Source organism: Zhenpiania hominis (genome assembly GCF_014333425.1).
GTDB classification, from domain to species: domain Bacteria; phylum Bacillota; class Clostridia; order Peptostreptococcales; family Anaerovoracaceae; genus Hominibacterium; species Hominibacterium hominis.
In genome coordinates this window covers 1-57671 of sequence record NZ_JACRYT010000016.1, presented here as the reverse complement: position 1 = coordinate 57671, position 57671 = coordinate 1, and the positions used below count along the sequence as shown (strand labels likewise).

Annotated in this window: 47 protein-coding genes, 1 rRNA gene, 1 pseudogene and 1 riboswitch (1 of these 50 running past the window's edge); of the genes and pseudogenes, 39 read left to right on the top strand and 10 right to left on the bottom strand. The window is 47.5% G+C overall.

Annotation, left to right across the window (positions count from 1 at the left end; genetic code table 11):
* From H9L42_RS12610 to H9L42_RS12585, 6 genes are all read left to right on the top strand, one after another.
* A protein-coding gene (locus H9L42_RS12610) for a zinc ribbon domain-containing protein (RefSeq protein ID WP_187303759.1) crosses the window boundary here: on the top strand, positions 1–2575 show its 3' portion. Its footprint begins 86 nt before the window's first position; 2575 of the gene's 2661 nt are visible here — the last part of the coding sequence; its start codon lies beyond the left edge, outside the window; the stop codon is at positions 2573–2575.
* Between the two features lie 36 nt (positions 2576–2611).
* Positions 2612–5506 (top strand): UPF0182 family membrane protein, encoded by a 2895-nt coding sequence (locus H9L42_RS12605; protein ID WP_187303758.1) that lies wholly within the window; start codon positions 2612–2614, stop codon positions 5504–5506.
* Positions 5507–5626: 120 nt separating this feature from the next.
* Positions 5627–7543 (top strand): type I glutamate--ammonia ligase, encoded by a 1917-nt coding sequence (locus H9L42_RS12600; protein WP_187303757.1) that lies wholly within the window; start codon positions 5627–5629, stop codon positions 7541–7543.
* 9 nt (positions 7544–7552) lie between these two features.
* The gene (gene serS, locus H9L42_RS12595) at positions 7553–8836 is read left to right on the top strand and encodes a serine--tRNA ligase (protein ID WP_187303756.1); all 1284 of its coding nucleotides are present in this window, start codon (positions 7553–7555) and stop codon (positions 8834–8836) included.
* A gap of 16 nt (positions 8837–8852) precedes the next feature.
* Positions 8853–9941 carry a putative NPN-dependent ornithine cyclodeaminase gene (locus H9L42_RS12590; protein WP_187303755.1) on the top strand — a complete coding sequence of 363 codons (1089 nt, stop codon included), beginning with the start codon at positions 8853–8855 and terminating at the stop codon, positions 9939–9941.
* A 12-nt stretch (positions 9942–9953) separates the two neighbouring features.
* Positions 9954–11144 (top strand): pyridoxal phosphate-dependent aminotransferase, encoded by a 1191-nt coding sequence (locus H9L42_RS12585; protein ID WP_187303754.1) that lies wholly within the window; start codon positions 9954–9956, stop codon positions 11142–11144.
* A 41-nt stretch (positions 11145–11185) separates the two neighbouring features.
* Here H9L42_RS12585 and H9L42_RS12580 read toward each other — a convergent pair whose 3' ends face one another.
* The 6 genes from H9L42_RS12580 to H9L42_RS12555 are packed head-to-tail and all read right to left on the bottom strand — an operon-like array spanning position 11186 to position 16763.
* Complete coding sequence (locus H9L42_RS12580; RefSeq protein WP_187303753.1) at positions 11186–11920, bottom strand: 2Fe-2S iron-sulfur cluster-binding protein; 735 nt, start codon at positions 11918–11920, stop codon at positions 11186–11188.
* A 14-nt stretch (positions 11921–11934) separates the two neighbouring features.
* The gene (locus H9L42_RS12575) at positions 11935–13710 is read right to left on the bottom strand and encodes an NADH-ubiquinone oxidoreductase-F iron-sulfur binding region domain-containing protein (RefSeq protein ID WP_187303752.1); all 1776 of its coding nucleotides are present in this window, start codon (positions 13708–13710) and stop codon (positions 11935–11937) included.
* A complete protein-coding gene (locus H9L42_RS12570) occupies positions 13711–14184 on the bottom strand; it encodes an NADH-quinone oxidoreductase subunit NuoE family protein (protein WP_207734978.1) in 474 nt (157 codons plus the stop codon). It lies immediately after the preceding gene.
* 21 nt (positions 14185–14205) lie between these two features.
* Positions 14206–14484, bottom strand: a complete 279-nt coding sequence (locus H9L42_RS12565; protein WP_187303750.1) for a MoaD family protein — start codon at positions 14482–14484, stop codon at positions 14206–14208.
* A complete protein-coding gene (locus tag H9L42_RS12560; RefSeq protein ID WP_187303749.1) occupies positions 14481–16289 on the bottom strand; it encodes an aldehyde ferredoxin oxidoreductase family protein in 1809 nt (602 codons plus the stop codon). The genes H9L42_RS12565 and H9L42_RS12560 overlap by 4 nt, the downstream gene beginning before the upstream one ends.
* Entirely contained in the window at positions 16290–16763 is a 474-nt protein-coding gene (locus H9L42_RS12555; RefSeq protein WP_187303748.1) for a 4Fe-4S dicluster domain-containing protein, read from the bottom strand.
* A 557-nt stretch (positions 16764–17320) separates the two neighbouring features.
* Between H9L42_RS12555 and H9L42_RS17190 the strand changes: the two genes are divergently transcribed.
* From H9L42_RS17190 to mobB, 9 genes and pseudogenes are all read left to right on the top strand, one after another.
* Complete coding sequence (locus tag H9L42_RS17190; RefSeq protein ID WP_187303747.1) at positions 17321–17707, top strand: 4Fe-4S binding protein; 387 nt, start codon at positions 17321–17323, stop codon at positions 17705–17707.
* 13 nt (positions 17708–17720) lie between these two features.
* Entirely contained in the window at positions 17721–19496 is a 1776-nt protein-coding gene (locus H9L42_RS12545) for an aldehyde ferredoxin oxidoreductase family protein (protein ID WP_243235778.1), read from the top strand.
* A 130-nt stretch (positions 19497–19626) separates the two neighbouring features.
* Positions 19627–19866, top strand: coding sequence for a MoaD/ThiS family protein (locus H9L42_RS12540; protein ID WP_187303746.1), 240 nt, complete (start codon positions 19627–19629; stop codon positions 19864–19866).
* A 46-nt stretch (positions 19867–19912) separates the two neighbouring features.
* Positions 19913–21046 (top strand): NlpC/P60 family protein, encoded by a 1134-nt coding sequence (locus tag H9L42_RS16835; RefSeq protein ID WP_207734977.1) that lies wholly within the window; start codon positions 19913–19915, stop codon positions 21044–21046.
* Positions 21046–21732, top strand: a complete 687-nt coding sequence (locus H9L42_RS12530; RefSeq protein ID WP_187303745.1) for a HesA/MoeB/ThiF family protein — start codon at positions 21046–21048, stop codon at positions 21730–21732. The genes H9L42_RS16835 and H9L42_RS12530 overlap by 1 nt, the downstream gene beginning before the upstream one ends.
* Positions 21733–21747: 15 nt before the next feature.
* Positions 21748–21864: riboswitch (molybdenum cofactor riboswitch) on the top strand.
* Positions 21865–21959: 95 nt separating this feature from the next.
* Entirely contained in the window at positions 21960–22838 is an 879-nt protein-coding gene (locus H9L42_RS12525; protein ID WP_187303744.1) for an ABC transporter substrate-binding protein, read from the top strand.
* Positions 22839–22916: 78 nt separating this feature from the next.
* The gene (locus H9L42_RS12520; RefSeq protein WP_187303743.1) at positions 22917–23612 is read left to right on the top strand and encodes an ABC transporter permease; all 696 of its coding nucleotides are present in this window, start codon (positions 22917–22919) and stop codon (positions 23610–23612) included.
* Positions 23613–23711: 99 nt separating this feature from the next.
* Positions 23712–24326: pseudogene (locus H9L42_RS12515) on the top strand (ATP-binding cassette domain-containing protein); the annotation flags it as partial.
* 14 nt (positions 24327–24340) lie between these two features.
* The gene (gene mobB / locus H9L42_RS12510) at positions 24341–24985 is read left to right on the top strand and encodes a molybdopterin-guanine dinucleotide biosynthesis protein B (RefSeq protein ID WP_187303741.1); all 645 of its coding nucleotides are present in this window, start codon (positions 24341–24343) and stop codon (positions 24983–24985) included.
* A gap of 56 nt (positions 24986–25041) precedes the next feature.
* Here the strand turns inward: mobB and H9L42_RS12505 are convergent, their stop codons facing one another.
* Complete coding sequence (locus tag H9L42_RS12505; RefSeq protein WP_187303740.1) at positions 25042–26460, bottom strand: HAMP domain-containing sensor histidine kinase; 1419 nt, start codon at positions 26458–26460, stop codon at positions 25042–25044.
* On the bottom strand, positions 26450–27121 hold the full coding sequence (locus tag H9L42_RS12500; RefSeq protein ID WP_187303739.1) for a response regulator transcription factor: 672 nt from the start codon (positions 27119–27121) through the stop codon (positions 26450–26452). The genes H9L42_RS12505 and H9L42_RS12500 overlap by 11 nt, the downstream gene beginning before the upstream one ends.
* Positions 27122–27355: 234 nt before the next feature.
* On the opposite strand from H9L42_RS12500, the gene H9L42_RS12495 reads away from it, so the two are divergent.
* The 19 genes from H9L42_RS12495 (at position 27356) to H9L42_RS12405 (ending at position 48538) form a co-directional block, all read left to right on the top strand.
* Positions 27356–27829: a CarD family transcriptional regulator gene (locus H9L42_RS12495; protein ID WP_187303738.1), complete on the top strand. Its 474-nt coding sequence runs from the start codon at positions 27356–27358 to the stop codon at positions 27827–27829.
* Between the two features lie 72 nt (positions 27830–27901).
* The gene (locus H9L42_RS12490; RefSeq protein ID WP_187303737.1) at positions 27902–29005 is read left to right on the top strand and encodes a PIN/TRAM domain-containing protein; all 1104 of its coding nucleotides are present in this window, start codon (positions 27902–27904) and stop codon (positions 29003–29005) included.
* Between the two features lie 5 nt (positions 29006–29010).
* Entirely contained in the window at positions 29011–30156 is a 1146-nt protein-coding gene (gene ispD, locus H9L42_RS12485; protein ID WP_187303736.1) for a 2-C-methyl-D-erythritol 4-phosphate cytidylyltransferase, read from the top strand.
* Between the two features lie 25 nt (positions 30157–30181).
* Complete coding sequence (locus H9L42_RS12480) at positions 30182–31909, top strand: proline--tRNA ligase (protein WP_187303735.1); 1728 nt, start codon at positions 30182–30184, stop codon at positions 31907–31909.
* Between the two features lie 27 nt (positions 31910–31936).
* Positions 31937–32512, top strand: a complete 576-nt coding sequence (locus H9L42_RS12475) for a chromate transporter (protein ID WP_187303734.1) — start codon at positions 31937–31939, stop codon at positions 32510–32512.
* Positions 32509–33078, top strand: a complete 570-nt coding sequence (locus H9L42_RS12470) for a chromate transporter (protein WP_187303733.1) — start codon at positions 32509–32511, stop codon at positions 33076–33078. The genes H9L42_RS12475 and H9L42_RS12470 overlap by 4 nt, the downstream gene beginning before the upstream one ends.
* The gene (locus tag H9L42_RS12465; RefSeq protein WP_187303732.1) at positions 33069–33524 is read left to right on the top strand and encodes an NUDIX domain-containing protein; all 456 of its coding nucleotides are present in this window, start codon (positions 33069–33071) and stop codon (positions 33522–33524) included. The genes H9L42_RS12470 and H9L42_RS12465 overlap by 10 nt, the downstream gene beginning before the upstream one ends.
* 17 nt (positions 33525–33541) lie before the next feature.
* A complete protein-coding gene (locus H9L42_RS12460; protein WP_187303731.1) occupies positions 33542–34030 on the top strand; it encodes a peptidylprolyl isomerase in 489 nt (162 codons plus the stop codon).
* A gap of 193 nt (positions 34031–34223) precedes the next feature.
* Positions 34224–34598, top strand: a complete 375-nt coding sequence (locus H9L42_RS12455; protein ID WP_207734976.1) for a PepSY domain-containing protein — start codon at positions 34224–34226, stop codon at positions 34596–34598.
* Positions 34599–34776: 178 nt separating this feature from the next.
* A complete protein-coding gene (locus H9L42_RS12450; RefSeq protein ID WP_187303730.1) occupies positions 34777–35664 on the top strand; it encodes an NAD(P)/FAD-dependent oxidoreductase in 888 nt (295 codons plus the stop codon).
* Positions 35665–35786: 122 nt separating this feature from the next.
* A complete protein-coding gene (locus H9L42_RS12445) occupies positions 35787–36806 on the top strand; it encodes a LacI family DNA-binding transcriptional regulator (RefSeq protein WP_187303729.1) in 1020 nt (339 codons plus the stop codon).
* 1 nt (position 36807) lies between these two features.
* Positions 36808–37914, top strand: a complete 1107-nt coding sequence (locus H9L42_RS12440) for a nitronate monooxygenase (protein ID WP_187303728.1) — start codon at positions 36808–36810, stop codon at positions 37912–37914.
* A gap of 127 nt (positions 37915–38041) precedes the next feature.
* Complete coding sequence (locus tag H9L42_RS12435) at positions 38042–39319, top strand: Zn-dependent hydrolase (protein WP_187303727.1); 1278 nt, start codon at positions 38042–38044, stop codon at positions 39317–39319.
* Between the two features lie 130 nt (positions 39320–39449).
* The gene (locus H9L42_RS12430; RefSeq protein ID WP_187303726.1) at positions 39450–40715 is read left to right on the top strand and encodes an FAD-dependent oxidoreductase; all 1266 of its coding nucleotides are present in this window, start codon (positions 39450–39452) and stop codon (positions 40713–40715) included.
* Between the two features lies 1 nt (position 40716).
* Entirely contained in the window at positions 40717–41970 is a 1254-nt protein-coding gene (gene preA / locus H9L42_RS12425; protein ID WP_187303725.1) for an NAD-dependent dihydropyrimidine dehydrogenase subunit PreA, read from the top strand.
* A gap of 192 nt (positions 41971–42162) precedes the next feature.
* Entirely contained in the window at positions 42163–43812 is a 1650-nt protein-coding gene (locus H9L42_RS12420; RefSeq protein ID WP_187303724.1) for an MBL fold metallo-hydrolase RNA specificity domain-containing protein, read from the top strand.
* A 157-nt stretch (positions 43813–43969) separates the two neighbouring features.
* The gene (locus H9L42_RS17185) at positions 43970–45772 is read left to right on the top strand and encodes a sigma-54-dependent Fis family transcriptional regulator (RefSeq protein ID WP_187303723.1); all 1803 of its coding nucleotides are present in this window, start codon (positions 43970–43972) and stop codon (positions 45770–45772) included.
* A 143-nt stretch (positions 45773–45915) separates the two neighbouring features.
* Positions 45916–47265 (top strand): aspartate aminotransferase family protein, encoded by a 1350-nt coding sequence (locus tag H9L42_RS12410; RefSeq protein WP_187303722.1) that lies wholly within the window; start codon positions 45916–45918, stop codon positions 47263–47265.
* Positions 47266–47503: 238 nt separating this feature from the next.
* Positions 47504–48538, top strand: a complete 1035-nt coding sequence (locus tag H9L42_RS12405; RefSeq protein WP_187303721.1) for a hypothetical protein — start codon at positions 47504–47506, stop codon at positions 48536–48538.
* Positions 48539–48592: 54 nt separating this feature from the next.
* Here H9L42_RS12405 and H9L42_RS12400 read toward each other — a convergent pair whose 3' ends face one another.
* Positions 48593–49123, bottom strand: a complete 531-nt coding sequence (locus H9L42_RS12400; protein WP_187303720.1) for a transcription repressor NadR — start codon at positions 49121–49123, stop codon at positions 48593–48595.
* 171 nt (positions 49124–49294) lie between these two features.
* On the opposite strand from H9L42_RS12400, the gene H9L42_RS12395 reads away from it, so the two are divergent.
* Positions 49295–50338 (top strand): PTS sugar transporter subunit IIC, encoded by a 1044-nt coding sequence (locus tag H9L42_RS12395; protein ID WP_187303719.1) that lies wholly within the window; start codon positions 49295–49297, stop codon positions 50336–50338.
* Here the strand turns inward: H9L42_RS12395 and H9L42_RS12390 are convergent.
* The gene (locus H9L42_RS12390; protein ID WP_187303718.1) at positions 50320–51540 is read right to left on the bottom strand and encodes an AI-2E family transporter; all 1221 of its coding nucleotides are present in this window, start codon (positions 51538–51540) and stop codon (positions 50320–50322) included. The two genes, H9L42_RS12395 and H9L42_RS12390, sit on opposite strands and share 19 nt — an antisense overlap.
* 75 nt (positions 51541–51615) lie before the next feature.
* On the opposite strand from H9L42_RS12390, the gene H9L42_RS12385 reads away from it, so the two are divergent.
* From H9L42_RS12385 to H9L42_RS12370, 4 genes are all read left to right on the top strand, one after another.
* Positions 51616–53811: a peptidase U32 family protein gene (locus tag H9L42_RS12385; protein WP_187303717.1), complete on the top strand. Its 2196-nt coding sequence runs from the start codon at positions 51616–51618 to the stop codon at positions 53809–53811.
* A gap of 262 nt (positions 53812–54073) precedes the next feature.
* Positions 54074–56302, top strand: coding sequence for a formate C-acetyltransferase (gene pflB / locus H9L42_RS12380; protein ID WP_187303716.1), 2229 nt, complete (start codon positions 54074–54076; stop codon positions 56300–56302).
* A 96-nt stretch (positions 56303–56398) separates the two neighbouring features.
* A complete protein-coding gene (pflA, locus tag H9L42_RS12375) occupies positions 56399–57103 on the top strand; it encodes a pyruvate formate-lyase-activating protein (RefSeq protein ID WP_187303715.1) in 705 nt (234 codons plus the stop codon).
* Positions 57104–57562: 459 nt separating this feature from the next.
* Positions 57563–57671: ribosomal RNA gene (locus tag H9L42_RS12370) — 16S ribosomal RNA — on the top strand; the annotation flags it as partial.

The window sequence follows — 57671 nt, the reverse complement described above, 5'->3', positions numbered from 1 at the left end:
AAACAATAAGGCAGACGGAATCTCTAGCAGCGCGGGAACTGCGGAATCTCAGCCGCAGGTAGACAACGCGGCAGAAACGAAGGAACCTCTGTTTGAACCTTTTGACTTTAAATCTTTTGACTTTCTTGACAGCGATCCGGCTAAAAACGTAGAGCCAGAGGAAAAAAAAGTGACGCCTCCTTCAGAGGAATTTGATTGGAATATACATACATTCCCGGGCATGGGAGTAGAAAAAACAGAAGATATTGATTTTAACTGGTCTATGACGCCTGAAGAGGTTGACGCGGAAGAAAAAATGCATGAGAAAGCCTCTTTGCGGGAGTCTGCGGCGCCAGAGGTTTTCACTTCAGAAGAGAGGACTTGGACCTCTTCGCAGGATATGGCCGAAATAAAGGGTGGCGGAGCGGAAAATGCTCCGCAAAGCAATGAAAAGACAGCTTCATCCAGCCTGGAAGAGGAACTTTTCGGCAATCTGGACAGCAAAACAGACGAAGCGAGAAAGCAATCGGAAGAGATTGACAAATTTTTTACATTTCATAAAAAAAATGAAGAATTTCAGAAACTGCTTGATCAGGAATACGAAAAGATTAAATCCGGTAACATATTATCCGAAGAGATGAATACTGCAGAAGCAGTATCAGAAGAAAAGTTCGCGTCAAGAACACCGGAAGATCCGATGGAGGAATTATTTGCTTCGGAAGGAATCGTAAAGGGATATGAACCAAAGCCGGTAGAGTCTGACGTGTTAGAACGCATTGAAGCGGCGGAAGCGGAGAAAAAGGCCAGAGAAGAAGCTGCGAAACTGATCGAAGAAGAAAAGAGAAAAGCGAAAGAAGAAGCGGAACGTAAAGTAAGAGAAGAAGCGGAAGAACTGGCGAAAGCGCAGGCAGCGGAAGAAGCGGCAAGGCGCAGGCTTGATGAAGAAGCTAAGAGGTTGGCGGATGCGCGGGCAGCTCAGGAAGCGGCAGAGCGAGAACTGGAAAGAGCTGTTGCAAGAGGGGAACAGATCGAAGAAGAATTTTCGAATACGATCCCGGAAGCGGAGCCGGTTGAAACGGTAGACTCGGTAGCGTTCCCGCAGGAAGCAGAAGCTGAACCTGAAGACACAAAGCAAGGCGGGATCCCGGCGGCGGAAGAAGAGGAACAGCCGATAAAAACGAAACCTGTGGATAAGGCTGCGATCCTGGCAGGGATGGCAACGGCATCGGAAATGGTGCAGAGAGATCGGGCTTATGCGGCGGCGGAAGCTGCGGCAAAAGCGGCAGAACAGGCAGAACCGGTTCCAGAGCCGGATCCGATTGAACTTCCGGACTTTTTGGGACACCTAGAAGACACGGAACAGCCCGAGCAGGACCTTCAGGCGGAAGCGATTTCTGAAACTTCCGAACCGGAAACAGAAGAGTTGCTTACAGCAGTTGAAGCGGAGCCGGAGGACGTCGTGGAGGCTGTGGAAACCGTTGAAACATTTGAGGACCTTCAGGATATTGCTGTTCCGGAAGCAGAACCGGAAAAGATGGCGGAAGATTTGCAGGAAGTCCCGGCAGAACTGTTTTCTGTCGAAGATCTGCTGAGTGATGAACAACAGGCGGAGCCTGCGGAGACAGCGGCCTCTGAAGATGTCACAGATGCTACGCTGATCATGAATGAAGATACCGTAGCCCAGATTTTGACCGAACAGGAGCCTTCCAAGACTGTAAGCGATGAAACGATGGTATTCCCTGCGGACTACAACCCAGCGGAAGATATCAGCGAAGCAATCGAAGAAGAAAAGACAGATGGACAAGAAAAAGCGGAAATTCGATTTGCGGAACTGGACGATGAGGATGAGGACGAGGAATATGAAAAGGGCGGAAAGGGACGCATCGTACTGAAAGTCTGCCTGGTTATTCTGATTATTTTGCTGGTGATGGAAATCGCGGGAGTTGTAATTAAAATCGCAGCGCCAAGCAGTGGAGCGGCGAAGTTTATTGACAATCAGCTTAATAATGTGATCCATCTCTTCACAGGCGATGAAGACGCAGAATATGCTGTTTTCGCGAATACAGAAGACATCCGCAATGAGCCCATGGAAAATAAAACGGAGTTAATTAAGGCGGAAATGGGCAAGAATAAAGATGGAAATATACAAACCGTTGAGTACAACAAGGATCTGAAATTTGATCCAAATACAGAGTATGAAAACACAGACATACAGCTTACTCAGACTCTGTCTGACGTAACCTGGTACAAAGACGCGCAGAACAAGCAGGTGTATTATGATCAGGCGCTCGTAGGGACTATTATTGCCTATGACTCACAGAAGGTCAATTTGATGAATCATAATGACCGCAGTGTTCTGAACCTGATGAAGAAAGGTACCGATCTATATAAAGAGGTAAAAAAAGCGGGAGGAAATGAAAATATAACCTTCGAAAAGCTGCAGATTGGTGAAATCAGACAGGCAGGAAATTCGTATTTTGTATGGGTGTCTGAAAAAATTCAGAACTCGCAGGATGGTAATGGGACGACGGAAAAGATTTACGAAATAGAGCCGGACGGTGAGACTATGAAAGTTGTAAATAGTTACGAGCTTTAACGGCCGTGCTGAAAGCGCAATTAGGGAGGAAAAAATTTGAAAAAGAAAAAAACGGGCATAAAATGGATTATTCTGATAATCCTGCTGCTGATTGTTCTGTTTGTGAGCCTGATCGGGTTTATTACCGATTTTCTGTGGTTCCGGGAACTGGGATATGTGAGCGTATTTCTGACAAAGCTGGTTACACAGCTTAAGATCGGAATCCCTGCGTTTGTTATCATAGCTTTCCTGGCATATGTGTATCTGAAATTCCTAAAACGAGGTTATTTTAAGAAAATCGCTTCCACAGAAATCACGAATCACAAACGACTGAACCTGATTTCGTGGGGGCTGGCAATTGTTTTCGCGATTCTGGTAACGTTTGTATCGGTTACGCAGCTTTGGTTTGAAATCCTTAAATTCGCCAACAGCACTGGGTACGACATCAGTGATCCGCTGTTTAACATTGATATTTCGTTCTATATCTTTAAGCTCGCGTTTATCAAGGAACTGACGCAGATTTTAATTGGCGTTATTATCGCTTTTGCGATTTTAACACTGATCTATTATGCTATCCTTCTTTCTGTGCGGACGCCTCAAATGTTTACAGAAAAAGAAGCGGCGGAAGAAGAACCGTTTAACAGTGAATTTAACGGCGGAACCGATGGCCCGAAGTCCGGATTTGACAATGTGACGGATATGTTCGGCAAATTCGGGGAAGCCTTTACCGGACGGAAAGGCCCGGTACACAGAGCACCGAGGAAAAAGCGGCAGTTTGATGATAAAAATTTCATGCAGCTTATCGGCATCGCGGAAAAACAGCTGATTGTGGTAGGCGTCCTGTTTTTCGTTATGCTGGCGATTAACTTTTTCCTGAAACAGTTCGACCTTCTTTACGGCCATACGGGAACCGTTTATGGCGCCGGATTCCGGGACGTAAATATTACCTTGTGGGTATACCGCATCACCGCGATTCTTTCTTTGATTTCCGCGATTGCCTTCGGGATTGGAGTTTCCAAACGCAGAATTAAGACAATTCTGGTGTTCCCGGTTCTGATGATCGTGGTTGGAGTAGTGGGGACCGGAGCCGGAGCGCTCATTCAGAACTTTGTGGTATCTCCGGATGAAATTAATAAAGAAAGCGAGTATCTTGGCTATAATATCAAATACACACAGTCCGCGTACGATCTTGAGAACGTAACGATCAAGCAATTCGCGGCCAATAACGATCTGACCAGTGAAGATATCGCTAATAATGACGAGACGATTTCCAATATCCGGATTAATGACTATGAACCGGCCGAGAAGTTCTATAATCAGACCCAGAGTATCCGACAGTATTATACCTTCAACGATGTGGATGTCGACCGTTATATGGTAAATGGGGAGTATACCCAGACGTTCCAGTCGGCCAGGGAAATTGATGAGGAACGAATCAGTGACACTTGGCTGAACAAACACCTGAAATATACTCACGGATACGGAATTACGCTTTCCAGGGTGGATAAAGTAACGGCCAGCGGTCAGCCGGATATGATGATTGACAGTATTCCTCCGGTATCAGAGGTAGAGGAAATCCAGATTACCCGCCCGGAGATCTATTTTGGAGAAAAGACAAACAACTATGTGCTTGTCAACACAGATGAAGAGGAATTTGACTATCCGGACGGTGACAGCAATAAGTATACAACCTACGAAGGTGAGGCCGGAATCCCGCTGAACCTGCTGAACAAAACCATGTTCTCCATTCGGGAGCGCAGCCTGAAGCTGCTGGTTTCCAGCAACATTACCAGTGATTCCAGAATTGTGATTAACCGGAATATCGAAGAGAGGGTAAGAGAGATTATGCCATATCTGGAGTATGACAGTGATCCGTATATTGTCGCTGCGGATGGAAAGCTTTACTGGATGCTGGACGCGTACACGACAAGCAATCGCTACCCGTATTCCGAGCCTTTTGATACGGCTACCGGTATGAACTATATCCGTAATTCCGTAAAAGTTGTGATTGACGCATATAACGGAACTACCAACTACTATTTGGTGGATGATACGGATCCGATCGCCAATACCTATAAGAAGATTTACCCGGATCTGTTCAAGGATTTTGAGGAGATGCCGGAATCTCTGCAGGCGCATATCCGTTACCCGAATGTGTTGTTCAATATTCAGGCTAATGTATATAAAAAGTACCATATGACCAATGTGAATGTATTCTATCAGCAGGAAGATATGTGGGATATCGCGGATGAGATATATGGAACAAAAGAAACGACCATGACCCCGAACTACTATATCATGAAGCTTCCGGGGGAAGACAGCGCGGAATTTGTAAATTCCATTCCATATACGCCGAAAGATAAAAAGAACATGACTGGTCTTCTGGTGGCGCGCAATGACGGGGAGAACTACGGAGAACTGGTACTGTATCAGCTTCCGAAGAGCAAGATCATTTACGGTCCGATGCAGATCGAGGCGCAGATTGACCAGAACACGGAGATATCTAAGGAATTCTCCTTATGGGATTCTGCCGGATCCAACTACAGCAGAGGAAATATGTTCGTCATTCCGATTGAGGATTCTCTGCTCTATGTGGAACCGGTGTATCTGGAGGCTAAAAATTCCAGTATTCCGGAAGTGAAACGGGTAATTGTGGCGTATGGTGACCAGATCGCTTATGAGACGACTCTGGCGGAAGCCTTAAATTCGCTCTTTGGAGAAGGCAGCGCGACAGAAAGTCCGGGCAGCGGCGACGCGCAGGCTCAGGAGGGAGCAAAGCAGGAGACCCTCAGCCAGACAGAACTTGCTCAGAAAGCGCAGGAAGCCTTCAACAATGCGGAATCCGCGCAGCGCGACGGTGACTGGGCGAAGTATGGTGAATACCTGGATGAACTGAGAGATTATCTGAACCAGCTGGCGCCGGCGCAGGATGAAAGTTCCGGAGCAGAATAAGGAATGAATTTAATTTGAATAAAAAGAGGGATAAGAGGGACATTCTTTTTGCAGGCCCGTCTGCAGAGGGGATGTCCCGCCCTATTGTGAGAGATACGTTGGAAAGGAGTATTGTTTTACATGTTGGATTTTGACTTGGATAAGATGCTGTTTACGATACCGGCGGAACATCATTCAAAAGAGGAGATTCGGGATATACTGAAGAAACATCCGGAGGTTCGTTTTGTATCGCTTGTGGGAATTGATATTGGAGGACATGATACGGATGAAAAAATTCCGGCGGGACTCTTTCTTGAGGATATAGATAAATTCTTGAGCGTTGGAGTTCAGACCGACGGTTCCAGCGTAGTGCTTCCGAAAATTGCGGAACTGAACAACGCGAAGGTGGACATTATTCCGGATACCGAGGTAAACTGGTATGTAGATCATAATTTTAAGCATATTGATCGGGAAACCGGTCTTCCGGTAGGAACTTTACGGATTCCATCCTTTCTGATTCACAATGACGTGGCAGAGGTCGGGGCAAGGGTGATTCTGAGAGACGCGATTGTAAATTTTAAGCGGGATCTGCTTGAAATTATAAAAAAGAACCCTTATGTTCTGGAACATCTCCCGATCGACTCCGTGGACGATATTGAAAAAATAGAGATTACAGCCGCGACAGAACTGGAATTCTGGGTCAAGACTCCGGATGATGAGACAGACAGAGAACAGCTTTCTACCGCGCAGATTCTGAAAGAGCAGTACTGGAAGCGCACCATCGGACCGGTCAGAACCGCTCTGGAAGAAACAATGCTTTTGCTGGATCGCTATGGGCTGCAAATGGAAATGGGTCACAAAGAAGTCGGAGGTGTAAAGGCAAAGCTGGGAAACTCCGGAAACTACGATCATGTTATGGAACAGCTTGAGATCGACTGGAAATTCTCAACTGCCATTCAGGCAGCGGATAACGAAAATCATATTAAATATATTGTGCGGGATATTTTCCGGCTGTATGGTCTGGACGTAACGTTTATGGCAAAGCCGATGGAAGGCGTCGCCGGAAGCGGAGAACATACACACATGGGTCTTGCGGCGAAATTAAAAGACGGAAGGCATGTGAATCTCTTTGCGGCAAAGGACATGAGGGAGGACTTTCTGAGCCCGATCGGATTCGGCGCGCTGATGGGAATTCTGAAAAACTATGATGTGGTAAATCCTTTTGTCAGCGCCACGAATGACGCGTTTAACCGGCTGAAGCCCGGATATGAAGCGCCGGTCTGCGTCGTAACCTCTTTGGGACACGGAGTGGAACTGCCGTCAAGAAACAGAACGGTACTGGTCGGTCTGGTCCGCGACGTGGAAAATCCGCTGGCGACGAGATTTGAGCTGCGGGCGCCGAACCCGAAGAGCAACACGTATTTGGTGCTGGCGGCATCCTATATGGCAATGCTGGATGGAATCAAGGCGGCGTTAGAAGCACGGAAGACCTCAAAAGAGCTGGAAGCCTCTATTTCAAAGGATTTCGAGCAGGAAGATTTTTATCTGGAACGGGATCGCCTTTACAGGAGCGAATTGGATGTATTTGAGGAGTACACCAGCCAGGAGCGGGACGTGCTGTTTGGCAGAGCTCCCCGCACCGTATGGGAAAATATCTGCGCTTTTGACGATCACGCGGAAAAGCTGGAAATTTTCCAGCGGGATAATGTTATGACGCCGATTACCCTGGCTTCCTATAAAGAAGCTATCGTTGGCCAGTGGGCGACCGAACTGCATAACCGAATCGTTCCGAATACCATGGATCTGGTGCGGAACTGTGTAAAATGCCATGATGACAGTGACTGTGTAGATTATGATGTTGTATACTGGGAAAAGATCAATGAAATCCGGAATTTCCTCGGAAAGGATCGTCTGAACGAACAATGCCTGCTTACCCGGATTGTTCGCGCTTTGGACAGCAAGGACTATGATACGGCATCAAGACTCCAGGTGGAGATGCAGGGAAAAGTGAAAGAACTGACAGATCTATACATCATATATAAGAAAAATTTATTTTAGGAGTGAGCCATGTTAGATATCAAACGCATAAGAGAAGATTTTGAAAACGTAAAAAAAGCAGTGGAATCCAGAGGACAGGGTGATTTCGGAATTGACCGTGTCCTGGAGCTGGACAAAAAGAGAAGAGCGACCCTTGCGGAAGTAGAGAAAATGAAAAACCAGCAGAGTACCGCCTCCAAAGAAATCCCCAAGATGAAAAAAGCCGGTGAAGATCCAAGTGAACTGATGAAGGAACTGAAGAAGCTGTCCGAACAGATTAAAACCCTGGATGCCGAAGTCAGCGCGGTGGAAGAAGAATTGCGCGATGCGCTGCTCAATATCCCCAACACTCCGTATAAAGATGTGCAGGTGGGCGCGGATGACAGCGACAATGTGGAACTGCGCAAATGGGGCGAGCCAAGAGCGTTTGACTTTGAAGAAAAGGCCCATTGGGATATCGGTCAGGATCTGGATATCCTGGATTTTGAACGGGCGGCTAAAATCGCCGGAACCAGATTTACGGTATATAAGGGAATGGGAGCGAGACTGGAACGCTCGGTCATTAATTTCATGCTGAATCTCCATACAGAAGAACACGGATTTACAGAAATTCTGCCGCCGTTCATGGTAAACCGCGATGCGATGATCGGGACCGGACAGCTTCCGAAATTTGAAGATGATATGTTCCATGTTCCCGCCAAGGACTTCTTCCTGATTCCGACAGCGGAAGTGCCGGTGACAAATCTGCGGATGAACGAAATTCTTGATTATGATGAACTGCCGGTTTACTACACGGCCTACACTCCGTGCTTCCGTAAGGAAGCCGGGTCCGCGGGAAGAGACACCAGAGGTCTGATTCGCCAGCATCAGTTCAACAAAGTGGAACTGGTAAAATTTGTTCATCCGGACGAGTCCTATAAAGAACTGGAGCTGTTGACAAACGCTGCGGAAGAAGTGCTGCAGAGACTGGAAATCCCATACCGGGTTGTACGTCTTTCCACAGGGGATCTGGGCTTCTCCTCCGCCATGACCTATGACATCGAAGTCTGGATGCCGAGCTACGGAAGGTACGTAGAAATTTCTTCCTGCAGCAATTTTGAAAGCTTCCAGGCCAGAAGAGGAAACATTCGCTTCCGTCCGAAAGAAAAAGGAAAACCGGAATTTGTCCATACTTTAAATGGATCCGGTCTGGCTGTAGGAAGAACCGTTGCCGCGATTCTGGAAAACTACCAGCAGGCGGACGGATCCGTTCTTATTCCGAAAGCGCTGCAGGGATATATGGGCACGGATCGGATTACGAAAAAAGACAAATAAAAGGAGATAGACAAATATGGCTTTCCAATTAAGGACATATAGAGAACCGGACTTTACTCAGGAAAAATTTCAGAATTCACCGGACGCGCAGCTTCGTCTGGCGCCGAAGGATATGACGGCGCCGGATCAGTTCCACGCTACCTCGATTTTCCCGGAATATTTCAAAATAGAAGGGAAATGGCTGTTGGCGGAGGAATCCAGAATGGACTGTGTCGCCATTTATGAGGACGGAAAGATCCAGGTGCGGGAATTCCGCAACATTAAACAGGGAGATCGTATCGTTGTGGGAAGAACCGAGGATTGCGAAGAGGGTATTTATGTACACGCGGACTGTTTTGAACGGGAAGAAAACAAAGACACGCCTTTTTCTTTCCGCCAGAGCAGGAGCAGAGAAACCGCGTTTTCCTATGATTATGAACAGCTTTACGAATTGCTGGAACATGAACGGCAGTACGGATATGTAGTCTGGGTGCTGGGACCGGCATGCGCCTTTGACGCGGAAGCGCGGGAAGCGTTTTCCAAGCTGATCGCGGGCGGATATGTGGACGCTCTGCTGGCAGGAAACGCGCTGGCGACTCACGATCTGGAGGCAGGTCTTCTGGGAACCGCGCTGGGGCAGGACGTTCGGACCCAAAGGCCGCATTTCAACGGGCATTATAATCACATTGACACCATTAACCGCGTGAACCTGCATGGCTCCATTCCCGCTTTTCTTGAAGCGGAGCATGTGGACAACGGAATTATGTACAGCTGTGTGAAGCATAACGTTCCGTTTGTACTCAACGGTTCCCTCCGGGATGACGGGCCTCTGCCGGAAGTCTATGAGCATACATACGTAGGACAGGACGCGGTAAGAAACCATGTCCGCAAGGCTACAACGGTCATTGGAATGGCAACTGTGCTGCATACCATCGCGACAGGCAACATGACGCCGAGCTACCGGGTGATGCCGGACGGCACGATCCGGGAAGTTTATTTCTACACCATTGACACTTCGGAATTTGCTGTCAATAAACTGGGAGACCGGGGCAGCCTGGCAGCCAGGGGAATTGTAACCAATGTACAGGACTTTGTCTGCAATCTGGCAAAGGGTCTGAGACTGTAGGGAGGAAACATCATGATTTCGGAAAAAATGAAACCGCTGATGGCCAATAACTCCGCGATTCGGACAATGTTTGAAGAAGGCGATCAGATGCGGGCAAAATACGGAAGAGAAAATGTATTTGATTTCAGCCTTGGAAATCCGGACGCGCCGACGCCTCCGGAAGTAAAGCAGGCGATTAAGGAGATCGTGGAGGAAGAGCCGGATTTGATTCTTCACGGCTATATGAGCAACGCCGGTTTTGAAGATGTGCGGGAAACCATCGCCCGGCATATTAATAAAACCCAGGGAACGAACTTTTCGAAAAAGAATATACTGATGACCGTAGGAGCGGCCAGCGGATTGAACGTTGCCTTGAAAACGATTCTTAATCCCGGTGAGGAAGTTGTGATTTTCACACCGTATTTTCTGGAATACAACTGGTATGTAAATAATTATGACGGAGTTGTAGTACAGGCCCCAACGGATAAAAAGACCTTTCAGCCGGATTTGAAATCCTTTGAAAAACTTGTTGGCGACAAGACACGAGTGGTGCTGATCAATTCGCCGCATAACCCGACCGGTGTGGTATACTCGGAGGAAACGATCAAAGGAATCGCGAATATCCTGAAGAAAAAGCAGAAAGAATTAAACCGCGCGATTTTTATTATCGCGGATGAACCCTACCGGGAGCTTGCTTATGATGGGGTAGAAGTGCCATATATTACAAAATACTATGAGAACACAATCGTGGCCTATTCCTACAGTAAGTCCCTTTCCCTACCGGGAGAGCGAATCGGATATCTGGTCATTCCTGATGAACTGGAGGAAAGCGAACTGGTCTTTGATACCGCATCCAACGCAAACCGGATTCTCGGCTGTGTCAACGCGCCATCTCTGCAGCAGAAGGTTATCGCCAAGTGTGTGGACGCGAAAGTAGATCTGGATTATTATGACCGCAACCGTAAGGCTTTGTATGAAGGACTGAAGGACTGCGGATTTGAATGTATTATGCCGCAAGGGGCTTTTTACCTGTTTGTGAAGTCTCCGGTAGAGGATGAAGCGGAATTCTGCAAGACCGCGAAAAAATATAATATTCTTATGGTTCCGGGAAGCGCCTTCGCGGGACCGGGCTATGTAAGGCTGGCCTACTGCGTTTCCTATGAAACCATACAGAACTCCCTGCCGGGATTTAAAAAGCTGGCGCAGGAATACGGGCTGAGATAGTAAAAGAGGACTCATCAAAAGGGATGGGTCCTCTTTTTCCGCTATTCGCCCAAGGTTTTCGCGAAAACCTCTGCCTGCGCTTTTCTGCGGCAGACCGGGCACAAAGCAGGTGTACCGGGGGGTGTGGAAGCGGCAAAATGTTCTTTTGTGGTAATAATTGCTCCGCACTGTTCACAGCGGATCCATTCAAACTGTCTGTTCCAGATGGTGCGGTGCTCTGGGGTGTCCTCAACATCAATGCAGCCGGTAGGGCAGATCCGGGCGCAGGAGGCGCACCCGATACAGGTTTCGGAAGCTTTGGAATATGGAGTGTCAATGCGTTTCTCAATTCCTCGAAGAATTGGACTGATGGAAGACGCGCCAAGCGCCTGGCAGCTTCCGACACAAAGCCTGCACAGGATGCATTGCCGGGAATCTGCTTTGAGCGGGAGCGCGGGATGCGGCGTGACATGGCAGAGCCGCATCAGTTCCATAATTGTGGGGTTATCAGGTGCCTGCGTGTACATCAGGCGGAGCAGTGTTTTTCGTATTCTCTGAACTCGTTCAGAATCGGTATCCACCCGCAGACCCTCTTTGACCCGGAACGCGCAGGCCGCCACCAGCTTTTTTCGACTCCCGTCTGTCGTTTCCACCATGCAGAGCCTGCAGCAGTTGGTCTTCTCCACTGCCTCATCCCAGCACAGGCCGGGAATGAAGACACCATTTCTGCGGGCCGCGTCCATAATTGTTTCCTCCGGGTACGCTTCTATTTCCTGTTTATCAATCATGATCTTCATATTGTCTGCCTCCTTTATTCCACAAGAATTGCGTCGAACTTACAGGTATGTCGGCAGAGTCCGCATTTTATACAGGAATCCGGATTGATCCGGTACGGAAGCTTCCGTTCCCCGTGGATCGCCCCTGCGGGGCATTTCTTGCCGCAGAGACCACAACCCTTACATTTTTCGGGGTCAATCCGATAACGGATCAGAGCGGTGCAGACTCCCGCGGGACAGCGGTGCTCCCGGATATGAGCCTCATATTCATCCCGGAACCAGGTCAGTGTCGAAATGACCGGGTTGGCGGCGGTCCGCCCCAGCTCGCATAAGGAAGCTTCTTTGGCCGTATAAGCGAGATCTTCTAAAAGATCCAGATCCTTCATGCTGGCATGCCCCTCCGTGATACGGGTGAGGATGTCAAGCATACACCGGAGTCCTTCACGGCACGGTGTACATTTTCCACAGGATTCTCCGGCGAGAAAACTGAGATAATAGCGGGAAAGCTCGACCATACAGGTTGTTTCGTCCATGACAATCATGCCGCCGGAGCCCATCATGGAACCATTGGCTTTTAAGGTATCAAAATCGATTTCCAGATCCAGCAGCTCCTCGGGAATGCATCCGCCGGAAGGACCGCCGGTCTGGATTCCTTTAAACTTGCCGCCATCCCGGATTCCTCCGCCGATATCGAAAATAAGATGGCGGAGAGTAGCTCCCATGGGGACCTCCACGAGCCCTGTACGGTTGACTTTTCCGACGAGAGAAAACACTTTGGTCCCTTTGCTGCCCTCTGTACCCAGCTTCGCGAAAGAAGCACCGCCATGGACAAGGATATAGGGTACATTCGCGAGTGTTTCCACATTATTCAGTACAGTAGGCTGATCAAAAAGCCCCTTTTCAACAGAGCGGGTATATTTGACCCTTGGCTCTCCGGGCTTCCCCTCAATAGAAGACATCAGCGCAGAGGACTCCCCACAGACAAAGGCGCCTCCTCCGCGGACAATCTCGCAGTCAAAGTGAAAATCGCTTCCCAGTATATTTTTCCCCAAAAAACCGCTGTGCCGGGCAGAAGCGATCGCTTCCTCCATATGAGACAGCGCAAGTCCGTATTCGTCGCGGATGTAAAAGTATCCGTATCGAGCTCCGATGGCGTAGGCGCCGATGATCAATCCCTCCAGAACACTATGGGGATCGCCCTCCAGAATGCTTCGATCCATAAAGGCTCCGGGATCGCCTTCATCCCCGTTACAAAGCATATACTTTATGTCGCTCGGCACCTCGCGGCAGGAACGCCATTTACGCCCTGTAGGAAAACCGGCGCCGCCTCTTCCGCGCAGGCCGCTGGTTTCAATCTGTTCGATGACTTCCTCCGGGGACATGGAGAGCGCGGCCTCAAGCCCTTTGTAGCCGCCGCGATCCAGATAGTCTTGGATGGAAGAGGGATCAATGCGCCCCGTATTGCGCAGCGCAATTTTATACTGCGCGGCATAAAACGGATTTTCTTCACGGGAGCAGACCGCGTTTCCGGAATCATCCCTGTACAGAAGGCGCTCAACAGGAGCGCCATCCAGGCTCTTTATGATTTCGGAGACATCCGCAGGCCGGACTTTATAATAGGTGATATTATCCGGATAGATGGTTACAATCGGACCGTTTTCGCAAAAACCGTTACATCCGGTTTTTTTGACAGCCGGTTTGACGGAAATGCTGCCATCTCCCGATATGGCGGCGGAAAAGGCATCCACTACCGCCTGCGCGCCGTTCGCGAGACAGCCTGTGCCGCAGCATACCAGTATTTCTCTGTTCATCTATTCCGCCTCCTTTTTCCGGTAGGTTTCTACAATCTGCTCACCTCCGCCGGGGGCGACGTTGCCGAAGTAGTCTTCATCACAGATCACGACCGGTGCCATGGCGCAGGAACCGACGCAGTTTACAATTTCGATGGAGAAAAGACCGTCTTCGGTAGTCTCTCCCTCCCGGATTCCCAGAGCCCGTTCGATTTCGCCAAGGATATTCTGGCTCCCGCGTATATGGCAGGCCGTGCCGTCGCATACGCGGATAATAAATTTCCCTTTTTTATCAAGGCTCAATGCTTTATAGAAGGTAGCCATGGAGAACAGCTGAGAGAGGGGCAGAGAGAGATAGTCTGCCGCGGCTTTCAGGTGTTCTGCCGAAATATAATTGTATTCCTTTTGAATTTCCTGCAGGATAGCGAGGGAAAAGCGCTGCTGCGCAGGAAATTTCTGAAGGATTTTCGTTATCGTTTGTTGTGCATGTTCCAAAAAAATCACGCCCTTTCCAGTTTATCCTCCTGCGATTCTGGGAAAGAGCAGTACTTCATCTTCCCTTTGGACGATGGTCTCATTTCCCTGCAGAAAGTCGATATTTCTTCCGTTCAGGAGCACAATGACCTGATGGTTGATGTCTTCCCCGCCTCTATAGAGAATCCGGTCAGAAAAGCGTTTTCCGTACCGCTGCCCCAGATAGCGGAGAAGTTCCAGAACCGTCAGGGGCGCAAGATCCAGTTCTTCGGACTTGCGCCCGGTATCCTGCCTGTAATAGGCAAAATATTTGATTTTCATGGCGTGAGATCCAGCTCCTTTAATTTGTCAGGCGTGGGGACTCCTTCCGGATCATAGCCTCGAATCTGATAGTATTCTTCGAGCATTTCCGGAACGTGGCTGACCTGTCCCTTGGCGGCGCCCTCCGGAATTGGCTCCTGATAAAGCCTTGGCGGAAGCTGATCGTCTTTCTTTGTAAATCCCTCCCGCAGATTATACTGTTTTTCCATAGTCCAGATCCGGTCGCCTGCCTGCAGAAGGGCTTCGTCGGACAGATCCCATCCGGTACAGGTGCGGACAATCGGGGCAATCTCCGCAAGACCGATTCCAAAGGTCGTAAAGAGACAGATCCCGATGGAATCCACTACAGCGGTCAGATCCTGAAATGTTTTAAGAGCCGCGGCTTTTCCTTCTGTCTTCAGAGGATCCATTTTTTCCGGAATTCCGAGAATCTCAGGCGAGGTCATGTATCCGCGGACGTGGCAGCCGCCCCGGTTGGAGGTAGCGTATTCAAGGCCGATTCCCTGCATGCTCCGACCGTCATAGGCAGGCATTTCCTGTTTCTTTACGGACATAGAGAGTTCCGGATGGCCGTATTTTTCCGCGAGCCGATAAGAACCCTGGGCCAGGAGATCGCCGAATCCTTCCCGCCGGACGGTCTTATATGTAAAGTCGACAATGCTTTGCGCGTTTCCGAAAAGAAGATCTCCGCCCATTTCTTTTTTGTCAAGATATCCCGAATCTGCCAGCTCCATGGCGCAGGCGAAGGTGGAGCCGAGTGTGATGGGATCAAGTCCGTATTCATTGCAGAGGAAGTTTACTTTGCAGATCGCGGCGAGATCGTGAATCCCGCAGGAAGCGCCCAGAGCCCAGGCTGCCTCATATTCAGGACCTTCCCCGGCCGAGGCAAAAGGTCCGTCCTTGATCCGGGTAACTCTTCCGCATCCGATAGAGCATCCGAAGCAGCCTTTGTTGCGAATTAGATACTTTTCCGTCAGAGCTTCTCCGGAAATGTCTTCCGCGTCCCGGAAAACCGCGCCATCCCTCCAGTTATATTGAGGCATGGCTCCGGATCCGTTTATAATATTGACAAGGATTTCCGTTCCATAGGCAGCAAGTCCCTCACCTGTGACCGCGTTTTCCGCGAGGATCTTGCGCGCGGCTGCGCAGTCTCGAATAAAACCGTCGTTATCAGAAACCCGGATTCCGCCGGTTCCTTTTATGGCGATGGCTTTGAGGTTTTTCGCTCCCATTACCGCGCCCAGGCCGCCTCTTCCCGCCGCCCGGTGCTTATCGTTCATAATTGCGGCATAAAGCACCCGATTTTCTCCGGCAGGTCCGATACAGCAGATCCGGCTTTCCTCACCGGTTTCATCTTTGAGCAGATCGGTGGTTTCGAATACGGTTTTCCCCCAGAGATGTTCCGCGGATCTCAATTCAACCTGGTCATCCTCAATAAAAAGATATACAGGGGTTTCCGCCTTTCCTTCAAAAATGATACCGTCATATCCCGCGTATTTCAGTTCCGGTCCAAAATAGCCGCCGGAATTGGCGCAGCCAATCGTTCCGGTAAGCGGCGCTTTTGTAATCCACATCAGTCTCCCGGCGCTGGGAGCGAATGTTCCGGTCAGCGGTCCGGTCATCAGAATCAGTTTGTTTTCCGGTGCGAAAGGGTCTATGCCGGAAGCGGTTTCATCTGTATAGATCTTTGTACCCAGTCCTCTTCCGCCCAGATATTTTTTCGCGAGGACAGGATCCAGAATTTCTTTCTGAATTGAACCCGCGGTTAAGTCAATCCTCAGCAATGTGCCTGTGAATCCGTACATTTAAAACGCCTCCTCTCCGAATGCTTCCTTAAACTTTTCCGCAATCGCTTTCTTTTTGACCAATGAGGACGGAGAGGCGCTTTTGTACTCGATCGCCCCGGAAGGACAGTACTTTGCGCATTGCGGATCTCCGCCGCAGAGTGTACACTTAAATACCTTGCCGCTGTCAAGCGCCATATTCCCCAAGGGACAGGCAGAAATGCACATTTTGCAGCCGATGCATTTCTTTTCATCAATTTTCATGGCGCCCCATTCATCTCTGGCGATAGCCTTGACCGGACAGATGGCGGCACAAGCGGCATCTTCACATTGTGTACACATGATAGGTACGCAAAGCATGGCCGTATCATAAGAAATGACACTGACTGCCGACTTCTGCGGGTTGAACTCTTTCGCGCGGCTGAACGAACAGATAAGTTCGCATGTCCGGCATCCCAGACATTTTTCGGGCTGCAGTACAATCGTTTTTTCCATGTTTTTTTCGATTCCCGGATAGAATCGATTCACCTCCTTTACCCAAAATGCAAGTTGCGGCTGACAGGATGGTCTGCCACAAAAAAACAAAGGAGCAGACCGCCTATCAGCGGAAGTCTCCTTTGCGCAATGGCAGGCATGACAATTACTTCCCATACCCTGACGTTTTTACCGGCCGCATCCGAAACAATGGAATTGTTTGGGAGTGCTGTCAAATAAAAATCGGAGATTAAACTGAAAATTCTGATTATATTTTACGTTCCTTTTTCCAAATTGTCAAGAAAAAGAAAGGAAAATTCAAAAAATACAGCAAGATAATACAAAAAAAGGAATTGACAAAGAATTGACAAGAGGGGAAGGGCTACGTTATAATCAAGAAAGGACAATGAAACAACTCCGATCTCCGCGCGACACTCTGTGCCGGCGGAGACGTCAGGGTAGTAAGAGCGATTTTACTGCCTGCCATTGCGCAAAGGAGAGTTCTCAGGCTGCGGGAGGCGGTCTGAACTTCACTTTGCTTTTTTTATGGCTACTATGTTGAAAGGAAGAGGGGACAAATGAAGCGACTGAAATTCAAGAAAGAAAAGTGTATTGGCTGTCAGCTGTGCGCACAGGTCTGTTCGGCCATGAAGGAAGGCGAGTATATTCCTTCCAAAGCGAGAATTGCCATTGAAACATGCTATGAGGACGGAAATCTGAAGTATATGGATCATTTCTGTATTCTGTGCGGCATGTGTGTAAAAGCGTGTCCGGTAGATGCCATCAAGCTGGGCGACTACATAGAAGTAGATATGGACAAATGCATCGGCTGCGGTGCGTGCGCGGACAAATGCCCGAAACATGTTGTAAAGATCAGAGACGAAAAGGCGTATATCTGTGATACCTGCAAGGGCGATCCGACCTGCGTTAAGACCTGCCCACAGAACGCGCTGACATTTGAGTAAAGGAGGGGAAAAAATGGAAAAGACAATGCTGGGATATCAGAATAAAGTAGTAAGAATTGACTTGACAAAAAAAGGAGTTTCCTTTGAACCGCTCCGGATGGATTTTGCGAAAAAGTATGTAGGTTCAAAAGGGCTCGCGATCCGTTATATGTATGAGGAATTAAAGCCGGGAATCGATCCGCTGGGACCGGAAAACAAACTGTTTCTGACGACAGGCCCTCTGACCGGAACGCCGGTTCCGTGTTCCGGAAAGCTTTCCGTAGCGGCCAAATCTCCTGCGACCGGAACCATGAATGACTGCTCCATCGGCGGCCATGTTGGAATCCGTCTGAAGTTCGCGGGCTATGATATGGCCATTTTCGAAGGAAAACTCAGCGAGCCGGGATATGTGCTGATCGATGACGGAAAAATCCGTTTTATGGACGCGAAGGATCTGTGGGGTCTCGGTTCTCATGAGGCGGAAAAAATTCTGGCGCAGAAATACGGACCGGAATTCAGTATCATGTCCATCGGTCCTGCAGGGGAAAATCTGGGTGTAATGGCCTGCATCAACTGTGACTATTACAGACAGGCAGGAAGAGGCGGCATCGGCGCGGTAATGGGTTCCAAGAATATGAAAGCCATCGTAATCCGCGGAACAGGCGGTGTGAAAGTAAACGATATTGAAAATACCACCAACCGGATTATTGAACTGCTCCGTGAAAGCGTAGTAAACGACGACAACCAGTACATCTTTGATGATGGTACAACCGCGTTCCTGGAAGCTTGTAACGACGGCGGGATTCTGCCTTGGAAAAACTTCTCCGATACAACCGATGAAAAGTGGACCGAGTATAATGGCGATGTACTGAAACAGTACAGAGTCGGAAAACGCGGCTGCGGAAGCTGCGGGCTGGGCTGCGGAAACTTCCTGAAGATCGGCGACGCGATCTGTGAAGGTCCGGAGTATGAGTCCATCGCGGTTGCGGGACCAAATGCGGGTATCCGCGATCCGGAAAAAATTGTAAAATTTAACGAAGTAGCGGACGACATGGGTCTGGATACCATCAGTGCCGGAGATACGATTATCTGGGCAATGGAAATGACAGAAAAAGGAATCCATGATTTTGGCATCAAGTTCGGCGAAGCTGACAAGATGATCGAATATCTGAAGCTTATGGCAAGAAATGAAGGCGTGGGTAAAGACTTGGCTCTGGGAACAAAGAGAGCTTCCGAAAAATATGGCGGAACGGAATTCGCGATGCAGGTAAAGGGTCTGGAATTCCCGCAGTACGAACCTCGTGGCTCTTGGGCGACTTCGGTAGCCTATGCGGTATCTGACAGAGGCGCGTGTCATATGCGTGCTTATCCGCCGAACATGGAAGTGTTCGAGGCGGCGGCTCCTCCATATACGGCAGAAAATAAAGGTCAGCTTGTATATGATCTGGCAGAATATAATGCGATTAAGTTCTCCCTGTGCATCTGCGACTTCTGGGGAACTCTCGACTACGATATCATGGCGGAACTGCTGACCATGGTAACAGGCGTAGAATGGACCACGGAAGATATGTCGACGGTGGGACGCAGGGTAATCAATATCGGACGCGCCTTTAACCAGAGAGAAGGATTTGACAGAAGACACGATACAGTACCAAAGCGTATTGTGACAGAAGCTCTGCAGAATGGACCGGCTAAGGGTCAAGTGATTCCGCAGGAGGCCTTCGATGATATGCTGAGCCAGTATTATAAAGTAATGGGATGGGACGAAAACGGTAAAATGCCGGAAGATTTGATCGCGTCTCTTCTGTAAAAATTTGAAAGTATGAAGAGTTTGTGAAACAGCAAAAAAGTTCAAAAAACGCTTTTTGCTGAGAGAAAAATGCGTTATAATAAAAGAGTGTTTGGAGTTCATCCTGCACTCTTTTTTACAAGGAGGATTTATGGAAATCACAATCACACTGCGCGGTACTCTGAAAAAACTCTTTGACGGAGACAAGGAGCGAAAAGTAGAAGTACCGGACAATTGCACCTGCGATGAGGCGCTCAGAACCGTAGGCATTAACTACAAGGAACTTCCGAATTTCGGATTTGTTGCGGTTAACGGCATGCGGGTTATGATCGACGATCGTCTGTCGCCGGGTGACGAGCTGAAAGCCTGGTCGAGGGTTTCGGGAGGCTGACAGCCGGTTCGTTGTCGTTAAAGTACAAGTACGGAAATGTAGAAGTATGGAAAAATTAAAAAAGCTAAAGTTCTTTGAACACCGATTGAAAGTAGCAGTTATTGGTCTGGCAGTCGTTGTTGTAATCCTTGGAATCTGTTCCTTTTTACAATTTACTGAGCCATACGCGGTAGCGGAAGACGGTACAAAGGTTCAGCAGCCCTGGTCGGTAAAGATCGGCGATAAGGAAGAGTTTGTCGTTGCCACAAAAGAAGAAGGCGAGAAGATTATCGAACAGGTAAAGGCGAATTACACCACAGAAGATACGAATGAAGAGGAGACGACCGTATCTCCGGAGATTACTGTAACTTCGAAGGAACTGGAACGCGGCGATGAAAATCCGATTCTGACGGAAAGCGAAGACGCGGTAGCGGAAGTAGTAGCTGCGAATGAAACGGAAGAACCTCTTGTGATCGTAACAACGACAGAGAAGGTAAGCAAGACAAAAGCCATTGACTACAAGACCGAGTATAAGGTGACTGATGAACTTCAGAGCGGAGAGAAAGAAGTCGTTAAGAAGGGCAAAAAAGGTAAAAAAACGGTTGTTAGCGAAGTAGTCAAAGAAAACGGCAAGATTGTATCAAAAGAGGTTGTTTCTTCAACAGTAGAGAAAAAACCGGTAACAAAAGTAGTCGAAACCGGAAGCGCGGAAGATACAGACTCAAATGAAACTTCATCTTCGACCGCGAGCGCGGCGGCTTCCAGTTCCAGTGCGGACAGCAGCCAGTCGGCAGCTTCTGGCGACAATTCATCGGAAAGCTCTTCGGATGGAAACGGTGACTCTGAGGCAGGCAGCGCATCGGGACAGGCGGTTGTCGATTATGCGCTTCAGTTTGTGGGAAATCCGTATGTTTACGGTGGATCCAGCCTGACAAACGGTACGGATTGCTCCGGATTCACAATGAGCGTCTATGCGCACTTTGGTTATTCCCTTCCTCATTCATCCTCGGCCCAGCGGTCCTGTGGACGGGGAGTATCTTACAGTGAGGCGCAGCCGGGAGATATCATCTGTTATTCGGGGCATGTAGGGATTTACATCGGAAATGGACAGATTGTCCACGCCAGTACTCCGAGTTCCGGTATCAAAGTGAGCAGCGCAACGTATAAGAGTATTATTACAGTTAGAAGGATCATAGACTAATGATTGCCCAGAGATACGAACGAAACATCGGAACAATTACAGAAGAAGAAAATGAAAAACTGCAGGCCTGCAGCGTATGCGTTGCAGGCTGTGGTGGTTTAGGAGGATATATAATTGAGGGGCTGGCGCGTATAGGTGTCGGCTTTATTACAGCTATAGATGGAGATGTCTTTCAACTCAGTAATCTGAACCGACAGCTCTTTAGTACGGAACGGAATCTTGGATACCACAAGGCCCTGGCTGCTCAGGAAAGGATACAGGCTGTCAATTCCGCGACAGAGATTCATCCGCTATGCTGTTATCTGACAGAAGAAAATGCGGAGGAACTTATAACGAAGCGTTATGATGCGGTCGTTGACGCTCTGGACAACATACCGGGACGGCGTTTGCTTGCGCAGACCTGCGCGAAACAAGGAGTTCCGCTGATTCATGGAGCGATTGCGGGGTGGCAGGGGCAGGTTACTGTAATTCTGCCGGGAGATACGGGCCTGGACCGTCTGTATCCGGAAGGTGCGGAAAAAGGCATTGAGACAGAGACTGGAAATCCTGTGTTTACGCCTGCCATTGTGGGCGCGTTGGAAGTGGCGGAGACAGTCAAAGTGCTTTTAGGAAGACCGCAGACCCTGAGAAACAAGCTTCTGACCATCGATCTGCTGGAACAGGAATATGATCTGATTGAACTATAAAAAAGAAGAAAAGGATAATTAAAAAAATTCCGAGTCTGTCCGCCTAATCCGGAAGGGATGGCGGCTGACCGATGGGTGCGGAGGGAAACCTCCGTGCCTCCCGTGTTTGGAAAGGAATGGTTGCATCAGGGCAAAAAAGCAGGAAAACCTTTCGTGGACAAACCGGAAGGTTTTTTTCTGCTTTTTTGGATAAATTATTATTACAATTGTTTTAGGAGGAGAAAGAAATGAAAAAACGTGTAATTGCGGCGGCTATGGTGATGATGCTGGGAATTTCCTCAGCGTTCGCTCTGACAGGCTGCGGCGGAAGTGATGAGAGCGGAGATGCTGCAAGCGCTCCGGAAAATCCAAACCTGCGTCTGGCAACAACCACCAGTACGAAAGACAGCGGACTGTTGGACGCGATCCTTCCGGATTTTGAAGAAAAAACCGGCTACACCGTAGAGGTGATTTCGGTTGGTTCCGGAGAAGCTATGGAACTGGGCGAACAGGGTGAGGCAGATGTGCTGCTCGTACATTCTCCGGCAGCGGAAAAAGAGTTCGTTGACGGCGGACACGCGGATGCGGACGGACGTCTGGATGTAATGTACAACGATTTTGTCGTTGTAGGACCAGAGGCGGATCCGGCAGGAATTGAAGAAAACGCGAAAGAAGACGCGCTGAAAGCCTTTACGACCATCGAACAGGAACAGCAGACTTTCGTATCCAGAGCGGACGACTCCGGAACGCATAAAAAAGAACTGGAAATCTGGGAAGAAGCAGGGATCGCTCCCAAGGGAGACTGGTATGTGGAAGCAGCTGCCGGCATGGGTGATGTAATCACCATGACCGACGAAATGAAAGGTTATACCCTGTCTGACCGGGCAACCTGGCTGAATGTAGGCGGCGAAACGGAACTGAAAATTGTCAGCGAGAAAGATCCGAGCGGCGTGCTCAACAACCAGTATGGCGTAATCTGCGTAAATCCGGAGAAAAACGAAAACATCAACGCGGACGGAGCGAAAGCGTTCCAGGAATGGATTGTTTCCGATGAAACTCAGAAGCTGATTGGGGAATACGGACAGGAAGAATATGGCGAAGCTCTGTTTATTCCAAACGCGAAATAAGTTAAGTAAGATAAAAGAGCGGGAGACATTTCCGCTCTTTTTTGATATAATAGGGCTGATTTTGGAAAGGACAAGCGTATGGATGCAATTGGACATGGAGTAATGGAGGCCCTTCGGCTGATTTTTAGCGGTGATGCGGAGATTTTTGAAATTGTGGGATTGTCCCTTTATGTTTCCTTTTTTTCCGTAGTGATTTCCAGCTGTATCGGAATTCCTGCCGGCGTCTTTTTGGGGACCCATTCCTTTCGGGGAAAGGGAATTCTGATCCGCGTGATTTATACTCTGATGAGCCTGCCTCCCGTCATCGCAGGTCTTACGGTATTTTTGATCCTTATGCGGAGAGGACCGCTGGGCAGCTTTCAGCTTAACTATACGGTAACGGCCATGATCATCGCGCAGATTTGCCTGGTGACGCCCATTGTGACCGGCCTGACCTATAATCTGGTAAAAGAAAAGGCGCCGGTGGTATACAAACTGGCAACTACGTTGGGAGCCAGGAAAGCGTCCCGCATGAAGCTTTTAATCTATGAAATGCGGACTGGTTTGACCACATCAGTGGTAAGCGGTTTTGGAAGAGCGATTTCCGAAGTGGGGGCGGTCATGATCGTAGGAGGCAATATTAAAGGCAGGACCCGGGTGATGACAACCTATATCACAGAGCTTAAGGGAATGGGGAATTACGAGAGAGCCATTGCTATCGGAATCATTCTGCTGGCAATTTCCTTTCTTGTGAATGCGTTGCTGTATCATTTTCAGGAAAGAGAAAGTCGATAGGAGGGCAGGATGAAGCTAAAGGTAAGACAACTGAAAAAAAGTTACGATGGAAAAGTCGTGTTGGATTTAGAACAGGTGGAAATTCAGGGTCACAAACGGACGGCAATCATCGGTCCCAACGGCGCGGGAAAAAGCACCTTGCTGAATCTCATCGCGGGTCTGGAAGAGCCTTCCGCAGGCCGGATTTTCTATGATGGAAAAGAAGAAATCCCATGGAGGGATATGACGCAGGTCTTTCAAAAACCCTATCTGCTGTCCTCTACAGTGGAAAATAACATTGCTTACCCTCTGAAGCTGCGAGGGTGGGACAGGGAGCGGATCGAGGCGCGGGTTCTGCAGCTCTGCGAAGAACTGAATCTGCTGGACTTACGGAAGAAAAAGGCATGGAAGCTGTCAGGCGGAGAGACACAGAAGGTAGCGCTGGCGCGGGCCTTGTCTTTTTATCCGGATCTTCTGCTCCTGGATGAACCGACCGCTAACATCGACCCGGCGACGACTGCGGAAATCGAGCAGATGCTGACTAAAATCAATGAAGTCTCCGGCACAACGATCGTTCTGATCACCCATAATCTGGCGCAGGCCCGCAGAGTCTGCGAGCGATGTCTGTTTTTAAAGGACGGACTTCTTGTGGAAGAGGGAGATGCTCAGCAAATGCTGCGGATGCCTCAAAACCCCGTGACACGTAGATTTATTGAAGGAGAACTGCTGATTTAAGGAGGAAAAGAAACTTGAGAATCGTAATGGTAAAAGGTTTCTCAAAGACCGGAAAAACGACAACGGTCACCAGTCTTGTAAAAGAGCTAAGACGGAGGGGCTACAGCGTAGGAACGGTAAAGGATATCCATTATCAGGGATTTGCCATGGATCAGCCTGGAACAGATACCTATAAACATGCGCAAGCAGGGGCCGTTCGAGTGGCTGCTCTGGGAGAACGCGAAACGGATCTCCTCTTTTCCCGCAGAATGGAGATTGACGCTCTTTTAAAATATTACAAAGAGGACTTTGTAATTCTTGAAGGAGACAGCGGTGCGGATTGTCCGGTGATTCTTACAGGAAAAACAGAAGAAGACCTGGACCCCAAAATGTCGGAGAGCGTTGTCGCGATTTCCGGTCTGATTGCGGAGGAAAGGAAGACGTATAAAGGCCTTCCGGTTATTCATTGTTTTAAGGAGGTGGAAAAGTTGGCTGATCTAGTAGAGAAAGTTACAAAGGAAAAGCAGGAAGAGGCAGATGTAGTACTCACCATTGATGGAGTGGAGATTCCCATGGTTCCATTCGTTAAAGATACGTTGAAAAATGTCGTAGTTGGAGCCGTGAAAGCCCTGGATGGATACGAGGAGGGAAAAGAAATCCGAATTTGCGTGAGAGGATAATTTGCTTTGAGAAAAAGAACAGCCAGGCAAAATTCGGCTGTTCTTTTTCGTTGTCTTTATTTAAAGGAAATATCTAATTCAAACCAGAATGTAGTACCTTTTCCAAGAGTGCTGTCCACTCCGTAATTTGCATTGTGTAAAGACAGAATCTCTTTTACAATGGATAATCCGAGTCCTGAGCCGGTTGTAGAGCGGACCATATTGGAACTGGCCTTATAGTATCGCTCCCAGATATGAGGAAGCTCGTCCTCAGGAATTCCAACACCATGATCCTGTACCTGGCAGAGAACGTGACGTCCTTTTTTTCTGATAATGACATTGACAACTTTATCTTCCCCGCAGAACTTCAGCGCGTTGTTGATCAGGTTCGAGAAGACCTGTTTCATTCTCTCTGGATCTGCTTCCACCATAACCGGGGAAGGGCAGTCCAAATTGATCTGATACCCATCCTTTTCTTTCAAAAGCTTGAACGAGAGAATGATTCCTTCTGCGACTTCTTTGATATCAAATATTTTTTTCTCAATGACAATAGCGCCCGATTGCATTCGGGAAAGAGTCAGCATGTCGCTTACCAACAGATTTAAACGATCAGCCTCATCGATGATTACCTGCAGGTGCGCGTTTCTCTTTTTGGGATTATCTCCGGATAGATCCCGAATCATTTCCGCGTAGGATTTCACCATGGTCAGAGGGGTACGAAGATCGTGGGAAACATTGGCGATCAGATCTTTTTGCAGCATTGTAGATTTTTCCAGTTCAATGGATGCTTTTGTCAGCGTATCGGCCAAGTTGTTCAGTTCCGAGTAATGCCCACCCTTGAAAACGATACCGTATTCCCCTTCCGCCAGCTTTCCGGCCGATCTCGTAATGTCGCGAATCGGCGTTGTGATCCTGGTGGACAGATAGATCGCCAGACACAGGGCCAGCGCCAACGAAATAAAGGTAACATAGATCAGCTGAGTCGTGAGAATTTCCAGCGTTGATGTTACCGGCCATAGCGGAGAAAAAATATAAGAAATCAGTTCCGGCTTATCCTCGGAACGGAGAATGTTTCCGCAGGCCAGAATTCGGCGGGGGCGACTTGGATCATCGATCATAAGGGAAACGGATTTCAGGTTTTTTTCCTCCATTTCCTGCTTTACACGAAGTATCTCATCCGTGTAATCGTGATTGGAATTATCAAGACCATACAGCATAAAGGGAAGTCCTTCCGCATAGGAAATATAGATATACATATCGCTGGACTCCGCAATTTCGGCAACCTGTCGGGAAAATTCAGCAAGATCGTTCCTTTCATAAGCCAATTCAATGCTTTTGGCAACTTTTTCAGTTTTGGCTTCTTTCATTGTCTGATAGAAAGTGTTCAGGAAGAGTACCTGAAGACTCCACAGGATTACCAGAAGAAGCACCGCAAATATAATAAAGTACAGACATACTTTAAACTTGATACTGTGCGTGTTGAAATTAAGCTTCAAATTTATACCCTATTCCTCTTAGCGTTACAATGTAATCTCGATATTTTCCAAGACTGTTCCTTAGATTTTTGATATGAGTATCGATGGTACGGTCATCGCCGAAGAAATCATACCCCCAGATATCAGAAAGAAGTTTGTCTCGGGATAAAGCGATATTGCGATTTTCAACAAGATAAAAGAGCAGATCGTATTCCTTGGGAGTGAGTTCTACCTTTTCCCCATCGACTGTGACACTTCTCGCGGCCATGTTAATGCTCAACCCACCGAACTCCAGAACCTGAGGCTGGTTTTGCGCGCCCCCCTGACGTCTGGCAAGTACCGCGTTGACACGAGCCATCAGTTCTTTCGGGCTAAAAGGCTTTACCACATAATCATCGATTCCCAGTTCAAATCCAAAAAGCTTGTCATATTCTTCACTCCTTGCGGAAAGCATGATAATCGGGATATCCTTGATTTTTTTGATTTCTTTACAGGCGCTGAATCCGTCCAGCTTTGGCATCATAATATCCATGATAATTAAATCATAGTCGTTTAGTTTGCAGAGCCCTACCGCGGTCATTCCATCGGCAGCTTCTGTTACCTCAAAGCCATTGAACTCCGAATATTCACGGATTACCTCACGTATTTTTTGTTCGTCATCAACCACTAATATTTTCGGCATAAAACTTTCCCCTCTCTAAATCTTCATTTTTCTATTAGAATACAAAGACTGTGTGTTTGATATATGATAATTTTCTGTTATTATACCATAATTATCTTAAGAACTTCTAAATTTTTGATTAATTTTTTAGTTGACAGTCAAAAATCAGTATGATAAAATTAACGATTTATTTACTTGACACAGTCATAACGAGTGAATTATACTTATATTAGGTATAGACTGGAGGTAAATAGTATGTATGCCATAGGTGATAAAATCGTGTATCCAATGCATGGCGCAGGCATCGTAGAGAAGATCGAAGAAAAAGAAATTCTTGGCGAGCTGAGAAAGTACTATGTCCTAAAAGTGCCTTGCGGCGATATGAAGATTATGATTCCGGTAGATACCAGTGATGCCATCGGCGTGCGGAATATTATCTCTGCGGAGGAAATTGAACATATTCTGGCCGTGTTGCATGCGGCATCTTCCAAGATGCCGGACAACTGGAATCGAAGGTACCGGGAAAACATGGAAAAGCTTAAAACCGGAGATCTGGTGGAAGTGGCTGAGGTCGTCCGAAATTTGACTCGCACTGAAAGACATAAAAAATTGTCTGCCGGCGAGAAAAAAATGCTGACGAACGCGAGGCAGATACTGCTGAGCGAAATTGTCCTGGCAGGGGATATGGACGCAGCCAGTGCCGACATTCTTATTGACGAAGCTGTTTAATCCTTTAGCTCCGTTAATAAGGCCGGCGGGCCGTATGCCGCAATATTTATAAAGGGGAAGGGAGGTGAAGAGATGCTGAGAAAATTAATGAGGGTTGTTCTGACCATTGTAGGCGCCATAGTCGGCTATGGTGTATTTTTATTGGCGAGATTTCTATTGTCTGTTTCCGGTTACGAGCAGCGGCTGAATCTATCAAGCACACAGGAAGTTTTTATAGCGATTCTTTGCGTAATTATTTTTGGATTAATCTTTTTCAGGTTGACGCCTACGCTTGGAAAACAAGGGAGTAAGGTTGCGGACAATATTGAGACGGATTTGCAGAAGCTATCAACGAATGATATTGTCATGGGGACTGTCGGTTTGATTGCGGGACTGATTGTCGCGTATCTGATCAGCAGGATTTATATGGGAATTCCCAATATCCTCGCGTTTATTCTCAATGTTGTGACCTATCTCGTATTGGGGTTCTTAGGAGTTGTGATTGCCACGAAAAAAGGCCCGGATATCCGATCCGCGTGGCTTAACTCTAAAAGAGGAACGTCTTCCGGTGGCAGAAATAAGGGCAAGCATGATGCTTCGCCGAAAATTTTTGATACGAGCGTCATTATCGACGGAAGAATCGCGGATATTATGAAGACGGGATTTATTGAAGGAACAATCGTGATCCCCGAATTTGTTCTGGTGGAACTGCGCCATATCGCGGATTCCTCGGATTCCTTGAAAAGAAACCGAGGCAGGCGGGGGCTGGATATTCTGAATAAGATCCAAAGCGAATACGGAATTGAAATTTATAACACGGAGGCGGAAAAAGCTCTGGATGAAATTCCCGAAGTTGATGTAAAGCTTTTGAAACTGGCGCAGATCATGAACGGGAAAGTTGTGACCAACGATTTCAATTTGAACAAAGTGGCAGGTATTCAGGGTGTGGAAGTTTTGAATATCAATGAACTTGCCAATACGCTGAAACCGGTGGTGCTTCCGGGAGAAGAAATGTCTCTGTTTCTTGTTAAGGAGGGAAAAGAGCATAATCAGGCGGTGGCGTATCTGGATGATGGAACCATGATTGTTGTTGAAGAAGGCAGACGGTATATCGGAAAGAATATCAGGGTTCTGGTTACCAGTGTATTGCAGACAGCTGCGGGACGGATGATTTTCGCAAAACCTCATACAAAATAGAGAAAATGAATAATAAGAAAAAAACAGCGGTAATTATCGCTGCTGCCGGTACTGGAAAACGGATGGGCAGCAGTATTCCAAAACAATATCTGAAAATCGGAGGAGAGCCCATCCTGCTGAAAAGCGTTCGGGCTTTTTGTGACAATAAAGAGATCGACTGGATCGTTGTTGTTACAAATGGGGACTACATACAGGCTTGCCTGGAAATGAAAGATAGATACGGACTGGATAAAATTCAGGCGGTTATTGAAGGCGGAGAAGAACGGCAGGATTCGGTATATCGGGCAATCGTGGAAATTGATCGCCTCTGTCCTGAGATTGAATACGTTCTGGTTCATGATGGAGCTCGTCCTTTTGTGCGGCAGGAAACCATCAACGCGGTGCTTGAGGCTGCGGAAGAAAAAGGGGCGGCTGTCGCTTGTGTTCCGGTGAAAGACAGTATCCGGCAGGAAAAAGACGGGGAAAGTGCGAACCTTCCGAGGCAGCGTCTGTACGCTGTCCAGACGCCTCAGGGGTTTCAAAAAGAAATCCTCAGAAAAGCCTATGAACAGGCTTTTGCGGATGGCTACTATGGCACCGATGACGCTACCCTGGCGGAACGGATTGGACAGAGTGTGGCTTTGGTCCGAGGGACATATGATAATATTAAAATTACGACGAGAGAGGACATGCCGATGGAAAGCAGAGTGGGAACCGGATTTGATGTGCATCAGCTGAAAGAAGGACTGCCGCTTGTTCTGGGGGGAGTGAAAATCCCCTTTGAAAAAGGCCTCCTTGGACATTCCGACGCGGATGTTCTGGTTCACGCGCTGATGGACGCCCTTCTGGGCGCGGCGGCGCTGGGCGATATCGGGAGGCACTTTCCGGACACGGATCCGCAGTATCGTGGGATTTCCAGCATGGAACTGCTGCGCAGAGTAAAAGGGCTGCTGGATAAAAATGGCTGGCGGGTTGGAAATGTGGATATCACGCTGATGGCTCAGCGGCCAAAAATAAAATCGCTTATAGGCGATATGACGGATAATCTGTCGAAAACGCTGGATCTGGAGACGTGCCGGATTAATATCAAGGGCACGACAACCGAACGGCTGGGGTTTGTCGGGAGAGAAGAGGGAATAGCGGCGCAGGCGGTATGCCTGCTCTATCGATAAAGAAAAAGGAGACAAAAGTGAGAAGATGAGACTATCCAAAATGCATTTAAGAACCTTGAGAGAGGTGCCGAACGAAGCGGAGATTCCAAGCCATATTCTTCTGCTTCGCACAGGAATGATAAGAAAACTGGTATCCGGGGTATATGGTTTTATGCCTCTTGGGTGGCGTTCTGTCAGAAAGATCGAGGAGATCATAAGAGAAGAAATGGATCGGGCGGGAGGACAGGAAATTCACATGTCCGCGGTACAGCCCGCGGAACTGTGGCAGGAGTCCGGGCGTTGGTTTGCCTATGGACCGGAACTGTGGAGACTGAAAGATCGGAATGGAAGGGACTTTTGTCTGGGACCGACCCATGAAGAAATTTTTACGGATATTATCCGCAGTGATGTTTCTTCCTATCGGCAGCTTCCTGTAAACCTGTATCAGATCCAGACCAAGTACAGAGACGAGGCGCGTCCGCGTTTCGGACTGATGCGGAGCAGGGAGTTCATTATGAAGGACGCTTACTCCTTTGATCGGGATCAGGAAGGGCTGGATAAAAGTTATCAGGAAATGTACGATACTTACGAGCGTATTTTCACACGCTGTGGACTGACCTTCCGCCCGGTGGAAGCGGATACCGGAGCCATCGGAGGCAGCAACTCCCATGAGTTCACCGCCCTTTCGGAAGTCGGGGAAAGCGAAATCGCCTATTGCGAAGCGTGTGATATGGCGGCGACGGTGGAACGGGCGGCTTGCGTGGACGCTCCGGCGACGGAGGAAGCGGAACTTCCGAGGGAAGAAGTACATACTCCGGGCACGAAGACCATCGAAGAGGTAGCGGACTTTCTTGGAATCCCGCAGACAAAGACGATGAAAGCACTGCTCTTTGTTACCTATGACGAAGAAGGAAAAGAAAACGGATATGTGGCGGCATTTGTCAGAGGAGATCGGGAACTGAACATGACAAAGCTTGTCAATGCTCTCGGCATTCCGGAACATTCCATCGAATTCGCGGACGAAGAAAAGATGGGGGCCGCTACCGGCTGTGTAGGCGGATTTACCGGACCGGTAGGCCTGCATGACTGCACCATCGTGGCTGACAGTGAACTGCCGGGACTGAAAAATCTGTGCGCGGGAGCGTGCAAGGTCGATTACCATATGAAAAACGTTAATTACGGCAGAGATTATAAAGCGGATATTGTAACGGATATTAAGACCTTGAAAGAAGGCGATCCATGTCCGGTCTGCGGAGCTCCGGTCAAGCATGCCCGGGGAATTGAAGTCGGACAGGTCTTCAAACTGGGAACCAAATACAGCGAATCCATGGGAGCGATCTACAAGGATGAGAACCAGAAGGATCAGCTGATTGTAATGGGCTGCTACGGAATCGGCGTGACGAGAACCCTGGCGGCGATAGTGGAACAGCACCACGATGAAAACGGTATCATCTGGCCGGTTTCCGTGGCGCCGTATCACGCGATCATTACAGTGATGAAGCCGGAGGACGAAGTGCAGGCGCAGACGGCCGAGCGCATCTATAAAGAACTGATGGACGCGGGTGTTGAAGTGCTGCTGGATGATCGGAAAGAGCGGCCTGGCGTGAAATTCAAGGACGCGGATCTCCTGGGAATTCCGGTTCGGCTTACAGTGGGAAGAGGAGCGCCGGAAGGCAAAATCGAATATAAGCTGAGAAGAGACGCGGAAAAAGAGGAACTGTCCGTGGATGAAGGAATCGCGCGGGCAATCCGTCTGATCAACAGCGAAAAATAAAAAACAGACAGATAGAAGAGGAAAGTAATGGAGGGGAGTAGGAAAAAGGCGGCAAAAGAGCATATAAGCCTCTTTTGGGAATTTTTTAAAATCGGACTGTTTACCATTGGCGGCGGAATGGCCATGCTGCCGCTGATTCAGAAGGTGGCGGTTGAAGATAAGAAATGGATGGAAGAAGAAGATATGATCGACTGCCTGGCGGTCAGCCAGGCGATGCCGGGTGTAATCGCCATTAACAGCGCGACCTATATCGGGAAACGGCAGCATGGACTCACAGGCTCTCTGGCCGCGACCATCGGAGTTGTGATGCCGTCTTTTCTGATTATTATCGCTGTGGTGACTCTGTTGGGTACAATCGGGCATAATTCCTATATCAACGGCGCTTTTACCGGCATCAAAGCGGCGGTCTGCGGTCTGGTGATTGTATCTGCCTGCAAGCTGGGGAAACAGATCCTAAAAGGCCCCTTTCAGTGGGTGTTGGCGATACTGGCTTTTTTCGCGATTGCTGTTTTTGAGGTAACGGCTCTCTGGGCGATCCTCGGGGGTGCCGTGGCAGGAATCGTACTGCTGATGATTCGCGGGAAACGGGGTGCGGAGAAATGATGTACCTTTATCTGTTCAGCATGTTTTTTCGGATTGGGTTATTCAGCTTCGGCGGTGGCCTCGCCATGTTGCCTCTGATTTTTCAGAGCGTGCAGGATTTCGGGTTTATGTCCGCTGAGGAGTTTTCCGATCTGGTGGCGCTGTCCCAGGTGACGCCGGGACCCATTGCTGTCAACGCAGCAACTTATGTAGGGTTCAATTACTCAGGCGTACTGGGAGCGGGAGTAGCGACGCTGGGCGTCTGCCTGCCTTCTTTCGTTCTGATCCTGATTGTAATGAAATTCATGGAAAAGTTCAAAGAAAGCAAGGGGCTGGAAGGAGCTTTTCTGGGGATTCGCCCGGTTACAGTCGGTCTGATCGGAGCGGCCGCGATCTTTGTAGCGGAAACCGTACTGGTAGACGGAAAGCTTTTTTCCATGAAGCTGCTGACGGACCCGACAGGATATATCAATGTGATACCGTGTGTTATTTTTGCAGTGACCCTCGTGTTAGCGGGGAAGTTTAAAATCAGCCCCATTAAAATTACGATTTTGATGGCTGTAGTAGGAGCGTTCTTATGTGGGTAGGAGGCGTACGAGTTATTATACTGGACGAACGGAACCGGGTTCTGATGGTGCGGCAGCATCATGAAGGCAGAGATATCTGGATGGTTCCGGGCGGAGGAATTGAAGATGGGGAAACCTCCAGCCAAGCCGGCGTAAGGGAAGTTCGGGAGGAAACGGGTCTTGACGTAAAGATCGGAAAGCTGATCTGGCATGTAGAAGAAGTCTCAGAAGAGAGAGGCCAGAGGTTTGTGAACTTCTTCCTGGCGGAAATAGAAGGCGGAAAGCTGGAATTGGGAACGGATCCGGAATTTTCAAAGGACGATCAGGTTCTACGGGAAGTTCGGTTTATGTCCAAAGAGGAAATGTGCCATTTGGAAGTGCTTTATCCGGAATATCTCAAGGATGAACTGTGGAGATTTCTGGAAGAGGACTATCATGGATATAATGCGTTTAAAATCAGAACATAAGCAGAGGAGAAGGAACTATGAAACTTGTAAAAATTGAAATGGAAAACGGCGATGTGATGAAAGGGGAACTGTATCCGGAGGTGGCTCCGGAAACGGTTGAAAATTTTGTAAAGCTGGTGGAAGAAGGGTTTTATAACGGACTTACCTTTCACAGAGTAATCCCCGGATTTATGATTCAGGGCGGCTGCCCCGACGGAACCGGCATGGGAGGCCCGGGATATACGATTAAAGGAGAGTTTTTGTCCAATGGATTCAACAACAATCTGAAGCATACCAGAGGCGTGCTTTCTATGGCCAGAGCGATGGACCCCAATTCCGCGGGCTCTCAGTTCTTTATTATGGTCGCGGCTGCTCCGCATCTGGACGGAGAATACGCGGCTTTCGGGAAGATTACGGAAGGTATGGAAGCCGCGGATAAAATCGTAGGCGTGACCACCGGATTCAATGACAAGCCGGTGGAGCCGCAGATTATGAAAACAGTGACAATCGAAGAAGTGGAGGATTAAGAATTTTTCGTAAAGCGGTATGGTCAGACGACGGTACCGCCTTCTTTTTGTGGCAAACGCTGATTTTTAAAATTTCTGATTGACACTGCGGAAAAAAATAATCAGAGCAAAATAAAGTAAAAAGCTTTAATCTTTTTTTCATCTGGAGACAATATGATAGAGAAAACAATCAGGGAAAGAGAGGAGAATCAAGATGAGAAAAAAACTTATAATCTTTTTTATGGCAGCTATGGTGATGGCGGTAGGAGCAGGATGTTCCTCCGGAGATGATGATACGGCACAGCAGTCGACAACCGCGTCCACAGCGGCGCAGACGACCGCTTCGGCGCAAACGACTGCTGCCGCCCAGCAGAACGTAATCGGAGACGCGAAAGCGAAGCAGATCGCGCTGGATCGCGTATCCGGCGCGAAGGAATCCGATCTTACGAAATTCCACCTGGAAACAGATGATGGCCGCCAGGTATACGAAGGTGAAATCCGTTATAACGACAAAGAATACGACTTTGAAATTGACGCCGTATCCGGTGATGTCGTAAACTGGGAAGAAGATTCCATCTATGATGATTAGTGCAGACGTAAAATCGGGGAGAACTGTCGCGCAGGAAACAGGCGCGGCAGTTTTTCTTTCATATGGGAGCGGATGCTTGCCATGTATCGCTCCGGGTTTTAAAGAAAACTCCCAGGGATATGGTTCTCAGCGCCGCCAGAGGGTATAATAAAGGAAACAGGAAGAGGAGGTAACAGAAATGTATGATGTCATTATTATTGGAGCGGGTCCGGCGGGACTCTCCGCGGGGATCTACGCGATACGGGCAGGGCTTGATACCTTGATTCTGGACAAAAGCGCCTGGGGAGGCCAGACGATTCTGTCCGCGGAGATTGAAAATTATCCGGCGGTGGCGACCGTGACAGGACCGGATTTCGCGCAGAAAATGTACGATCAGCTGGTTGGCCTTGGCGGAAGTGTAACCCTTGAAGAGGTGAAGCGCTTGGATCTGGAGACAAAGACCGTAGTTACAGGAAGCAACACCTATCAGGCCAAGGCGATTATTATTGCCGCGGGACTCAAACGGAGGACGCTTGGATGCCGGGGAGAGGAACGCCTGACGGGGAGGGGGGTATCTTATTGCGCCATCTGTGACGGACGTTTTTTCACCGGAAAAAATGTGGTAATCGCGGGAGGCGGGAATACCGCCATGGAAGATGCTCTCTATATGTCCGGATACTGCCATCATATCACGATCCTCTGCCGTGGTGACCGTCTGAAGGGGGAAGAGAAGCTAAAAGAAAGTATTGACAAAAAAGAAAATATTACGGTTCTGTATGGCGTAAATATTAAAGAGATCCTTGGTGATCAGATGGTAGAGGAAGTACTGTTGGATAACGGGAAATATCTTAAGACCAGCGCGGTTTTTGTAGCTATCGGCTATGAGGCGGACAGCACCTTTCTGGGAGAACCTCTTGAGATGACAGGGGAAGGATACGTAGTGGCAGGAGAAGATTGCAGAACCAATGTGAGAGGCGTATTTATCGCGGGAGATCTGCGGACGAAACAGGTACGGCAGATTGTGACCGCTGCGGCGGACGGAGCGGTAGCGGCTCTTGGAGCGGCGGATGATATTCTAAAAATGTAACTGGTATCAAAAAAACAGAGAAAAATTTATTTTTCAGTTGAAAACAGCGGCATAACGTGAGATAATCATTATAATAATATTCTGAAAATTTATTAAATCTCATATAAAGAGAAGAGGATGATATGAATATCAGACATATTGCGGAACGGGCAGGTGTCTCAGTAGCCACTGTTTCCAGAGTTCTAAACCATCCGGAACATGTAGCGCCAAAGACGAGAGAAAAGATTGAGCGAATTATGAGAGAGGCAGAGTACACACCCAACTGGTTCGCTCGAGGATTGAATTTTAATAAAACGGGAACTATCGGCCTGATGATACCACATATTTTGAATAGTGTGCATATGGAAATTGCCAAAGGGGTAGATGATGTTGCGCATCAAAAAGAGTGTATTGCTTTGATGTGCAATGTGGAAAATGACAGGGAAAAAGAGAGACGCTATCTGCAGTGGTTGATGAAACGAAGGGTGGATGGCATTATTTTCATCAGTTCCAGCCTGGGAAAGAGAGATTTTGAGCAGGTTCAGGAACAGGGGATTCCGATTGTTCTTATTGGAGCCTATAGGGACAATGATAATTTTCATGTCGTCAGTGTTGATTATCGGCAAGCCGCGATGAAAGCGGTAAATCATCTTTTGGGAAATGGCTACCGGAAAATCGCTTTTTTGTATGGGGAAACTCCGCAGGTGGAGAACGAGCAAAAAGTAGAAGGTTACAAGCAGGCAATTCGGGACGCGGGACTTTCTCTTTCAGAGGATTTCTTGAAAAGAGTAGAAAATACAATTGAAGGAGGCTATCTGGGGGCCAAAAAGCTGATGGAGCTGGCTCAACCACCAAAGGCGATTTTTACCAGCAGCGATTACTTAGCATTCGGAGCTATGGACGCGCTGAAAGATAAAAACCTGAAAATACCGGAAGATGTGGCGATCATTGGATTTGATAATGTACGAATGTCAAATTTGGTAGAGCCGAAACTGACAACTGTCGAGATTCCTCTGCATAAGATGGGAGTCTATGGCGCCAGGCTTCTCTTTGATCGGATTGAAGAGGAAAACAGTCCGTATCCGGGGGCGATCCTTTTGCAGCCAAAGCTAAAAATCAGAAAATCCAGCGGACATAAAGAGAGAATTGGAGAAATGTTTTAATATGAAAGTGGACTTTTTAGATTTGAAAATGAAAAATCCGATTATGGCGGCGGCAGGGCCGTGGAGCAGGGATGGTGAAAGCATTCGGAACCTGCTGCGAGCGGGAGCCGGCGCGGTTGTGACAGAGAGCGTAGTAAGTGATACGCTGCTGGATGTGCGGCCCAGGATTGCTTATGATGGAAGGGGCGCGCAGAATATAAGGCTCTACAGTGATATTCAAATTGAAGGTTGGGAGCGGGAGATGGAAATTGCCAAAAGCGCGGACGGCATTGTAATCGCAAATGTCTCCGCCCATACGCCTTCAGAGCTAGCTTACCTTGCGGCGAAACTGGAAAAATTCGGAGCGGATGCGGTTGAAATCAGTGTTTCCAATCCCATGTGGGAAGCCTTGGAAGTGATGGCCTCTGATGCGGAAGTCATCTATAATATTACAAAAGAAGTCGTCTCGAATGTAAAAATTCCGGTGCTCGTAAAGCTTTCTCAGAATACAACAAATATCACGGCTATTGCCAGGGCGGTTAAACAGGCAGGCGGAAGTGGTGTAAGCGCAATCAATACAATACGCTGTATTCTGGGTGTGGATATTGAAACAGGACTCCCTTCTCTGGCGACATATGGAGGTTATTCCGGGGCGCCGATTCGACCTCTGGGGCTGGCTTCTGTAGCTGCGATTGCGCAGACTGTTGATATACCCATTTGTGGAATCGGGGGCATTGAGGATTATCGGAATGTAATTGAATATCTGATGTTGGGCGCGTCGGCAGTCCAGATGGGAACTGCGATCATGATTCACGGACCGGCAATTCTTACCAAAGCTACCGAAGAATTGGAGCGTTGGATGGAAGCGAAAAAAATCGATTCGATTTCTCAAATCCGGGGGGAAGCGTTAAAAAATTTAAAGTCGTTTGATGAAATGAAGATCGAGCCGGCTACCAGCACTTCCAGCGGCGCTCCATGCACTGTGGACTGCAGCAAGTGCATCGAAGCGTGTATGTACCACGCAATTGTAAAAAGGGATGAAAAGATCGAAGTGAACAAAGAAGCATGTACCGGATGCGGCCTTTGTACCTGTATCTGCCCGGCAAAAAAGCTAACGCTCGACTGGTAAAAAGACGAAAAACTCTTGCAATTTTCTGAAAATATGATATATTATTAAATGTAACCAGTTACAATTGACGAGTGCGGTGATATGGTGACAAATATTTTGAAATAGATAATTGAAGGAGGACAAAAAGATGTATACGTGTAGTTTGGAAAGAATGACGGATAAAATTAAAACGTTCAGTAAATTCGGCGACGCGGGACACGGGGGCATTACCAGATATTCATTGTCACCGGAAGCACATATGGCCAGGGACGAATTTGTAAAGCGGATGAAAGCCATTGGCGCGGAAATCGAAGTGGATGATGTTGCCAACATCTATGCTACTATCCCGGGATCGGATCCGGACGCGAAGAGAATCGTAATGGGCTCTCATTGTGATTCCGTTAAAAATGGCGGAAACTACGACGGCATACTAGGTGTTATGAGCGCCATGGAAGTTCTGGAAACAATTGTAGAAGACAAGATCCCTCACAAACACCCGCTTACGGCCATGATCTGGACCAATGAAGAAGGTTCCCTTTATCCTCCGGCAATGATGGTTTCCGGTATTGTATGCAACGATTATCTACCTCCGGAGATCGGAAAAAATTTCAAGTATGACGACATGATGGCTTCGAAGGCGATGGAGGCCCATGAAGGAAGCGCGCCTACATTTGGTGAGGCTCTGGCGGTAAGTTCCTATAAGGGAGAACGCGAGTACAGACTGAGTCCGGACCGTTATGTTGCTAATTTTGAAACCCATATCGAGCAGGGGCCGATTTTGGAAGATAACGGTAAGGATATTGGAGTGGTGCAATGCGTACTGGGCATGTTCAATTATCGTGTGAAATTTTATGGATTCGCGGCCCATGCGGGGACATTCCCTATGAACAAGCGGCATGACGCTTTGTACGCGGCGGCACAGGCCTTATGCTATCTGCATGACGAGATCGATAAATTAGGACGTCCGGAGTTGGTTTATACGACCGGCGAAGTTTCCATTCATCCGTGTGTACATACGGTTATTCCGGATTATGTGGATTTCTCTCTGGATGTACGGCACGAAGATCCGAAGGTTCTGGAAGCGGTAATGAATATTCTGAAGACACTTCCGGAAAAGACCTGGGCAGGATGCAAATGCGAAATCGCGGAGCAATGGAAGAGAGATACAGTCTACTGGGATAAAAACCTGGTGGGCTTCGTACAGGAAGCAGTGGATGAGCTGGGAATTTCCAATCAGAAGATTAACTCCGGAGCAGGTCATGACGCCCAGTTTGTTTCCTACATGCTCCCGACGACTATGATTTTTGTACAGTCCAAAGATGGACTTTCCCATTGCGAACCGGAATATTCTTCTCCGGAACACTGCACCGAAGGCGCCAGCGTTATGCTGAACGCGGTTCTGAAGGCGGATGAATTCTATAAGTAAATTGTTAAGCGGTACTGCTTAATCATAAAGTAAGAATAGAGCTGCATTTTCGTTGACATAAAATCGCCACATGAGGATGCAGCTGTTTTTTCCAAGTGAGAACGAGTGATGCGGTAAGGAGGAGTGTAAATTGAGTAAAGTAGTAAAGGCAAAGTACACCGCAGAAGCTGTTTGCGGATTTACCCACAGGACTGCTATGGAGGAAGCCGCAAGATGTCTGCTGTGTCATGACGCACCGTGCAGCCAGGGCTGCCCTGCGGGAACCGATCCCGCGAAATTTATCCGTTCGATCCGCTTCCGGAATGTTAAGGGCGCGGCGGAAACGATTCGGGAAAACAACATTCTCGGGGGAACCTGCGCGAGAGTCTGCCCCTATGACAGACTGTGTGAGGAAGCATGTTCCAGATGCGGGATTGATCGTCCGATTGAGATTGGAAAGCTTCAAAGATATGCGATCGAGCAGGAACAGGTATTCGGGATGCGAACGTTAAAAGCGCCTGAAGAAAAGAAAGCCGGAAAAGTCGCGTGTGTAGGGGCGGGGCCTGCTTCTCTTGCGTGCGCGGCGGAACTTGCGAAAGCGGGTTATGACGTTACGATCTTTGAAAGGGAAGAAAAGGCAGGAGGCGTTCTTACATATGGAATTGTACCGAGCCGCCTTCCACAGGAGGTTGTGGATCATGACATTGCTCAGGCGGAAGGACTCGGTATAAAATTTGAATTTGGAAAAAATGTAAACGCGGCCGATCTGGATGGTTTTGACGCTGTATTTATCGGAACGGGTCTCTGGGGTACCAGAGTTCCTGATATTGAGGGAAAGGATCTGGCAGGCGTCTGGGCTGCTGCGGATTTCCTGAAAGAGGCCAGAACAAAAGGTGAGGCCTTTGATCCGGGAAAACGGGTCGTCGTAGTAGGCGGAGGAGATGTAACCGTCGACTGCGCGGTTACAGCAAAGCTTCTGGGCGCGGAAGATGTAAAGATTGTTTACAGGAGAACATTGGAAGAGGCTCCCGGGAATATGACAGAATTCCAGTACGCCCTGGAACTGGGAATCGGAATCACTACCGGTATGGCGCCTATGGCTGTAAAAGGAGACGGAAAAGCAGAGACTGCTGTATTTAAAGGCTTCCGGGATGACGCCGCGCAGATGCGGATTTCCGCGGACACAATTGTATTCGCCACCGGACAGGGACCGGAGGATATGACAAAGATCGCTCCTGTCAGATTGACGGAAAAAGGAACCATTGAGGCGGCGGAGGATGGGACGACAAGCGCCGATAGGTATTTTGCGGCCGGTGATATTGTAAACGGCGGCAAGACTGTTGTAGAAGCGGTAGCGGCAGGAAAGGCCGCTGGAGCGTCCATGATTGCGTACCTGGAAAAGAAGGGAGTGAAATAGGATGGCAGTTAAAAAAGATTTATCCATTAACTATTTAGGTGTTGAATGCGAAAATCCGTTCTTCCTTTCATCTTCGCCGGTAGGGAGCAATTATGAAATGGTTGCGAAGAGTTTTGAAGCCGGATGGGGCGGTGTGTTTTACAAGACCGTGGGAATTTTCGTTGCGGATGAATGTTCCCCTAGATTTGATAATGTAAATAAAGAAGGTCTGCCGTGGGTTGGCTTTAAAAACATGGAGCAGATATCCGACAAACCTACAGAAGTCAACTTTGAAAACATGCGCAAGCTGAAGAGGGCCTACCCGGATAAGGTTATGGTTGCCTCTATTATGGGAAGCAATGAACAGGAATGGAGAGATCTGGCTAAGATGGCGGAGCAGGCGGAAGCCGATTTGATTGAAGGAAACTTTTCCTGTCCGCAGATGACAAGCCATGATATGGGCTCGGATGTGGGGACTAACCTGGAACTGGTAAGATCCTATTCCAAAGCAGTCGCGGAGACGACGAAGATCCCATTCATCGCTAAGATGACTCCAAATTGTAAGAATATGGAGGAACCGGCAATCGCGGCAATTGAAGGCGGCGCGGCTTCCGTATCCGCAATCAATACGATTAAATCGATCACAAATATTGATTTTGAGAATATGACTGCTATGCCGGTTGTAAATGGCAAGTCATCTATTTCCGGATATTCCGGAGCGGCGATAAAGCCGATTGCGTTGCGTTTTATCGCTCAGATGCTCCAGAATGAAAAATTAAAGGATCTGGAGATTTCTGGAATCGGCGGAATCGAAACATGGAGGGATGCCGCGGAATTCCTGGCTCTGGGCTGCAGGAATGTTCAGGTTACAACCGCGATCATGCAGTATGGGTATCGGATTGTGGAAGATATGGCAAATGGCCTTATGCACTTTATGGATGAGAGAGGTTACAATAAGCTGGATGAGTTCATCGGCTGCGCTCTGCCGAATATCATTCCGGCGGAAGAATTGAACCGCGATTTTAAGATTCTGCCAAAATTTGATGAAGAAAAGTGCATTGGATGCGGAAGATGCTACATATCGTGCTATGACGGGGCCCATCAGGCCATTGACTGGAATGAAGAAAAGAGGAGGCCGGAACTGAACGATAATTGTGTCGGCTGTCATCTGTGTCTCAACGTATGTCCGGTACAAGAATGTATTACGCCAGGTGAAATTAAATGGAAGGAAGGCAGAAAGCAAGTAGATGTTACCGTTAAGCAGCATTACGAATAGAGACATTTCGAAAACTTTCTTAAAAAGTTACCATACACAGCGAAACGGCGCTCCTGCGGGGGCGCTGTTTTGCTACGCGGGCGATACAAAAGCACATTTTTCGGATGCTTGTAGCGTGAAGATGGCAAGGGGTGTATAATAAAAGCAGAATTGTTTGAACCATCAGATGAAATGAACAAGGAGGAAGCTTCTATGAGAATACAGTTTTGCGGCGCGTCAACCGGGGTTACAGGCTCCTGTCACCTGATCACAACAGAGCATCATAAAATTCTGCTGGACTGCGGACAGTTTCAGGGGGGCAAAGCTATGGACGCTATGAATTATGAGCCATTTCCCTTTGATCCGGCAGAGATTGACTATATGGTACTCAGCCACGCCCATATTGATCACTGCGGAAGAATCCCGCTGTTGGTAAAACGGGGATTCAAAGGCGATATCTATTGTACGGATGCTACGGCGGATCTGTTGGAAGTGATGCTGAAGGACAGCGGATACATACATGAAAAAGAAGCGGAATGGAAAAACCGGAAGAATGAGCGGGCAGGCCGCCCTCTGGTAGAGCCGCTGTATACCTGCAACGATGCTGTTGAGTCACTGAAGTTTGTAAAACCTGTCCTTTATGACCAGCTCATCGAACTGAACCCGGAAATGAAGATTGTATTTAATGACGCGGGTCATATTTTGGGATCGGCGATTACGGAATTATGGGTGACCGAAGGCGAAAGCGTCTCTAAAATTGTTTTTTCCGGCGATCTGGGCGTTATGGATCGGCCGATTTTAAGAGATCCGACTATTATAAAAAAAGCGGACTATGTTATTATGGAAACTACCTATGGCAACCGTCTGCATCCGCAGAATTCCATGGACGTAAAGTCGCTTATGGAAATCGTGATTAAGACGGCCCGGCGGGGAGGCACTGTGGTGATCCCGTCTTTCGCGGTCGGCAGAACCCAGGAACTGATTTATGAATTTAACCGCTTTTATGAAAATAATCGACAATATCAAAAGGACCTGGAAGAATTGATGGTCTATGTGGACAGTCCGATGGCAACGACCGCGACGGAAGTATTTAAAAGAAATGCTCAGGTTTTTGACGATGAAATGAAAGAGATTATCACAAACGGGGATAATCCACTGGATTTTAAAAACCTGCGCTTTACACGCAGCACAGAAGACTCTATCGCGCTCAACCACAATGATCGTCCGAAGGTGATTATTTCCGCCAGCGGCATGTGCGAGGCAGGAAGAATCCGTCACCATCTGAAGCATAATCTCTGGAATCCAAAAGCAAGTGTCATCTTTGTCGGCTATCAGGCGGAAGGTACCCTGGGAAGACTTCTGGTGGAGGGCGCGAAAGAAGTGACCCTTTTTGGTGAAGAAATTCAGGTTAATGCGGAAATTTACAATTTGGAAGGGTTTTCCGGACATGCGGATCGGGACGGGCTGCTGATGTGGCTGGGAGGTTTTCAAAAAGAACCGAAACATATTTTTCTGGTTCACGGTGAACCGGAGTCAAAAGAAGATTTCGCGCGGACTGTGGAGCAAAAGCTGGGATATCACCCGATCGTAGTCCAGGGGAATTCTGAGTTTGTGCTGGAAAAAGATGAAATTCTTAATAAGCGGGAGGCTATGCAGGAGGCAATGGATAGCGAAGCTCTGGAAAGCGTCAAGAAAAACATCGCGGATATTCATAGAAGGCTGGAAGGTATCCTCTATAATACGCATCTTGCGGTGGACTCCAAGCTGTCCCCCGAAAAGCTGGCTAAAATCAATAATATTGTTCTTGAGCTGGAGAAAGACTCTGTAAACCTGGGAGCCGCGGTTACGGAAGAAAATCGGTAAAAAGGAGAAACTGAGAAAACTCTTAATTTAGAAAAATCGAAAAAATGTATTAAAAATGAGAAAAAATCTTAAATACTATATTGAAATCCGATTTCTTGTGTTATAAGATAGTGATATATCGAAAGATTTGGTATTATCAAACATAAAGGAGAGAGCGATGTCCATTTTACGAGAGATTTCAACTAGTGTTACACAGGTTGCGGAAGCGATCAGCATTGCCATAGGCGTTGAAGTTGAAATTGTAGACACAGATTTGACAATTGTAGGAGGGACCGGCATCTACGCTTCGATGATTGGGAAGAAAGAAGAGGGAGGACATCTGGACAGTAACTATCTGTATGCCAGAGTCCTGCGCAGCGGCAAAACAGAATCCATCGAAGACGCAAAGCGGGCGGAAGACTACGATGATATGGGAGCCGGCAGGACGCACTTTGGAGAGCTGGCGGAAATCTGTACCCCAATCGTTATGCAGGGAGATACGATCGGTGTTATCGGTCTAATCGCCTTCACAGAACAGCAAAAATCCATTCTGTTGGACAAAAAGCGGAGTATGGTAACGTTCGTGGAAAAAATGGCGGATCTTCTGGCGGCGAAAGCGTCTCAGCAGGAGATCTTAGAAGGCGTGGAAGCGTCCAGGGATGAGATGTCCACTGTATTGGAAACAACTCATGAAGGAATTTTTGCGCTGGATAAAAAAGGATACATAAAACACTGCAATAATATGGCGGCAACTTTGTTTAAGACAACCAAATCAGATTTGATCGGACGGCATATCAATGATTTTATGATGGGAACTCCGGCTTTGGAAGTAATCGAAACAGGCAGAGGATATACGGAAAATGAGGAGATCTTTACAACCCCAAGAGGGAAAATGCATTTTATCGTAACTGCAAAGCCCTATATTTCCGGTGACGAAATAGGCGGTGTCGTAATATCCTTCCGAGATATCCAGGAAGCGCAGAAACTTGTGTACAATATCAATACGCGGGCGCTGCAGAATACGTTGGACGATATTGTAGGAAACAGCGAAGAGATTAAAAAGGCGAAAAAGCAGGCTTTAATTACTGCCAAGGGAAACTCTACCGTGTTGATTACCGGCGAGAGCGGTACAGGTAAAGAAATGTTCGCGAAAGCGATCCATTACGCCAGCCCAAGGGGCGAAGGGCCTTTTGTTACCGTTAATTGTGGAGCTATTCCGGAAAATCTGCTGGAAAGTGAACTCTTTGGCTATGAAAAAGGCGCTTTTACCGGAGCCAGTGATAAGGGAAAAGCCGGTAAATTTGAAGCTGCTAACGGCGGGACGATCTTTCTGGACGAAATTGGAGACATGCCGCCGCATCTTCAGGTGAAGATTCTGCATGTGCTGCAGAATATGAGATTCGAACGGGTTGGCGGAAATAAGAATATTATTGTAGATGTTCGAGTTATCGCCGCGACCAATAAAGATCTGGAAAGCATGATTCGAGAGGGGACTTTCCGGGAAGATCTGTATTATCGTCTCAGCGTCATTCCGTTGACAATTCCCCCTTTGAGAGAGCGAAGAGATGATATTAAGCTTTTAATGTATCATTTCCTGAGAAAATATAATACCTTTATGAATCGAAAAATCACAGGTTTTACAAAGGAAGTGGAAGAACTTTATATCAACCACGACTGGCCGGGAAACGTGCGGGAATTGGAAAACGCAGTGGAATATGGCACAAACATGGCTTTCGGTGATACGATCGGTATGGATGAAGTACCTGCGCGGCTCCTGAGAAATGAAGAAAACGTGATGAAATTCCAGGATACGAACCTGCCCCTTTCCGAGCAGGTCAAACGATATGAGAAGGAAATCATTACAAGAAAACTGAAAAAATATGGAACCAGTGGAAACGCGAAGGATACGGTAGCAAAAGAATTGGGCCTGTCAAGAGCGACACTTTATAGAAAATTAACCGAACTAAATATTACAGTGTAGAATTAAAGTATTAGAAGCATAATTCGAAGTATTCTGAAAAAATGAAAAAGCCCCATATGGCTTGATTTTCCGCTAAAAGTAGGATAAAATTAACTTGTTACTTACAATTAGTATTTTTAAGTATATTTATGGAGGAATTGAAAATGTTAAGAGAAGCATTACCTAAAATCGTGACACCGTTACCTGGACCAAATGCTCAGAAGATCATTGACAGAAGAGAAGCTGCAATGCCGGGTGCAATCAAATGCGGATATCCTTGCGTAATCAAACGCGGTGAAGGCGCAATGTTCGAAGACGTTGACGGCAACATCTTCTTAGACTGGGTTGGCGGCGTAGGCGTATTAAATATCGGATACAGCCATCCGGAACTGATCGAAGCAGTAAAAGATCAGTCTGAAAAGTTCTTCCATGCCATGATGAACATCACGACTCATGAACCATACATCAAGATGGCTGAAAAAATGAACGAAATCGTACCGGTTAAAGGCGACAAGAAAAAGACTATGTTTGTAAACTCCGGTGCGGAAGCTGACGAAAACGCAGTAAAAATCGCAAAGAGCTACACTGGCAGACCGAACATCATCGTATTCACTGGCGCGTTCCACGGCAGAACTCAGATGACAATGGCTATGACTGCGAAGAAAGCTTACGCAATCGGCATGGGACCTTTCCCGGACGGCGTATACAGAGCTGAATTCCCGAACCTGTACAGAAAACCGGAAGGAATGACCGACGAAGAAGCGATCCAGTACTACATTGACAAACTGGAACAGGTATTCATCGAAGCGACTCCGAAAGACGCGACTGCTGCTATCGTATTCGAACCGGTACAGGGCGAAGGCGGATTCGTTCCGGCTCCGATCGAATGGGTTAAGGCTGTTAGAAAGATCTGTGATGACAACGGTATCCTGATGATCACAGACGAAGTACAGAGCGGCTGGGCAAGATCCGGAAGAATGTTCGCTTCCGAATACTTCGCAGAAGCCGGATGCGCTCCTGACATCATGACAACTGCAAAATCCATCGCTGGCGGACTGCCTCTGTCTGCGGTAACTGCAAGCGCTGAAATCATGGATGCTGTAACTCCGGGAACAATCGGTGGTACTTACTGCGGTAACCCGGTAAGCTGCGCTTCCGCTCTGAAAGTTGCGGAAGTTATGGAAAGAGATGACTATCCAGGAAAAGCCAGAGCAATCGCTGATAAACTGAACAAGACATTCAACGAATGGAAAGAAAAATATGAAGTAATCGGCGATGTAAGAGGAATGGGCTGCATGATGGGTGTTGAATTCGTTACAGACAAGAAATCCAAGACTCCGAATGCAGAGCTCGTAACAAACATCATCAACGCTGCTGTACAGAAAGGTCTGATTATGGAAGCGGCTGGTACTTACAACAACGTAATCCGTTTCCTGTGCCCGCTGTGCGCGACAGACGCTCAGATCGATGCTGGTCTGGAAATCTACGAAGCAGCAATTAAGGAATGTTTATAATCGTTTCCATAAATAGGCTTAAATTTTAAATTGAACGATAATGGAGAGGTGTACGATAGGTACACCTCTTTTTGTGATAAAAAGCTGTGTGAAAAATGCTTTACCCATTTTCAAATATCTGGTGTCAAACAATTTCAAAAATAACAGTAAGAAAAAATAAGCTGGAAGTAGCAGTTTTTTTTGTGTATAATGTAGTCGGTGAAAAATGCAACCAATGCGGATAAAAGGAGAACGTTTCATGAAAGAGTTAAAATTAGCACTGATTGGATTTGGAAATGCGGGGCAGGCGTTTGCGAAAATGCTGCTGGAAAAAGAAGAGGAGGTTCGGAAAAAATATAATACGAGAATCACAGTCGTCGCGATTACGACAAAGACGAGAGGAAATCTGATCGACGCGTGGGGGATCGATCTGGACAAGGCTCTCAAAAATGTGCAAAACAGCGGAAGATTTGACAAGATTCTCGGATTTTCAGAGAATTCAACTTCTCAGAGTATTGTAGATAAAGTTGATTATGATGTTCTGGTGGAACTGACTCCTCTGGAATTTTCTTCTGGGAAAATCGCGGCAAATCACATCCGAGGCGCTTTAAAACGCGGAAAGCACGCAATTACAGCGAACAAAGGCCCGGTAGCGTGGGCGTGGAAAGAGCTGACGGAACTAGCGGAACGGAATCACTGCCGCTTCTTATATGAAACAACAATTATGGACGGTACTCCTGTTTTCAATATGAAGAGAGGTTCTCTCAGGCTATGTGAAATAACCGGAGTAAAAGGAATTCTCAATAGCGCGACCAATTACATTCTCTGTGAAATGGAAAAAGGGAGGAAGATGGAAGAGATCATAGAGGATGGAAAAGAGCAGGGATTCATTGAGGCTAACCCGGCAAATGATATAGAAGGACATGACGCGGCAGCGAAAGTTGCTGTTCTCGCGAATGTCTTTATGGGAGCGGATATGACGCCTTTAGATGTAGAGTGTGAGGGAATTCAGAATATCACAGAGTTGGACATCAAGAATGCCGCGGAGAAAAACGCGGTGATTAAACTAATGTGCCGGATTGAAAAAGATGAAAACGGAAAAATCCGCGGAAAGGTAGCTCCGGAGGAAGTTGATAAAAAGGATATCTATGCGTCTATAGAGGGGACTTCTTCTGTACTTACGATTCAGACGGATCTGATGGGAACGCTTACAGTAATTGAGGAAGCTCCGGAAGTTCAGCAGAGCGCGTATGGAATTTTCGCTGACTTGATGGCGATTGTTGAAAAAGATTGAAAATAGTAGGTAATAAAACCCTGTCAAAGAGTAAATTTGGCAGGGTTTTGTTGGTTAATCAGGAGAAGCAAAAATGATTTTTTTGTTTTCCAAAGAATTTCGGATTCGGTCGAAGGTTTCCTTATCTCTGCACCCGATTCGATGAAGATGCACGCCGTTTGTCAGAATACTGAGCGGCTTGGCGTTATCCTCTTCCCGCACCTGTTTCAAAAAGAGATCTACATCGTAACGGGAGCCCAGGTTCAAAGCTCCGGAGAGCTGGCCGTATAGAGGATGTTCGATCATGACGTTGATAACATAGCCCCCAAAATCTACGATAGTATAAAGCTCTTCCTGCAATTGCTCCGGAGCATGACAGCATGCTATGAGACCTTCAAAGGGAAAGGCCGCAGAGGAAGGATCTTCAAAGATATACCCTCTGGGGGTAGATGCGATTTTCTCTCCGGAAGCACGCAGCAGAGCTACATCGCCAACGATGATTTGCCTGCTTACTGCCAGCTGCTGGGCAAGAGAAGATGCGCTGACGGGGACGTCCGAACCTCTGAGTGTGTTTAAAATTTCTTTTCGTCTTGCTTTGGCATTCAATCCCATCATCTCCTCTCATAAATATCTCAAGTTCATAATAGCATATTACGCATATGGGGGCAAGAAATTCAAATCAATATTTACAGGTGTATTGACATAAGAGGAGCTTGTTTGCTACAATCTCTGTGTTTGACATTTTTTAAAGGGAAGAAAACAGAGGAGGAAATCCAGATGACCGAAGCAAAACAGAGTTTTTTAAAACGTAAAAATATTGAATTTACAGCGAAGCGGTATTTTCAGGATGCGCTTTCCGCAATGGCGCTGGGACTTTTCGCGTCCCTTCTGATCGGCTTAATTATTCAGACGATCGGAGAGCAGACAGCGGTCCTGTTCGGAACGAATTCCATTTCAGATTTTTTGATTGATACTGGAGCGACCGCGGGAGAATTCATGGGGGCGGCTGTAGGTACGGCAGTTGCCTGGGGGCTAAAAGCTCCACCGCTGGTTCTTTTTACAAGCGCGGTTACGGGTATGATGGGCGCAACTCTCGGTGGTCCGGCTGGAGCTTTTTTAGCCGCGGCGCTAGGCGCGGAGTTCGGGAAAGCTGTATCGAAAGAGACAAAAGTAGATATTTTAGTGACGCCTGCGGTTACGCTTCTGATGGGGGCGCTGTGCGCTATGATAGTTGGCCCTCTTGTGGATAAGCTGATGACTGGTCTCGGAAAAGTGATTATGGCCGCGACAGAATGGCAGCCATTCCTGTTTGGCATTGTGATTTCGGTGATTGTGGGACTGGTATTGACCGCGCCTATTTCAAGTGCGGCCCTCTGTATTATGCTGGATCTTTCCGGGCTTGCGGCCGGTGCGGCTACAGTGGGATGCTGTGCGCAGATGGTCGGATTCGCGGCAATCAGCGTGAAAGAAAACGGCATTGGAGGCATTGTGGCGCAGGGAATCGGTACCTCAATGCTTCAGGTATCCAATATTATAAAAAACCCATGGATTTTAGTGCCGCCTACTTTGGCGTCAGCGATTATTGGCCCGCTTTCCACAGTAGTGTTTAAGATGACGAATGTTCCTGCTGGGGCGGGTATGGGTACCTCCGGATTGGTAGGCCAGATTGGAACTTTTACCGCAATGGGATTTTCTGTTCCGGTTCTTTTGGAAATTCTGCTTCTGCATATTGCGCTTCCCGCGCTGCTTTCAATCGTCATAGATCGAATTTTGAAGCGGGCAGGGAAAATTAAGGTAGGAGACTATAAATTGGATTTGTAATTAGATTCATCTCGTCTGCGCTCTTGTCGATAGGCCCATTTAAGGATGAACACCTGGAGAATACCGGCAATCGGAACAGCTAAAATCATTCCGATAATTCCACCGAAATATCCGAAGACGCTGACTGCAAGAAGCACAGCCAGAGGATGTAATCCGGTAGAGGAGCCCACGACTTTTGGATAAATAATATTTGAATCAATTTGCTGCACAATGACAAGGACCAGAACAGCCAGAACGCCATGCACAAAATCGCTGGTCAGCCATCCAATAAGGAACGCAGGAATCATTCCGATCAGTGGGCCGAAATAAGGGATTACATTTGCGATTCCCGCGAAGACTCCGATAAATACCGCAAAATCCAGCCCGACAATCGACAGTCCAATGGAGGAAAGTATCGCTACAAACACCGCGTCCAGGAGAGCGCCCCGCACAAACTGAGAAAGAACCCCGTTTACTTCGTTTAAAGTCTCTGTTACAGCCGCATTTGCTCGTTGCGGTAACACCAGATGAAGGAATTTTCTCCAAATGGAAAGGAAAAAGTCTTTATCTTTCATCAGATAAATGCTGACAATGGCGCCGATAACAAAATTTACAACACTCCCTACAGCGCCGGAAACAACCGAGACGGCAGTAGAAGCGCTAAAATTCTCAGAGAACCAGGAGATTACCGAATTTGAAGCATCCATAACCTTTTCGGAAAGAAAGCCATCCGGGAAATTCTGAGAAACCCATTGCTTTAATTCCACCTCGTAGGAAAGGAACGTCTGAAGAACATTATTAAATGTTGTAGAAAAATTGGTGAATACAAGTTGTCCCACAATCATTACGGCAAACCCGTAAATAATTGCGGCGATTGCCGCGAGCACAATGATAAAGGTAAGCAAAACGCTGATAAATCGGCTGAGCTTTCTGCGTTTTTCCGCTTTGAGCGGATCTTCAGGGACCCGAAAAAAGACTTTTTGCATCAGTTTTTTGTCAATTAATGTAACTAGAGGATTCAGCAGGTAAGAGATAATCAGTCCAATAAAAAGCGGTGAAAACGCTGACAGCAAAGCGCTGATGCCGCTTCCCAAAGAACTTGCAATACTGCTGAAATTTTTTACAACAAAGTAAAGCACATATAAAAGAAATGCATTAAACACAATAAAAAGGCTTCCCCTTATAAACGCGCGGTCCCTCATATATTCTTTGATTTTTTTCATCCTTGTATCCCCTCCGTATAGGGGTTATTATATACTATACAAAAATTAATAGCAATTTTTATTATGGAGAATTTTATGAAAAAGAAGATACCAGAGCTGCTGGCGCCGGCAGGAGGCATGAATCAACTGGTTGCGGCGGTTGAGAATGGGGCAAATGCGGTCTACCTTGGAGGACCGCTGTTCAACGCGAGGATCCAAGCTGACAATTTTACAGAAGAAAAACTGGAACAGGCGGTTGATTACGCGCATTTGCGGGACGTAAAGGTTCATGTGACGCTCAATACACTTTTGAAAGACGAAGAACTTTTGCCGGCGCTGGAATACGCGGCAAAACTTTATGAGATGGGAGTAGACGCGCTGATTGTACAGGATTTGGGACTAGCGTATCTTTTGCGGCAGTATCTTCCTGATTTGCCGCTTCATCTGTCCACCCAGGGCAGTATTTATAATCTTTCTGGTGTAAAAAAAGCAAGAGAGCTGGGGTTTTCCAGAGTCGTCCTGGCAAGGGAACTATCTCTGGCAGAAATTCAACAAATTACAGATAACACTAGTTGCGAAGTGGAAGTTTTTGTCCACGGAGCGTTATGCATTTGCTACTCCGGACAGTGTCAGATGAGTCGGATTTTGGGCCGTGGAGAAAGAAGCGGGAACCGGGGCTTGTGTGCCCAACCGTGCCGGTTGCCTTATAAAGATGATAAGGGGAAGACAGCCTGCATTCTCAGCCCGAAGGATCTGTGTACGGTAGATGATTTAGGGGAGCTGGCAGAAGCGGGTGTCACATCTTTGAAAATTGAAGGACGAATGAAATCAGCTGAATATGTCGCGGCCGTAACGCGAATTTATCGAAAGTATTTGGACTACTATGCGAAGAGTGGGAAGTTTCGAGTATCGGCAGAGGACCGACGCGTTTTGATGCAGGTGTTTAATCGTGGAGGCTTTACAGAAGGATATTTGAAGGGAAATCCAGGGGCGGAGTTTCTGTCGGGCAGGCTGCCAAAGCACCAGGGCGTTTTCGCGGGGACTGTCGTAAAGCGCGTACCGGGAACAAATCTGGTGGATGTGGAGCCGACCGCTTCTCTTGAGATCGGTGATGGAATTGAAATTCGGAGCAGAGAGTTGGTCGGAAATATCCTCACCTACAGACAAGAGAGAAAAGGCGGAATGCTTCGGATTGGTGACATCAAGGGAACGGTCAGAACAGGTGACAGGGTATACAAGATAACGGATGCCGCTTTGATGCAGAGTCTGAGGCGCTCCTATGAGGAAGCAGGCCCGGAAGGAACAAAATGCAAAAAGACAGTGCCTGTCTGTATGAATTTGCAGGTTCGGATCGGGCAGCCGCCGGTTCTTACGGTCAGAAGCAGTAAGTGGAGTGTAACCGTCTGTGATGAAAGTGTAGCTGCGGAAAAAGCCCGTAACAGGGTCCTTGAAAAGGAATCTGCGGAAAGGCAGCTAAGTAAGACAGGAGGCACACCTTTTTATGTGGAATCCATTAAAATGAATCTGGAAGAAGGGTGCGCGCTGCCAATTTCTTCACTGAACCGTCTTAGGAGGGAAGCCCTCCTTCGCCTTACGGAGGAAAAAGAAAGAGCGGGAAAAAGGCGCTGCAGAGAAATGCCGCGGAGAATTTCTTTTGAAAAAACGGAGCGCCAAAAAAGATTGGCCTTTTATTTCTATCAGGGAACATCTTTTCAGCAGTTTGACTTAGATGCGGTAAAAGCTCTTTTGAAAGAGAAAGAGCTGCCCCTCAGAATTTACGTACCTTTGCGTTTTTTTGTGGAGAATCATCTCGCCAGCAGAGAAGAAGATATTGTTCCGTATATTTTAAACATCAGTAAAGGACGCCTGGATCAATATATAGAAGAAAATTTTGATAAAATTGTGGAGAAAACGAAACGGTGCGGCATTTCCGTAGGGAATTTGGGCTGGATTCGTGAGTTTGCGGCGGAAGGCGTTCCTCTTTACGCGGACTATGGCTTGAATTTGTATAACCAGAAAGCGGTGGAGTCGGTTGTGTTGCAAGGGATAAGGCAGGCAGTCCCATCCCATGAGCGGTGGAAGATAGAAAACGGGCCTATTCCATTGATGATTTCCGAGCATCAATTCCATACGTCAAGCCTAACGGATCGAAAAAATGAATTGTACGAAATTGTATACAATGAAGAAGGTGATAAGAGTTTGATTTTTCCGAAAGGAAAGCTTCCTTCTATAAAAGAACTAGTCCGCAGAGCAGAAAAAGAAGAGGGAGAATCTCGGATATATATTCCGTAAACCATTGGAATAACAGGAAAAAATGAAGATTGAAAAAGCGGATGCGCGGCGTTCATCAAGTACGGAAAAAAATACAAAAAATGGGGGTTGACGAAGGATTGTACACAGGTGTATTATGTATACAAAAAGTAAGACTTTCAATTGGTGAACGCCTTTTTTCTAAGGAAAAAGCGTGGTAGACGAAAAGCAGGTTGTGATTCCTGCTAATAATTTTTGTTTTTATATGTATACAATATACAGAACACAAAAGGAGGGGCCGATTATGAAAGAACAATGGAAAGGCTTCAAGCCGGGAAAGTGGATGGATGAAATCAGCATCGAAGAGTTTATGCAGCTCAATTATCATCCATACGAAGGTGACGAAAGCTTCTTGGCAGGACCGACAGAACGGACGAGGATTGTGGCGGATAAAGTTCAGGAGCTTCTGAAAGAAGAAAGAAAGCATGACGGTGTGCTGAAAGTGGATGCCAGCAGAATTATGACTGCTACAGCATTTCCTCCCGGATATATAGATAAAGAGCGGGATATTATTGTAGGGCTCCAGACTGACGAACCGCTGAAACGCGGAATATGCCCATTCGGAGGCATTCGAATGGCGAGGCAGTCCGTTGAAGCTTATGGTGAGAAGCTGGATGATGGAGTAGAAGAGATTTTTAAATATGTGACAACTCATAACGATGGCGTATTCAGTGTGTACTCGGACGAAATGAAAAAGGTGAGACACCTTGGATTTATTACAGGACTTCCTGATGCTTACGGGAGAGGGAGAATTATCGGCGACTACAGAAGGATCGCTTTGTATGGAATGGATTTTCTGATTGAAGAAAAGAAAAAAGACAAAGCGGAACTGTCCCAAAAACCGATGACGAACGAAAATATCCAGCTTATTGAGGAAATTCACAAACAGATTGTCGAAATGGGCGAGATTAAAAAGATGGCAGCCATGTACGGCTATGATATTTCCGACTCCGCAAAAGATACAAAAGAGGCGATTCAGTGGTTGTATTTCGGATACCTGGCGGCGATAAAGGAAGAGAATGGGGCGGCTATGTCTCTTGGAAGAACGTCAACCTTTATTGACATTTTCGCAGAGCGGGATTTGGAGAACGGTGTGTACACCGAAAGCGAGATACAGGAATTCGTAGATGATCTGATTTTAAAACTGAGAGTCGCGCGGCATTTGAGAACTCCGGAATATAATGAGCTGTTCGGCGGCGATCCTATGTGGATTACAGAGGGGATCGGCGGTATGGGAGCGGACGGCAGGACACGGGTTACAAAGAACTCCTACCGGATGCTGAATACTTTATATGACCTGGGGCCTTCGCCGGAGCCAAATATGACGGTACTCTGGTCGGAACATCTGCCGGAGCCGTTTAAACGTTTCTGCGCGAAGGTATCAATCGATACCGATTCGATTCAGTATGAGAATGATGATGTTATGAGGAAGTCCTATGGAGATGACTATTCCATCGCCTGCTGCGTTTCCGCGATAAAAATGGGGGAACAGATGCAGTTCTTTGGTGCCAGATACAACCTGGCAAAAATTCTTTGCCTGGCTCTTAACGGAGGCGTGGACGAAAGAACTGGGGAACGAGTCGGCCCGCAGATGGAACCGGTCGGAGACGGGCCGATCGACTACGAAGACGCTATGAGACGTTTCAATATTTACAGAGACTGGCTGTGCGGACTCTATGTTAATATAATGAATATCATTCATTACATGCACGATAAATACGCATATGAAAAGAGTCAGATGGCATTTCTGGACAGTAATATCGGAAGATTGATGGCTTTTGGCGTTGCGGGGCTTTCCGTAGCGGCAGACTCCTTCAGCGCGATTAAATACGCGAAAGTGTATCCGATTAAAAATGAAGAAGGGGTTATTGTAGACTATAAAACGATCGGCGAATTCCCGAAATATGGAAACGACGATGACAGAGTGGACCAGATAGCCGTTGAACTGACCCAGGGGACGATTAACGAGCTGAGAAAGCACCCGACTTATAGAAACGCGGTACACACCCTGTCAGTGCTGACAATTACCTCCAATGTCGTTTATGGCAAAAAGACGGGGAATACTCCGGATGGAAGACGGGCGGGAGAGCCCTTCGCGCCTGGTGCAAACCCAATGCATTGCCGTGATGACCACGGAGCGGTCGCGTCTTTGAACTCTGTCTCCAAAGTAAAATGGGAAGACTGTAAGGACGGCGTGTCCTATACATTCAGTATCACTCCGGAAACCCTGGGAAAGACGAAAGATGCGCAGGTGGATACTTTAGTAGGCCTCATGAGCGGATACTTCCGTCAGGGCGCGCATCATCTGAATGTCAATGTGCTGAATAGAGAATTGCTGATTGATGCTTACGAAAATCCGGATAAATATCCAAATCTTACGATTCGAGTATCCGGTTATGCGGTTAAGTTTAACTCCCTTTCGAAAGACCACCAAAAGGAAGTCATTCAAAGGACATTCCATTCCGCTATTTAAAAAAAGAGAAGTGTCGATTATAATAATAAGGTGCCTTTGTCCGTGAAGGCACCTTATTTGTTAAAGGTTGAATCGGATCGGTTTTAAGGAGGAACTATGACGACAGGGAGATTACATTCGATTGAAACTTTTGGGGCGGTTGACGGGCCGGGAATTAGAACGGTATTTTTTTTACAGGGGTGTCCGGCCAGGTGCGTTTACTGCCATAACCCCGACTCCTGGTCCACCGCCGGCAAAGAAGAAATTTCGGTTGAACAGGTGGTGCATACTGCCCAAAGAGGCAGACCTTATTATGGCAAAGATGGAGGAGTGACATTTTCCGGTGGAGAACCTCTCCTTCAGGGGGAATTTTTAATCGAAGCTATGGAAGCGCTTTCGAAGGAAGGGATTTCTTCCATTCTTGATACCAGCGGCACATGGGTGGATGACTTTACAAAAGGCGCGATCGAAAAAAGCCAGATGTTGCTTTTAGATGTAAAACATCCGGATGAGGAGAAATTTAAGGAAATAACAGGGGTTAGTCAAGATAATTTGCTGCAGGTAATCGATTTTGCTAACGACGAAAATAAGCCGTTATGGATTCGACAAGTCATTGTTCCGGGAATCAACGATACCGAGGAAGATGTTAAGTCGCTGAAAGCTTTTGTGGAACAGAGGGTGAAAAACTTATACACCATTGAGCTTCTTGGATATCATAATATGGCTATTGAAAAATGGGATAAGCTGGGCATTCCTTATAAGCTGCGAAACGTTCCTCCTATGGACCGGGGCAGACTCGCCAGGCTTAGCCAGCTATTATAGGAACGGTGCTGTCAAACGTGCAAAAACAGGGGGAGGGAAAAAAAGATAAAAAAGTTTCGAAAAAGGTGTTGACAGAGAGGGAATGATTTGGTAATATAGACAAGCTGTCAGATGAGAGCGGCCACGAAGAGCTAGAAAGAAAGACGGAAAAAAATAAAAAAAGTGGCTGACAAACAGCTCAGAAGATGGTAAAATAACAGATGTTCGCTGAAAAGCGGACAGTGCCCGAAAAGGGCAAGAACCATGAAAATTTCATAGCATAGAAATCCAGCGAACGGGAGTCGAGAGACTTCCGGGAGATGGAAGGAAGACGGACAAGAAGAAAACAACTTGAACGTTTCCGGAAATTCCAAAAAAGAAAACGAAGAGATTTCGGAACAAATCGCAAAGCGCGAGAAGCGTGAAATGAGCGAGACAAACGAGATTGAAGCTTTTCCGAGAGGGAAAGATTTGATACCATTCAAAAAGAGTTTGATCCTGGCTCAGGATGAACGCTGGCGGCGTGCCTAACACATGCAAGTCGAGCGAGAAGCTTTTAACGGACGCTTCGGTTGAAGTTAAGAGTGGA

Bases quoted from the DNA above. Each gene is read 5' to 3' on its own strand.
- H9L42_RS17185 (WP_187303723.1), top strand. From the start codon at position 43,970: ATGTCCATTTTACGAGAGATTTCAACTAGTGTTACACAGGTTGCGGAA.
- H9L42_RS12410 (WP_187303722.1), top strand. From the start codon at position 45,916: ATGTTAAGAGAAGCATTACCTAAAATCGTGACACCGTTACCTGGACCA.
- H9L42_RS12445 (WP_187303729.1), top strand. From the start codon at position 35,787: ATGAATATCAGACATATTGCGGAACGGGCAGGTGTCTCAGTAGCCACT.
- pflA (WP_187303715.1), top strand. From the start codon at position 56,399: ATGACGACAGGGAGATTACATTCGATTGAAACTTTTGGGGCGGTTGAC.
- H9L42_RS12585 (WP_187303754.1), top strand. From the start codon at position 9,954: ATGATTTCGGAAAAAATGAAACCGCTGATGGCCAATAACTCCGCGATT.
- serS (WP_187303756.1), top strand. From the start codon at position 7,553: ATGTTAGATATCAAACGCATAAGAGAAGATTTTGAAAACGTAAAAAAA.
- H9L42_RS12495 (WP_187303738.1), top strand. From the start codon at position 27,356: ATGTATGCCATAGGTGATAAAATCGTGTATCCAATGCATGGCGCAGGC.
- H9L42_RS12435 (WP_187303727.1), top strand. From the start codon at position 38,042: ATGTATACGTGTAGTTTGGAAAGAATGACGGATAAAATTAAAACGTTC.
- H9L42_RS12420 (WP_187303724.1), top strand. From the start codon at position 42,163: ATGAGAATACAGTTTTGCGGCGCGTCAACCGGGGTTACAGGCTCCTGT.
- H9L42_RS12490 (WP_187303737.1), top strand. From the start codon at position 27,902: ATGCTGAGAAAATTAATGAGGGTTGTTCTGACCATTGTAGGCGCCATA.
- H9L42_RS16835 (WP_207734977.1), top strand. From the start codon at position 19,913: ATGGAAAAATTAAAAAAGCTAAAGTTCTTTGAACACCGATTGAAAGTA.
- H9L42_RS12465 (WP_187303732.1), top strand. From the start codon at position 33,069: ATGTGGGTAGGAGGCGTACGAGTTATTATACTGGACGAACGGAACCGG.
- H9L42_RS12480 (WP_187303735.1), top strand. From the start codon at position 30,182: ATGAGACTATCCAAAATGCATTTAAGAACCTTGAGAGAGGTGCCGAAC.
- pflB (WP_187303716.1), top strand. From the start codon at position 54,074: ATGAAAGAACAATGGAAAGGCTTCAAGCCGGGAAAGTGGATGGATGAA.
- H9L42_RS12440 (WP_187303728.1), top strand. From the start codon at position 36,808: ATGAAAGTGGACTTTTTAGATTTGAAAATGAAAAATCCGATTATGGCG.
- H9L42_RS12545 (WP_243235778.1), top strand. From the start codon at position 17,721: ATGGAAAAGACAATGCTGGGATATCAGAATAAAGTAGTAAGAATTGAC.
- H9L42_RS17190 (WP_187303747.1), top strand. From the start codon at position 17,321: ATGAAGCGACTGAAATTCAAGAAAGAAAAGTGTATTGGCTGTCAGCTG.
- H9L42_RS12600 (WP_187303757.1), top strand. From the start codon at position 5,627: ATGTTGGATTTTGACTTGGATAAGATGCTGTTTACGATACCGGCGGAA.
- H9L42_RS12555 (WP_187303748.1), bottom strand. From the start codon at position 16,763: ATGGAAAAAACGATTGTACTGCAGCCCGAAAAATGTCTGGGATGCCGG.
- H9L42_RS12590 (WP_187303755.1), top strand. From the start codon at position 8,853: ATGGCTTTCCAATTAAGGACATATAGAGAACCGGACTTTACTCAGGAA.
- H9L42_RS12500 (WP_187303739.1), bottom strand. From the start codon at position 27,121: ATGCCGAAAATATTAGTGGTTGATGACGAACAAAAAATACGTGAGGTA.
- preA (WP_187303725.1), top strand. From the start codon at position 40,717: ATGGCAGTTAAAAAAGATTTATCCATTAACTATTTAGGTGTTGAATGC.
- H9L42_RS12520 (WP_187303743.1), top strand. From the start codon at position 22,917: ATGGATGCAATTGGACATGGAGTAATGGAGGCCCTTCGGCTGATTTTT.
- H9L42_RS12540 (WP_187303746.1), top strand. From the start codon at position 19,627: ATGGAAATCACAATCACACTGCGCGGTACTCTGAAAAAACTCTTTGAC.
- H9L42_RS12560 (WP_187303749.1), bottom strand. From the start codon at position 16,289: ATGTACGGATTCACAGGCACATTGCTGAGGATTGACTTAACCGCGGGT.
- H9L42_RS12580 (WP_187303753.1), bottom strand. From the start codon at position 11,920: ATGAAGATCATGATTGATAAACAGGAAATAGAAGCGTACCCGGAGGAA.
- H9L42_RS12565 (WP_187303750.1), bottom strand. From the start codon at position 14,484: ATGAAAATCAAATATTTTGCCTATTACAGGCAGGATACCGGGCGCAAG.
- H9L42_RS12450 (WP_187303730.1), top strand. From the start codon at position 34,777: ATGTATGATGTCATTATTATTGGAGCGGGTCCGGCGGGACTCTCCGCG.
- ispD (WP_187303736.1), top strand. From the start codon at position 29,011: ATGAATAATAAGAAAAAAACAGCGGTAATTATCGCTGCTGCCGGTACT.
- H9L42_RS12405 (WP_187303721.1), top strand. From the start codon at position 47,504: ATGAAAGAGTTAAAATTAGCACTGATTGGATTTGGAAATGCGGGGCAG.
- H9L42_RS12455 (WP_207734976.1), top strand. From the start codon at position 34,224: ATGAGAAAAAAACTTATAATCTTTTTTATGGCAGCTATGGTGATGGCG.
- H9L42_RS12475 (WP_187303734.1), top strand. From the start codon at position 31,937: ATGGAGGGGAGTAGGAAAAAGGCGGCAAAAGAGCATATAAGCCTCTTT.
- H9L42_RS12575 (WP_187303752.1), bottom strand. From the start codon at position 13,710: ATGAACAGAGAAATACTGGTATGCTGCGGCACAGGCTGTCTCGCGAAC.
- H9L42_RS12390 (WP_187303718.1), bottom strand. From the start codon at position 51,540: ATGAAAAAAATCAAAGAATATATGAGGGACCGCGCGTTTATAAGGGGA.
- H9L42_RS12395 (WP_187303719.1), top strand. From the start codon at position 49,295: ATGACCGAAGCAAAACAGAGTTTTTTAAAACGTAAAAATATTGAATTT.
- H9L42_RS12530 (WP_187303745.1), top strand. From the start codon at position 21,046: ATGATTGCCCAGAGATACGAACGAAACATCGGAACAATTACAGAAGAA.
- H9L42_RS12525 (WP_187303744.1), top strand. From the start codon at position 21,960: ATGAAAAAACGTGTAATTGCGGCGGCTATGGTGATGATGCTGGGAATT.
- H9L42_RS12470 (WP_187303733.1), top strand. From the start codon at position 32,509: ATGATGTACCTTTATCTGTTCAGCATGTTTTTTCGGATTGGGTTATTC.
- H9L42_RS12385 (WP_187303717.1), top strand. From the start codon at position 51,616: ATGAAAAAGAAGATACCAGAGCTGCTGGCGCCGGCAGGAGGCATGAAT.
- H9L42_RS12460 (WP_187303731.1), top strand. From the start codon at position 33,542: ATGAAACTTGTAAAAATTGAAATGGAAAACGGCGATGTGATGAAAGGG.